Genomic DNA, 42,390 nt, shown 5'->3' with positions numbered 1-42,390 from the left:
ACGCCAAAGATCAACTAGCGGCACGACCCAAGATCGACAGTGGATCCAGGCTCAGCCGGGCACGAGGTCATCGAGGGGGATGTGGTCGAGGATGCGGTGAAGCTGAAGGGCGACCTGGACGCTCAGGGAACCGTCCGGCTCGCGCCAGCGCCGGTGGCCGAGCACCCGGTCGATGCGCTCCATCCGCTGGTAGACCGTGTTCGGGTGCAGCTGCAGCGCCTTCGCGGCGGCGCGCGGGTTCTGGCCCGCGGCGAAATAGCCGTCGAGGGTCCGGAGCAGCTCGGCGCCGTGCTCCGCGTCGTAGCGCAGCAGCGGGGCGACCGTCTGGGCGAGCAGGGCGCGGACCTGGGCGCGGGAGGTGCCGTCGAGGATCAGGCCCAGCGCGCCGAGCTCGTCCGTGGTGGCGCCCTGCCCCTCCCGGCCGAGGGCGATCAGCAGGCGGTGGCAGCGATCCGCCTCCCGATGCGCGGCACGCAGCGCGCGCCCCGAGGCGGCGGGACCGGCGACGCCCGCGGTGACCCGGCCCGACGTCGCGCGGCTCAGCTGCTCGGGGACCTCGCGCGCCGCGACGGCCGGGTCGACCCCGGGCAGCAGCACCACGACGTGGGCGCCGTGTTCCAGGGCGATGCCGCCCCTGCGGGCGGCCTGCGCGCTCGCCGCCCGCAGCAGGGACCGTCGCCCGGCGTCGTCGGCCGTCATGACCACGACGGTGTGCGGCCGGTGCAGGTCCAGGGCCCGCGGCCCGGCCCGCCGGGCCCGGCGCTCCAGCGCGGCCCAGTCCGGTTCGCGCTCGGCGAGCAGCTCCTCCACTACCTCGCCGCGCAGCCGCTGCTCGGTCAGCGACACCTGCTGCTCCATGAGCTGGAGCAGGGCGGCCGTCTGCGCGGCGCGTTCCAGGATGCGCACGTCGGTGCTCGGGACGGGCCCCTCGACGTGGAGGACGAGGTGGCCGAAGCGTTCGCCGCCGGCCCGGATCGGTGCGGCCCAGGTCGTGGCGTCGAGCCGGACGGTGCCGGCCGCGTCCGGGGCGATGCCTGCCGCGACGTCGGGCGCCCGGTCGGGCAGGCTGCCGGGATGCCCGGGGCGCGTCGCCGCGGCGAGGACGACCCCCTCCGGGTCGACGGCGGCGACCCCGGCTTCGAGCATCTCGGCCACCGTGTCGACGAGGTCCGCCAGGTCGGCCCGGCGCAGCGCCATCGGGATCAGCCGCTCGTGGGCGGCGCCGGCCCTCTCGAGGGCGTCCCCGTGCCGGGCGAGCTCGTCGTTGGCCTCCCGCAGGCGGTGCGCGGTGGCCTCGGCGTCGCCGAACAGCCGCGCGTTCTCGATGACGATCGACGCGTGGTCGGCGAGCGCCGAGAGCAGGGCGATCTCGTCTCGTTCGAAGGTGCGTTCGTGGCGGTTGGCGACGAACAGCGCACCGATCACCTCCGCACCGAGGCGCATCGGCACGCCGGCCATGCTGACGATGCCGTCCTGCACGACCGCGTCGGCCACCGAGGGATCCCGGCTGATGCGCGGATCCGCCAGGTAGTCGCGGGTTGCGAACGGTTCGCCGGTCGCCACGATCAGCCCGCCGACGCCGCTGCCCTTCGGTTGCCGTACGGACTCGATCGCCCTCGTCACGGTCCCGAGCGTGATCCGCATGTAGACGTCGCCGCGCTCCGGGTCGACGAGCGCGAGGTACGTCGCGTCCGTGCCCAGCAGCTGGCGCGTCCGGCCGACGATGGCCTCCAGCGCCTCGTCGACGTCCCGGAGCGCGGCCAGCCCGCGGGCGGTCTCGAGCAGGGCCTGGGTCTCCTTCTCCCGGCGCCGGCGTCGCTGGAGCCTCGTCCGGACGACCGCGCCCTGCCGCAGCGCGTGCAGCAGGGTCTCGCGGCCCGGCCCCGGCGCCCGGGCCTCGACGGCCTCCGCGAGCCCGTGGAAGGCCTCGTCGGGTGCCTCCGTGGCCAACAGACGGAGCAGCCGCGCGAGGGTCTCCTCGACGGTGAGGTCCTTGTCGGGCACGAATCACCTCCGGCTACCGATGGCTGATCGATCGTTCAGTCATCGGCAGCGTACGGAGCGTGGTCACCGAGCGGCATCCCACGAACAGCCCAATTCGGACGTCCGGTGCGGCGCGAACGCGCTCAGACCGTGGCGTGGGGCCCGAACCGGGCGGCGACCCGCTCCTGGCTCACCTTCGGCGTCCAGCGGTCCTCCTCGTCCGCCCACACGTCGCGCAGCTTCGGGATCACCTGGGTCCCGAACAGGTGGTTGTTCTTCGCCGTCACGTCCTCGGCCAGGTCGCCGACGTGCATGCAGGTGATGAGCTGCCCGATCCGCAGGTCCGTGACCAGCTCGCGGACCCGCTGCTCGACCCGCTCCGGGGTGCCGGCGATGATGTAGCCGAGCTCGTCGTACTCCCAGAACGACAGCTCACCGCGCTGGGCCTTGAGCCGCTCCTCCGCCGAGATCGTCTTCGCGCGGGTCAGGTTCTCCCGGATCGAGGCCTGGGACGTGTAGCCGGGCGGCGTGGCCTGCCAGATCGCCGTCGGGTTCTGCCGGTAGAAGTACTTGACCGCGTCCGAGTACTGGCGCTCCGCCTCCTCGTCGGTGTCCGCGCAGCAGATCACCTGCGTGAAGGCCATCCGGTTCGGGTTCATGTTCCCGCCGGTCGCCCGGGTGTGCTCCCAGAAACCCTTGACGATCGGCTCGGCGGACTGCTTGCCCGAGAACGAGAGGTAGCCGTAGCAGTAGTCGAGGGCGTTGACCACGTCCCAGGTCTCGACGCTGCCGCTGCCGGGGATCCAGACCGGGATCTCGTCCTGGATCGGCCGCGGCCACGGGTTGACGTAGCGCAGCTTCGTGTACTTGCCGTTGAACGCGAAGGGCTCCTCGGCCTTCCAGGCCCGGGTGATCAGCTCGCGGGCCTCGTGGAAGCGCTCGCGCAGCTCGACGGGGGGGACGCCGTAGGAGAAGGCGCTGTCCATCGGGGTGCCGAACACGATGCCCGCGATGATCCGTCCGCCCGACAGGGCGTCGAGCATCGCGATCTCCTCCGCGACCCGGATCGGCGGGTTGTAGAGGGCCAGCGAGTTGCCGCACAGGGCGATGGCGGCGTTCTCCGTGGTCGCGGCCAGGATCGAGGCGATCAGGTTGGGCGACGGCGTCATGGCCAGGGAGGTCTGGTGGTGCTCGTTGAGCAGCAGCGAGTCCCAGCCGAGGCCGTCCGCCTGCTGCATCAGCCGGATGTAGGTGTGGTAGTCCTCGCCGACCTGCCGCGGGTCCGCGTACGACGCCGGCGGGGTCACCCACGAGCTGTCGACGGTGTCCCCGTACTCCGGCGGCAGCTTGCTGTAGTACTGCTGGGCGAACCAGTGGAACTTCACTTCTGCGTCTCCAGGGTGCGGTTGGCGGGTGCGGTGGCCATGGCGCCGCCGTCGACCCGGTAGGTCTCGCCGTTGACGAAGGCGGACTCGTCGGAGGCGAGGAACAGCACCATGTTGGCGATGTCCTCGGGCTCGCCGACCCGCGGCGAGGCCACCCCCTCGAGTGCGCGGACCGGCAGCTCGGGCACGGCGTCGAGCAGCTGCTGGGTGCGGATCACGCCGGGGGCGACGGCGTTGCACCGCACGCCGTCCTTGCCGTGCTGGGCCGCGATGAACCGGGTCAGGCCCACGACCGCGGCCTTCGTGGTGCCGTAGGCGGTGAGCGCGGGGCTGCCGCGCAGCCCGCCGACGGACGCCATGTTGATGATCGAGCCGCCGCCGTTCCGGACCATGTGCGGCAGCGCGAACTTGCACATCAGGAAGATGCTGCGGACGTTGGTGGCGAACGCCCGGTCCCACATCTCGAGGCTCGTGTCGATCACGGAGCCGTCGGTGAACCAGGCGTCCGGGCCGACCAGCGCCGCGTTGTTGTGGATGACGTCGATGCGCCCGTGCTTCCCGTTCACGGTCTCGACGAGGGCCTCGATCGAGCCCGCGTCGGTGGCGTCGAAGTGCACCGCCTCCGCCTCGCCGCCGATCTCGTCGCCGATGTCACCGGCCACCTGCTTCGCCCCGTCGACGTTGATGTCGGCGATCACGACGGTGGCGCCCTCGCGCGCCAGCGTGCGGGCCGTCGCCCGCCCGATGCCCGCGGCACCGCCGGTGACCAGTGCGACCTTGCCCTCGACCCGTCCCATGTGGATCCCCCTCCCTCAGCCGGCCAGGAACGTCGACACGGCGGACACGAACTCGTCCTCCTGCTCGACCATCGGGTAGTGCCCGGCGGCCTCGATGCGGTGCAGCCGCGCGTCGGGGATCAGCCGGACGAACTCCTCGGCGTAGGAGACGGGCAGCAGCCCGTCGGAGGTCCCGTGCACGACGAGCGTGGGCGCGTCGACCAGCGGCAGCCGGCGGCGCAGCCCCCGTTCGGCGATGGGCCACATGAACTTGGTGGCGGAACCGAGGTTGCGGGCGGAGAACAGGATCGGCGCGTGCGGGTCGTCCGGGTCGGGCACGAAGTTCGTCGGCTCGACGTCCGGCGGACCGGCGTGCCACTTCGCCGCCTTGACCTGGTCGGCGGGCCCGAACGGATCGAGGCTCGGCTCGTCGTCGAGCCAGAGGCCGTAGGCGTTGACCAGCACGAGGCGCCGCACCAGCCGCGGGGCGATCGCGGCGAGCTCGGCGGCGAACATCCCGCCCAGGGAGTGCCCGACGACGTCGACCGACTCCAGGCCCCAGGACTCGACGAGCTCGCGGTAGAAGAGGGCGACGTCGTGGACGTCGGTGAAGTGCTCGAAGCCGGTCGAGTTGCCGTACCCGGGCTGCTCGGGCGCGAGCACCCGGTGGTCGGCGGCGAGCCGCTTCAGGAACCCGGCACCCCCGGGGTGGCGCTCGTAGCCGTGCAGGTAGAGCAGCGGCGCGCCGGAGCCCTCCTCCCACAGCTCGACGTCGAACGTCCCGATGTTCGGGATCTCCAGCGTGGTCATGTCGCTCCCGGTTCGTGAGCAGGTTCTGGTGTGGAGCCGGTCAGAAGTCGTGGCCCAGCCCGCCGATCGGCGGCATGCCGGAGTGGGCCCAGAGGCCGCCGTCGGGCGTACTCGATCGCGGTGACCCGGGAGAGGTTCACGACCCCGGCCTTGAGCACGTTGTAGGCGCCGAGGCCGTAGTCGCCCACGAGCCCGGACACCGAGGCGGTGTTGACGATCGCGCCGCGGCCCTGCGCCAGCATCGGGACGAGCGCCACCTTGATCGCGTACCAGTACGCGACCAGGCTCGCGTCGAGCGAGCGCCGGAACCCCTCGAGCGAGAGGTCGCCGACCCGGCCCGACTCGAACGCCACGTGGTTGTTGTGCAGGACGTCGAGCGTGCCGTGGCGGTCCAACGCGAAGGCGACCAGCGCGTCGATCTCCTCGGGCTTCGAGGCGTCGCAGACCCGCAGGTCGATCGTCCCGCCGGCCTCCCGGACCTCCGCGGCGACCTTCTCGCCGGCGGCCTCGTCGATGTCGGCGATCACCACGGCCGCGCCCTCCCGGGCGAAGGTCCGCGCCGTCGCGGCGCCGATGCCCGAGCCGCCGCCGGTGATCACCGCGACCTTGCCGTCGAGCCGCATGCCGGACCTCCCGGTGCTGGTGGGATGGGGTGCGGGGCCGGTCCCCGCCGAGCACCGGCCCGCTTCCGAGTCTGCGATCGGCGCGGGGGAGGGACAACGGACGGATGCCCACCCCTCGGGCGGGATCCGTGGGTGTTCCTCCACCCGGTGGGGGTGGCCCGGCGGGGTGCGCCCCCTCCCCGCCGGGCCGGTCGGGGTCAGCCCGCGGTGACCCCGACGCCGTAGAAGGTCGGTGCGTAGGCGGGCCGGTAGCCCGCCGGGAACACCGCCTTGTCCGTCCAGGCGGACGGCGGGTAGTGCGCGTGCAGCGGGAAGCTCTTGAGGATCTTCTTCTCCTCCTCGATCATCCGGTGCATCGCCGGCAGCCGGGCGTCCCGGGACGCGCCGCTGAGCGCGTCGAGCCACGCCTTCTCGAACTCCGGGGTGGTGGTGTTCCACGGGTTGGCGTACTGGCCCGGCAGGCTCGCCTGGTACACGGTCGTCGGGTCCTGGAACGGCGCGCCCATGCCCGGGAACGCGTTGCCCTCCTGGCGGCCGTAGAAGGTCTGCGGGGTGGTGGGGGACTCGATCACCCGGGTGGTCGCCCGGAGCCCGGACTCGGCCAGCATCGGGACCAGCGCCTCCGCCACCGCGCGGTGGTCGTCGAGGCTGGGCACGAGCATCTCGAAGTCGACGCCGTTCGGGTAGCCGGCCTGGGCGAGGAGCTGCCGAGCCTTGGCCGGGTCGTAGTCGTACTCCGGGTTCTCGGGCGTGACGCTCTGGTCGAAGGCCCAGTAGTCCGGCGGCATGTACTGCGCCACCGGCTTGCCCAGTCCGAAGAACACGCCGTCGACGATCGCCTGGCGGTCGACGGCGTGCTGGAAGGCCTGCCGGACCTCCAGCTTGTCGAAGGGCGGCTTGCCGGTGTTCATGTACATGGACATGATCGACAGGCTCTTCGACTCGGCGGTGTTGAGGCCGGCGGCCTTGGCCTGGTCGGCCTGCGACGGGTCCAGGTAGGTCAGCTCGGCCTGGCCGGTCTGCAGCATGTTCATCCGGGTGGGAGCGGAGGTCTGCACGTAGATCTCGTAGTGGGCGGCCTTCGCGGCCTCCGGGTCCCAGTACCCCTCGGTGCGGTCGTACCGGCTGACCTGGCCGGGGATGTACTCGACCAGGCGGGCCATGCCCGAGCCGACCGGCTTCTGGTCCAGGTCCGGGTTCTTCATCGCCGCGGGGCTGATCATGCTGCCCGGGGTGCCGCTGAACAGGGCGGGAAGGTTGCCGCCCGGGCCGGAGAGGTTGATCCGGACCGTCGTCGGGTCGATCACCTCGGCGCCGGCGACCCGGGCCATCGCGCCCTTCTGGGTACTGCCGTCGAGGGTTTTCATCCGCTCGATGTTCGCCTTGACCGCGGCGGCGTCGAACTTCGTGCCGTCGGCGAAGGTGACGTCGTCGCGCAGCTTCATGACCAGGGCGGTCTCGTTGTCGACGAACTCCCACGAGGTGGCGAGCTGGGGCTCGAGCTCGCCGTTCTCGTTCTCCCGGATGAGCTGGTCGTAGACGAGCCGGAAGAAGATCATGTCCCACGGGTTGGCGGACTTGTGCGGGTCGAACGTGGACGGGTTCTGCACGAAGACGTACCGGAAGGTGCCGTTGGGGTCGAGCCTCCCGCCGCCGCCGGACCCGCCGCCCCCGCCGGAACCGCCCCCGCAGGCGGACAGCAGCACCGCCAGGACGGCGAGCAGGACCACCGCCAGTCGGGAACGGGTGCGGCGCAGCGTCGTTGCTGTGTTCACACGGATCTCCTCGTCACGGGACCAGGGCAGGGGGCAGCGCGCCGGCGGCGGGCGCGGGGAACCGCCGCTGCCGCACGGACGCCCGCCCACTGTGACCGCGGGCACGTCACCGGGACAACGGGAGTCCGACCAGCCGCGGGCGGCGTCGGATGGACGGACGCACATCGGTGCGATACTCCGCCCATGTCGACGAGTCCCGGAGCGGACGGGACCGCGGAGGGGGCCGGGGACGGGGCTGGCGTCCGCGCGGGCCCGCCGGCCGCGGCCCCACCCGTGCGCCGGGCCGGGCGCCCCCGGGACCCCGAGGTCGACCGCAAGGTGCTGGAGGCCGCCCTCGAGGTGTACGCGGACCTCGGGTGGGCCGGGTTCAACTTCGAGGCGGTCGCCCGGCGCGCCGGGGTCGGCCGGCCGGCCCTCTACCGCCGCTGGTTGTCCGCGCGGGCCCTGCTGGTCGACGCGATCGAGCGCTCGGGCACGCGGATCGACGTGCCGGACACCGGGTCGGTGCGGGACCAGCTGGTCGTGCTCGCCCGCCAGCTCCTCGTCGAGTACCTGGGGGCGCGGGGGATCGCGGGGCTGCGGCTGCTGGTCGACGCCCGCACCCACCCCGAGGTGTTCGCCGAGCTCTACGCCCGCCGCAACGAGGAGCGCGTGCGGGCCGCGCGGGCGATCGTCCGCCGCGGCGTCGCGCGCGGTGAGCTGGCCCCGGGCACCTCGCCCACGCTCATCCTCGACGCGGTGTGCGGTGCCATGCTCAACCACGCCCTTGCCACGCCGGACCGGCTGCGCAAGGTCGTGATCGCGGGGGGCGAGCGGTACGCGGCGGAGCTCGTCGACCTCGTGCTGGAGGGGCGGCCCGGCGACTGACGGGCAGGGCGCGGCCGGGCCCTGAACGCGGGCCGCGGCGCCGGCTCAGCCGTGCCGGCGGGACTCCAGCACCCCCGACTCGACCAGCTCGTCGATCCGGTGCTCCGGCATCCCCAGCACCCGGCCGAGCACCTCCTCGGTGTGCTCGGCGCGCAGCGGCGCCGGCCGCAGCCGCGGTTCCGGGAGCCTGCGGAACACCGCGGGCCCGTTGACGGTGGGCAGCACCTCGTCGAGCTGGGGCTGGTGCATCAGCCGGAAGTAGCCGCGGGCGCGCAGGTGCGGGTCGTCGGCGTGGTCGACCAGGCGCTGCATGGCGCCGGCCGGGATCCCGGCGCGTTGCAGCACCTCCACCACCTCGGCGGGCGGACGCGTGCGGGTCCAGGTGGCGAGGTGTGCCGCGATCTCGGTGCGCCGCGCCCGTCGTCCCGCCGCCGTGCGCAGGCCCGGGTCGTCGGGCAGGCCGACGACCGCGCGCAGCCGGGCCCAGTCGCCGTCGTCGCGGACGGCGATCACGCACCACTCGTCGTCGCCGGCGCAGGGGAAGGGGCCGCGCGGGGCGTCCGGGCCGGTCCGGGCCCAGCCGACGCCGGAGCCCGGTTCCAGGGACTCGAGCGCGAACACCTCGGCCAGCTGCGCGAGGATCGTCTCGGCCTGCGACACGCTGACCCGGCGGCCCCGCCGCCGTCGCGGCCGGTCGAGCACCGCCGCGAGGGCGGCGAGCGCGCCGATCCGCGCCGCGACGTGGTCGGGGTAGACCGTGGCGGCGTCACCGAACGCACCGCCCGCGGCCGGGTCGTACCGCCAGAGCTCGCCGAGGCCCGTCGAGGCGCGGACCAGCGGCCCGTAGCCCATCCGGTTGCTCCACGGGCCGGTCGCGCCCAGCGCGCTGGAGTCGACCACCACGATCCCCGGGTTGACGGCGGCGAGGTCGGCGTGGCCCAGCCCGAGCGACTCCATGGTGCCGGGCTTGAAGTTGGTGAGGACCACGTCGGACTCCGCGACCAGGGCGCGGAACACCTCGGCGCCCTCGGGGCGGCGCAGGTCCAGCCCGAGCCCGAGCTTCCCGCGGTGACCCCAGACGAACGACGGCGTGATCGGGGTGTCGCTGACGGTCTGCCGGCTGCCGTCCGGGAAGGCCCGGTTCTCGATCTTGATGACCTCCGCGCCCTGGTCGGCGAAGAGCCGGCCCATCTCGGCCCCGACGACGATCACCCCGAGGTCGAGCACGCGCAGCCCCGCGAGCGGCGTGGCGGGCAGCGGGGGCGCGGGCCGCGCCCACTCGGCCAGCACCTCGGCGGTGTGGGCGCCGAGCGCGGGGGCGGGGGTGCGCAGGCCGGCCCGCAGGCCGTCGAGCTCGACCGGGCCCGCCGGGACGCGCACCGTGGTGCCCCCGGCCGCGACCTCCGCCCAGGTCCCGCGCTCGGCGAAGTGGTCGGACGCGAGGACCTCGGCGGGGGAGAGCAGCGCGGCGATCGGGACGCCCCGCTTCTGGCCCTCGTCCACCAGGTCGTCGCGGGTGCGCTCGGCGAACAGCGCCTCGATCAGCGGGTACAGCCGGTCCCGCGCCTCGAAGCGGATCCCGATGTGCTCGTAGCGGGGATCGGCGAACTCCGCGGGCTCGCCCAGCCAGCCCCACACGCCGCGCCACTGCCGGCCACTGAGGACGCAGATGCGGACGTGCCCGTCGGCGCACGGGAAGATCGGGTAGAGGTGTGCGACGTCCGGCCGGTCCCGGGTGCCGATGGCGCGGGCCCCGCCGGTCGCGCTGCCGGAGATGCCGAACCCCGGATCGACGGCGTGGGTGAGGGCCTCGTGCAGGGAGACGTCGACGAGATCGCCCACACCGGACTCCAGCGCCCCGGCGTACGCGACGAGCGCGGCCCACGCGGCCTGGACCGCGGCGGAGTGGCCCGCGATCGCCGCCGGCGGCGGCAGGGGCGGGAGCCCCGGCCTGCCGGAGCGGGCGAGCGCGCCGCTCATGGCCAGCAGCACCTCGTCGGTGGCGACCCGGTCGCGGTAGGGCCCGGTCTGCCCGAACGCGGTCACCGCCACCACGACCAGCGCGGGGTTGAGGGAGTGGAGCTCCTCCGGGGTGAGTCCGTCCTCCGCGCCGGGCGGGCGGTCGTGCACCAGGATCGCCGCCGAGCGGACGAGCCGCGCCAGGTCCGCCGGGTCGACGACGGCCGAGCGCTTGTTCGCGTCCTGCACCAGGTGCGCCGCGCCGGTCCCGGCCACGAGCGGCTCGCGCCGGCGGGCGGGCGCGCCCTCCGGCGGCTCGATCCGGACGACGTCCGCACCGAGGTCGGCCAGCAGGCGGGTCGTGACGGCGGCGACGCCGTCGGCGAGATCGAGGACCCGGACCCCGCGGAGGGGAAGGTCGAGGGAAAGTTCGCCACCGGTCATCGCGGAATGCCCACCTCGCCCCGTTGCGTCGGTCAGACAGCCCTCCGGACGCTAAATCGAACTCTCATCGTCCGCAATAGGCCTGCCGGGCGGTGTGCGGGCCGAGGACTCTTGCGATGCCGCGCGGGCGACGCCTACGGTCGGGCCGTATCGAATGGTGGTCGTCCGTAATCGACGGTGATCGACGGAGGTGGAGATGCCGGCCTTCGCCGTGCCGCCGGAGCACGCCGACCTGCGGGCGACCGTGCGGCGGTTCCTGGTCGAGTGCTCGCCGGAGGCGGAGGTCCGCCGGCTGATGGAGACGGGGACGGGGCACGACCCCGCGGTCTGGAAACGGATGGCGGGCGAGCTGGGCCTGCAGGGGCTGATCGTCCCCACCCAGTACGGCGGCGCCGGCGCGGGCCGCGTCGAGCTCGGGATCGTGCTGGAGGAGGCCGGGCGGGCGCTGCTCTGCGCACCCCTGTTCGGCACCGTCGCCCTCGCTGCCACCCTGCTGCTGGAGAGCGACGACACCGAGGCGCGGGCCCGGTACCTGCCCGGCATCGCCGCCGGCGACACCGTTGCGACCGTGGCGGTGTCGGCAGCCGACCCGGCGCGTCGCCCGCCCGGCTCCGGGGTCGCCGCGGCCGCCACCGCCGAGGGCTGGCGGCTGACCGGGGAGGAGCCGTACGTCCTGGACGGGGCCGCGGCCGACCTCCTGCTGGTCCCCGCGCGCACCCCGGCGGGCCTCTCGCTCTTCGCCGTGGACGGTCGCCTCGCGCAGCGGCACCCCCTGCAGACCGTCGACCGGACGCGCAGGCAGGCGCGGGTGACGTTCGCGGACACCCCCGGTGAGCTGCTCGGCCGGGACGGGACCGCCGGCCCGGTGCTCGCCCGCACCCTCGACCTCGCGGCCGTGGCGCTGGCGTCCGAGCAGGCCGGGGCGGCCGCCTTCGCGCTGGAGCGGACGGTCGCCTACGCCAAGGAGCGGGTGCAGTTCGGCAGGCCCATCGGCGGCTTCCAGGCGATCAAGCACATGCTCGCGGACCTGCTGCTGGAGTCCGAGTCGGCGATCTCGGCCGCGCGATGGGCGGCGGCCGCGGCCGACGAGGGCGCCCCGGACCTCCCGGCGCTCGCGAGCCTGGTCCGCGCCTACTGCTCCGACGCGTTCGTCCGGATCGCGGCGGACTCCATCCAGATCCACGGCGGGATCGGCTTCACCTGGGACCAGGCCGCCCACCTCTACCTGCGCCGGGCCCGGACGAGCGCCCAGCTGCTCGGCGACCCGGCCTTTCACCGGGAGCGGTACCTGCAGCGGAGCGGAGCGGTGGCATGAGCGAGCCTGCGGCCGGAGCATCGGCCGGGCGCGTGCGCGAGGAGGTCGCGGCCTGGCTGGCGGCCGAGTGGGACCCCGGGACGATGAGGGCGGGCCGGCCGCGCACGCAGTTCGTCGCGAAGGTCGTCGAGGCGGGCTGGGCCGCGCCGCGCTGGCCCCGCCGCTGGTTCGGCCGCGACCTGTCCGACGACGAGGGCCACGTCGTGGAGGAGGAGTTCCGCCGGCTCGGTGCGCCGGGCTCGGGGCAGGACCGGCACAACCTCTACGCGGCCACCGTCCTCACCTTCGGCTCGGATGCGCTGAAGGAGAAGTTCGTCGGCCCGATGTTGCGCGGCGAGGTACCGATGTGCCTGCTCTACAGCGAGCCGGGCGCGGGATCGGACCTCGCCGCCGTCCGGACCCGGGCGGTGCGGGACGGGGACGAGTGGGTCGTCGACGGGCAGAAGGTCTGGACCTCCTCGGCCCGCACGGCGGAGTACGGGATGCTGGTGTGCCGCACGGACTGGTCGGTGCCCAAGCACCGCGGCATCACGTTCTTCCTGTTCCCGATGCGGCAGCCGGGCGTCGAGGTCCGGCCGCTGCACCAGATCACGGGCGAGTCGGAGTTCAACGAGGTCTTCCTGACCGGTGCCCGCGTGCCCGACGAGCACCGCCTCGGCGAGCTCGGCGGCGGCTGGCGGGTGCTGCAGACGGCGCTGGCCTACGAGCGGTCGGTCATGGGCGACCGCGCCCGCGCCGGGCGTGCGGACAGCGGGATGGCGGAGGTGGGGGACGAGCTGGTCCGCCTGGCCGCCGAGACCGGGAGGCTCGGTGATCCCGTGATCCGGCAGGACCTCGCCCGGGTGGCCGCGCTGCGCAAGGTCAACGAGTGGAACGCCCTGCGCGCCAAGGCCGAGGTGGAGCAGGGCTCCTCGTCGTCGGTGATGTCGCTGGGCAAGCTGGCGATGTCCCGGATCCTGCACGAGAGCGCCCGGGTGCGGACCGCGCTCGCCGGGCCGCGGTCCATGGTGGAGGGCCCCGAGGAGCCGATCGGGGACGAGTCGACCTTCCTGGCGCTCAACGCCTACTTCACATCCATCGGCGGCGGCACCGACCAGATCCAGCGCAACATCATCGCCGAGCGCATCCTCGGCCTGCCGAAGGAGTACGAAGTGGACCGCGACGTCCCGTTCTCGGAGGTCCGCAACAGTGGCTGACACCGTGACGCCCCGGACGATGCCCGCGGGCCGCACGCCCGCGATCGTCGGGCTCGGGATGACGGAGATGGGCAAGGTCTACGACCGCACGGCGGGGCGGTTCGCGGCGGATGCGGTGCGCCTCGCCGTGGCGGACGCCGGGCTGCGGCTCTCCGACGTCGACGGGCTGCTGACCTCCGCGGGCGTCGGCGGCGGGGTGGGCCTCGGCCTGGCCCGCGACCTGGGGCTGAAGGACCTCTCGGTGCTGTCCGAGATGCAGTCCTACGGCTCCACGGCCGGGCAGATGGTCCAGTACGCCTCGCTGGCGGTGGCGTCCGGGACGGCCGAGACGATCGCCTGCGTGTTCGCGGACGCCCCGCTGCGCCAGGGCACCTCCACCGGCGCCGCCTACGGCTCGAGGGGTGCCGTGGGCTGGCGCGGAGTGCTCGGCGCGAGCGGGATCGCGGACACCACGTCGATGTACGCGCTCGCCGCCCGCCGGCACATGGACACCTACGGGACCACCCAGGACCAGTTGGGGCACATCGCCGTCGGTCAGCGGGCGTGGGCGGGGATGAACCCGCGAGCGCAGTTCCGGGACCCGCTGACGCTCGAGCAGTACCACGCCTCCCGGTGGATCACCGAGCCCTTCCACCTGCTCGACTGCTGCCTGGTGTCGAACGGCGGCATCGCCGTCGTCGTCACGTCGGCGGAGCGGGCGGCGTCGCTGGCCCGCCCGCCGGTGCACGTCCACGGCTGGGGCCAGGCGCATCCGGGCCGGTCCCTGCTGCGGCACGAGGACTTCGGGCTGGTCTCGGGTGCGGCCCGGTCGGGGCCGGCGGCTCTGGCGATGGCCGGTCTCTCGGTGTCCGACGTGGACGTCGTGGAGCTCTACGACTGCTACACCTTCACCGTGCTGATCACGTTGGAGGACTACGGGTTCTGCCCCAAGGGCGAGGGCGGGCGGTTCGTCGCGGACGGCACCCTGGGTCCGGACGGCAAGCTCAAGGTCAACACCGGCGGCGGTCAGCTGTCGTCGTACTACATGTGGGGCATGACGCCGCTGTCCGAGGCCGTGCTGCAGGCCCGCGGCGAGGCAGGGGAGCGGCAGGTCGCGGAGCACGACGTGGTGCTGGTGTCCGGCAACGGCGGCGTCCTCGACCACCACTCCACCCTCGTCCTGTCCCCGCACGCCCCCGGGAGGGCCTGATGGTCGGTACGGTCTCGCGGGACGCCGCGACCGCGGAGTTCTTCGACGGCACCGCCCGGGGCGAGCTGCTGCTGCGCCGCTGCCCCGAGGGCCACCTCTCCACGCCGTACGCGGAGGCCTGCGAGACCTGCGCAGCGGCGGACCTGACCGCCGTCCCGGCTGCGGGCGGCGGCACAGTGGTCAGCCACGCCGTCTCGCACAAGCGGGACGGCACGACCCTCCCGCTGGTGATCGTCGAGCTGGACGAGGGGCCCTGGTGGTGGTCCTGCCTGGTCGGCGCGGAGCCGGGGCAGGTCACCACGGGCGCACGGGTCCGGCTGACCTTCGAGCGGCCCGAAGGATCCGAGGCGGTGCCGGTGTTCCGGCCGGCCGACGCCTGAGCGGCGCCGACCGGCCGGGCCGTCAGGCCCCCACCCCGACCCCGCGCAGGCTGAACATGAAGTTCACCCGGTAGCCCTCGGTCGGCAGGACCACCTTGCTCGTGTAGGCCATCGGCGGGGTGTGCTGGTGGATCGGCACCCGCTTGCGGATGCCCTTCTCGCTCTCGACCATCTGCCGGACGGCCGGCGCACGGGACTGCGGGTCGGTCCCGAGGAGCGCGGCCCCGTACGCCGTCACGAACTGCGGCGTGCTCACGTTCCACGGGTTGTAGAACTGGTCCGGCAGCTCCGGGAGGTAGGCCGTCGTCGGGTCGCCGACGGGCGAGCCCATGCCGATCAGCGCGTTGCCCTCCTCGCGCGAGAAGAACGTGTCCGCCGTGGTGGCGGCGTCGATCACCCGCGGCTTCACCCGGAACCCGCCCGCCTCCAGCATCGGGATGAGGGCCTCGGCGGCCGAGCGGTGGCTGTCGATGCCCGGGATCAGGAACTCGATGTCGACGCCGTTCGGGTACCCGGCCTCGGCGAGCAGCTGCTTGGCCCGCGCCGGGTCGTAGTCGTAGTCCGGGGCGTCGGGCGTCACGGCCGGGTCGTAGCCCCAGTGGTCCGGCGGCAGGAACTGGGCGACGGGGGTGCCGTAGCCGAAGAAGACGCCGTCGACGATCGCGGTGCGGTCGATGGAGTGCTCCAGGGCCTCCCGCGCCTCGAGCTTGTCGAAGGGCGCCTTGCCGGGGTTCATGAAGAAGTTGAGGATCGCGGTGCTGGCCGAGGGTTCGGCGTTCAGCCCGGCCGCCTTGGCCTGGTCGGCCTGCGAGGCCTCCAGGTTGGCGATGTCCGCCTGGCCGCCGATGAGCATGTTCATCCGGGTGGTGGCCTGCGGCTGCACGTAGATCTCGTACTTGGCGGCCCTGGCCGCCTCCTTGTCCCAGTAGTTCGGGTTCCGTTCGAACCGCACGACCTGGTTCGGGACGTACTCGACCAGCGACGCCATTCCCGAGCCCACGGGCTTCTGGTCCAGGTCGGGGTTGTCGAACGCCGCCGGGCTGATCATCACGCCCGCCGAGCTGGAGAAGAAGTTGGGCAGGTTGCCGCCCGGCCCGTTCAGGTTGATCCGGATCCGTGTGGGCGAGACGACCTGCACGTCCTGGATCGCCCGGATCAGGCCCTTCACCGCGCTGGTCTCCATGAACCGCGCGCGGTCCAGGTTCGCCTTCGCGGCGGTGGCGTCGAACTTGGTGCCGTCGATGAAGGTGACGTCGTCGCGGAGGTCGAGCACCAACGCCTTGCCGTCGTCGACGAACTCCCACTTCGTCGCCAGCTGCGGCTGGAGCTGCCCGAACGTGTCCGCCCGGATCAGGTGGTCGTAGGGCAGCTGATAGACGACGTTGTCCCAGGGGTTGCCCGACTTGTGCGGGTCGAAGGTCGACACCGCCTGGGACCAGGCGAAGCGCAGTGTCGCGTTCGGATCGGCCTGCGTGGCCTGCCCCGAGCCCGATCCGCCCCCGCGCCCGCCGCCGCAGGCGGCGGCGAGCAGCGCCACCACGGCGACCAGCACCGCCAGCACCCTGGACGACGCTCTCCTGTCACGCACCATTGCGCTCCCCTCGTCTCCTCGACCGGCCGCCGCGACGCGGCGCCGGCTCAGCCCGCCACCGCGATGCCGCGGAACACCGGCGCGTAGGCCGGGTGGTAGCCCTCCGGGAAGATCACCTTGTCGGTCCAGACGCTCGGCGGCCGGGCCGCGTAGATGCCGAACTGGCGCCGCAGGTCCTTCTCGTCCTCGATCATCCGGTGCACCGCGGGCAGCCGGGCCTCGCGCGTCGCGCCGACCAGCGAGTCGTTCCAGGCCTGGGTGAACTCCGGGGAGGTCGTGTTCCAGGGGTTGGTGAACTGGCCGGTCAGGTTGGACTCGTACTGGGTCGACGGGTCCACGAACGGCGCGCTCGCGCCGATGTAGGCGTTGCCCTCCTGGCGGCCGAAGAACGTGGCCGGCGTGGTCGCGGGCTCGATCACCCGGGTCCGCGGCCGCAGGCCCACCGCCTCGAGCATCGGGACGACGGCCTCGGAGACGGCGCGGTGGTCGTCGAGCGCGGGGATGAGCATCTCGAACTCGGTCCCGTTCGGGTAGCCGGCCTGCGCCAGCAGCTGCGTCGCCTTCTCCGGGTCGTAGCCGTAGTCCGGCCCGTCCCACGCGACCCGGTCGTCGTACGCCCAGTGCCCCGGCGGGATCAGCTGCGAGGTCGGCGCCCCGATGCCGAACAGCACGCCGTCGACGATCGCCTGCCGGTCGATCGCGTGCTCCAGCGCCTGCCGCACCTCGAGCTTGTCGAACGGCGCCTTGGCGGTGTTGACCGTCATCCGGAAGATCGTCGTGCTCTGCGACGGCTCGACGTGCAGGCCTGCGGCCACCGCCTGGTCCTGCACGGACGGGTCAAGGTAGGTCATGTCGACCTGGCCCGTCTTCAGCATGTTCAGCCGGGTCGGGGAGGAGGTCTGGACGTAGACCTCCACGCCGGCGACCTTCACGGCGTCGGGGTCCCAGTAGTCCGGGGCCTTGGTGTACCGGGTGACCTGGCCCGGGACGTACTCGGTCATGGTGAACATGCCGGAGCCGACGGGCTTCTGGTCCAGGTCGGGGTTGTCGAACGCGGCCGGGCTGATCATGGAGCCGTACCGCTCGGTGAACAGGGCGGGCAGGTTGCCGCCGGGCGAGCTCAGGTTGAGCCGCACCGTCGTCGGGTCGGGGGTGTCGATCGACGCGATCGCCCGCAGGCCGCCCTTGAGCGCGCTGGTCTCCAGCGTCTTCGCCCGCTCGAGGTTGGCCTTCACCGCGGCGGAGTCGAACCTCGTGCCGTCGTGGAAGGTGACGTCGTCGCGCAGGGTCAGCTGCAGGACCTTCCCGTCGTCGAGGAACTCGTAGCCGGTCGCGAGCATGGGGACGACGTCCCCGTTCTGGTCCTCCTGCAGGAGCTGGTCGTAGACCAGGCGCAGGTTGACCATGTCCCAGGCGTTGCTCGAGCGGTGCGGGTCGAAGCTGGAGACGTTCTGCACGAACGCGTACCGCAGGATCGCGTTCGGGTCGGGCCGGTCGGCCGCGCCCGCGGACGCGCCCGTCCCGCCGCCGCAGGCGGTGACCAGCAGCGCGAACGCGGCGACCAGGGCGGCGAGCAGCCGCCGGGACGCAAGGGCCCTCACGGGCGCTCCCCTCGGGGTGGGGCGGTCAGCCCGTGAACTGGCCGCCGGCGGGGTGCAGGATCTGGCCGGTGGTGAAGGACGACTCGTCGCTCGCGAGGTAGAGGCACGCGGCCGCCGACTCGGCCGCCGTGCCGAGCCGGTTCATCGGCGTGATGCTCATGGCCATCGCGTAGGCGGGCTCGTTGTCCTCGAGGCCCGCGATCATCGGCGTGGCCGTGTAGCCGGGGCCGACGGCGTTGACCCGGACGCCGGTGGTCGCCAGCTCCAGGGCCATGACCTTGGTGAGCATCCAGACGCCCGCCTTCGACACGCAGTACGGCGAGGCACCCGCCAGCGGGATCTTGGCGGCGGTCGAGGCGATGTTGACGATCGACCCGCCCGTGCCCTGCGCCAGCATCTGCCGTGTCAGCGCGCGGTCGGTGAACAGCACGCCGAGGACGTTCACGTCGAGCACGCGCCGGAAGGTGTCCGGCTCCAGGTTGACCACGTGCGTCGCGTCGCCGCGGGCCGCCCGGGTCTGGATGTTGCTGGTGCCCTGCGCGGTCGCGACGCCCGCGGCGGCCACCCCGACGTCGACGTGGCCGAAGGCCTCGACCGCCTCCGCGACGAGCGCGTCGCAGTCCGCCTCCGAGGTCGTGTCGGTCCGGACGTACCGCGCCGACCGCCCGGTCTTCTCGACCAGCGCGACCGTCTCGGCGCCGTCCTGGAGGTCGCCGACGACGACGTCCGCGCCCTCCTCGGCGAACCGCACGGCCGTCGCCCGGCCGATGCCGCTGGCGCCTCCGGTGATGACGGCGACCTTGCCGTCGAGCATGCCCATGGTCGATTGCCTCCTAGAAGGTGAGGACGAGCCGGCCGCGGGTGCCGCCGGCCTGCAGCCGCTCGTGGGCGGCGGCCGCCTCGGCGGCCGGGTAGGTGTCGGCGACGCGCAGGGTCAGCCGCCGGTCGAGCACGAGCTGGGCGAGCTTGGCGATCTCCGCGCCGTCGGTGAGGTGGTCGCGCACCATCACCGGGTGGATGCGGATGTCCCGTTCGGTCGGGCCCGCCCAGAACCGGACGGTGGCCAGGGCGCCACCGTCGCGCACGATCGGCAGGGCGCCGGCGTCGAGCACCGCTGCGTCGACGAGGCCGTCGACCCCGTCGGGGACCGCGCCGCGGAAGGCCGCGACCTCCTGGTCGACGTTCCGCGAGGCCCGCACCACGACGTCGGCACCGAGGCCGCGGACGAGCTCCTCGTCGCGGTCGAAGGCGTCGGCGACGATCCGCAGGCCGGCGATCCGGCCGAGCTCGATCGCGTACCCGCCCACGGCTCCGGCCGCCCCGGTCACGCCGAGCGTCTGCCCGGCGGTCAGGCCCAGGTTCAGGAGCGCCGAGTAGACGGTCAGGCCGTTCATCGGGAGCGTGGCGGCCTCGACGTCGGTGATCCCGTCCGGGATCGTCGCGGCGGCGTTGTCCGGCACCACGACGTACTCGGCCTGCGCCCCGCCCAGCGCCCGGCGGGGCATGACGATCGCCATGACCCGTTCGCCGACTCCCCAGGTGCTGTCGGGCCCGACGGCGTCGATCACGCCGGCCATCTCCATCCCCGGGACCCACGGGGCGGGCAGGCCCTCCGACGCACGCGGGCCCCACTGCCGGAACGCCGTGTCGGTCGGGTTGACCGCCGCGGCGGTCGTGCGGATGCGGATCTCGCGGGGCCCGGGCTCCGGGGTGGGCAGCTCGACGAGCCGCAACACCTCCGGGCAACCGGGGTGCGGGATGCCGACGGCGTACATGTCAGGACTCCTGGGGATCGGGGACGACGAGCACCTTCACCGAGCCGTCGACGGCGTGCTGCCGGTCGAACGCCTCGGCGACCCGGGACAGCGGGATGCGGTGGGAGACGAGCGGGGTCACGTCGACCAGGCCGTCGGCCAGCAGCCGGAAGGCCTCGGTCGCGTCGGGCCCGGTGTAGGCGAAGCTGCCGAGCAGCCGCAGCTCCTTCTGCACGACGGTGTCGAGGTCGACGGGCGGGCTCGCGCCGACCAGCCCGGCCACCGAGACGGTGCCGCCGGCCCGGACGACCTCGGTGGCGAGCGTGATCATCGGGGGCGCGCCGGAGCACTCGAAGAACGTGCCGACGTTCCCGCCGACCTGGTACGGCGAGGTCGAGGTGCCCCAGCGGTCCAGCAGGTACGCGCGCGGATCGTCCGCCCGCGCGTCGACGACCTCGGCGCCCAGCCCGGACGCCGCCGCGAGCCGGGCGGGGGAGACGTCGATCCCGACGACGTCCCGGGCGCCGTGGGCGAGCAGGACCCGCAGCACGCACTGCCCGATCGACCCCAGGCCGGACACGACGGCCGGGCCGTCGAGCTCGGGGGCGGCGCTCGTGACCGCCCGGGTCGCGACCGAGAGCGGCTCGAGGAAGGCGCCCTCCTCGAACGCCATCGAGTCCGGCATGCGGTGCAGCCGGGCGCCCGACTCCGCGTTCGGCACCAGCACCTTGTCGGAGAGGCCGCCGCGCGCGCTGTGCACCGGTGCCGCGCACAGGTTCGTCCGGCCGAGGGCGCACTGCCGGCAGGACCCGCAGGGCCCCATCGGGTTCACCGCGACCCGGTCGCCGACCTTCAGGTCGCGGACCCCGACGCCGACCGCGGCGACCGTGCCGGAGAACTCGTGGCCCATCGGGGCGCCCGGGGTGATCCAGGCGCCCTCGGCGAAGGCGTGGACGTCCGAGCCGCAGATGCCGCAGGCCGCGACGTCGAGCACGACGTCGTCGGGGCCGGGGACCGGCTCCTCGACCTCGACCAGCCCGATCCGTCCGACGCCCTCCCAGACCGTGCTCCTCATGCGGGTACCTCCGAGCGGGTCGCGAGGGTCCGGACCGACGCACCGGCGAGGCGCGGACCCGTGGTGTGCAGGTGGCAGGCCACCTCGCCGGATCCCTGCGCGGGGGTGAGCGGGGGGACCTCGGTGCGGCAGACGTCCATCGCGTAGGTGCAGCGGGTGTGGAACCGGCACCCCGGCGGCACCCGCGAGGGGTCCGGGGGATCGCCGGACAGTACGATCCGCTCGCGGCTGCGCTGGGTCTTCGGCGACGGCACGGGGACGGCCGAGAGCAGCGCCTCGGTGTAGGGGTGGGCGGGCGCGTCGAACACCCGGGCCGCCTCGCCGTGCTCGACGATCTGCCCGAGGTACATCACCGCGACCCGGTCGGAGATGTGCCGGACCACCGACAGGTCGTGCGCGATGAACAGGTAGGTCAGGCCGATCTGGGCGGAGAGCTCCTCCAGCAGCCCGATGACCTGGTTCTGGGTGGACACGTCGAGGGCCGAGACGGCCTCGTCGAGCACCAGGATCTTCGGGTCGGCGGCGATCGCGCGGGCGATGGTGAGCCGCTGGCGCTGGCCGCCGGAGAACTCGTGCGGGTAGCGGGTCATGTACTCCGGCGGCAGCCCGACCCGGCGCAGCAGCTCCGCGACCCGCTCCACCCGCTCGGTGCGCCCGAGCTTGACGTGCACGTCGAGGGGTTCGCCGATCGAGTCCCGGACCAGCATCGACGGGTCGAGCGAGGAGTAGGGGTCCTGGAACACCATCTGGATGTCCCGGCGCGCGCTGCGCAGCTCCTTCGCGGGCAGGCCGAGGAGCTCGCGGCCCTCGAGCCGCACCGAGCCGCCGCTGGGCTCGACCAGGCGCATCAGCCCGCGCGCGGTCGTCGACTTGCCGCAGCCGGACTCGCCGACCAGACCGAGCGTCTCGCCCTCGGTGAGGTCGAAGCTCACCCCGTCGACGGCCCTGAGCTCGACCCGCTCGCGGAACAGCCGCTTGCGGGGGGAGAAGGTGACCTCGAGGTCGCGGACGGACAGCAGCGGCTCCGGGGACGGGGTCACGGGTTCCCTCGCAGGGTCAGCTCGGCGTGGCGCAGGCAGCGGGTGGTGTGGTGGGCGGCGACGAGCTCCAGCGCGGGCGCGCTGCCGCCGGTGCAGGCGTCGGCGGCGTACCGGCACCGCGGGTGGAAGCGGCACCCGTCGGGCATCGCCCCGACCCGCGGCGGATGTCCCGGGATGCTCGCCAGCGCCTCGGACGGGTTGTCCATCCGCGGCATCGCGGCCAGCAGCCCCTCCATGTACGGGTGCCGCGGGTCCTCGAACAGGTCGTCGAGGCCGGCGCTCTCCACGCTCTGGCCGGCGTACATGACCAGGACCCGGTCGCAGACGTCGGCGACCACCCCGAGGTCGTGGGTGATGAAGATGACCGACATCCCGTGCTCGCGCTGGATCTCCCGGAGCAGCTCGAGGATCTGCGCCTGCACGGTGACGTCGAGGGCGGTGGTCGGCTCGTCGGCCACGATCACGTCGGGGTTGCAGGCCAGCGCGATCGCGATCATCACGCGCTGCCGCATGCCGCCGGAGAACTCGAAGGGGTACTGGGTGGCCCGCCGGGCGGGGCTCGGCACCCCCACCCGGTCGAGGAGCTCGACCGCCCGCCGCCTCGACTCCCGCCGGCTCGCGCCCTCGTGCCGGCGCAGCACCTCGGCGATCTGGTCGCCGACGGTGAACGCCGGGTTCAGGCTGCTCATCGGCTCCTGGAAGATCATGGAGATCGTCGGGCCGCGGACGTCGGACATCTGCTTCGGCGTGAGCCGGGTGAGGTCGTGATCGAGTAGCCGCAGGGTGTCCGCCCGGACGCGGGTCTGTCGCGGCGGCATCAGGCCGGCGATGGACAGGCAGGTCACGCTCTTGCCGGAGCCGGACTCGCCGACGATCCCGAGCGTCTCCCCGCGGCGGACGTCGAAGCTCACCCCGTCGACGACGGTCGCCCACCCGGACTCGGTCAGCACGTCGACGACGAGATTGTCCACCTCGAGGGTGGTGTCGGTGCCGGTGTCCGCGCGGGTGGCGGCACCGCCGGCACTGCCGGTGGTGGCGGTCACGACTCGGTCCTTTCCTCGCGGCCGAGGGCGTCGCGGAGCCCGTCGCCGAGCGTCACGAAGGTGAAGACGGTCAGCGCGATCAGCACGCCGGGGAAGATGCCCAGCCACGGCGAGCGTCCGAAGTAGAGGAAGCCCTCGCGGATCATGGAGCCCCAGCTCGCGTCCGGCGGCTGGACGCCGAGGCCGAGGAAGCTCAGTCCGGCCTCCGACAGCATCGCGTAGCCCGCGGTGACGGCGATCGCGACGGTCAACGGGGACAGGGTGTTCGGCAGGATGTGGCGGAGGATGACCATCCAGGTCGGGGTCCCGATGCTGCGGGACGCCTCGACGAACGTCTCCTCCTTCAGCCCCAGCATCACACCCCGGACGAGCCGCAGGAACCGCGGTGCCATCAGGATCCCGACGGCGAACATGGCGTTGCGCAGGCTCGGGCCGAGCACGCCGACCAGGGCGATCGCGAGCAGCAGCGGGGGGAAGCTCATCGCCGCGTCGTTGAGCCGCATGACGACCTGGTCGAGGCGGCCGGACAGGAAGCCCGAGAGGAAGCCCAGCGGCACCCCGATCGCCATCGCCACGGCCAGCGCCAGCGCGATGGCCAGCAACGAGACCCGGGTCCCGACGATGAGCCTGCTCAGGATGTCGCGGCCCAGCTGGTCGGTGCCGAGCAGGTGCCCGGGGGAGAACGGATCCAGCAGGACCGCGCGCAGGTTCTGGGCGTTCGGGTCGGCCGGGGTGATGAACGGGCCGATCAGCGCGATCAGGACCAGGAAGGCGAGGACGCCGAGGGCGACCATCGCGCCCCGGTTGCCGCCGACCCGGCGCCGGAAGTCGGCCCAGGCCCCGCCGCCGTGGGCGAGGGCGTCGGCGGAGACCGAGGCGGGCGCGCCGGACGGCATCGCCGAGGCCGCGGGGGCCTCCGGGGCGACCTCCGCCGGCCGTTCCCGGGCCGGGCCCGGCTTCTTCTCCACGTTGGTCATCGGGGCCGCACCTTCGGGTTGAGGTAGCCGTACGTGAGGTCGACGAGCAGGTTCGAGAGCATCGCGACGAGGACGGCGACCAGCACGATCCCCTGGATCACCGGGATGTCGCGGGTGGTCACCGCGTTCAGCGCGACCTGGCCGAGGCCGGGGACGCCGAAGATCTGCTCCACGAGCACGGCGCCGCCGAGCAGCGCGGTGATCTGCAGGCCCAGCACCGTGACCAGCGGGACGCTCGCGTTCTTCATGACGTGCTTGCCGATCACCATCCGGCCACGCAGGCCCTTCGCCCGCGCCGTGCGCACGTAGTCCTGCTGCAGCACTCCGATGATCGACCCGCGCAGCTGCCGGGCGCTCTCGGCGGCGCCGGCGATGCCGAGCGTCAGGGCCGGCAGCAGGATGTGGGAGAACCAGGCGCCGGGATCGTCCTCGATCGCGACGTAGCCGGTGGCCGGCAGCCAGCCCAGGGTGAGGCTGAACAGCAGCACGAACATCAGGCCGAGCCAGAACGACGGGAGGGCGATGCCGAGGGACGAGCCGATGCTCGAGATCCGGTCGAGCCACGTCCCGCGGCGCAGCGCCGAGACGATCGCGGTGGGCACCGCGATCACCAGCGAGATGACCAGCGCCGAGCCGGCGAGGGCGAGCGTGACGGGGAGCCCGTCGCCGATGGAGGTGGCGACCGGCCGGCTCGTGAACAACGAGGTGCCGAGGTCGCCCGACAGCGCCGAGGTGATCCAGTCCCAGTACTGCACGACCATCGGCCGGTCGAGCCCCAGCCGTTCGCGCACGGCCGCCACCTGTTCGACGGTGGCCTCCGGGCCGGCGATGGTGACGGCCGGGTCACCCGGGATCAGCAGCACCAGGCCGAAGACGACGAAGGTCACCAGCAGGAGTACGGGAACGGTGGTCGCCAGGCGCGTCAGAAAGAACTTCAGCACGAATGCTCAACCTCCTCGTTGAAGTCGGCGCATCGATTCTTCGTCGGGAAATCCGGGCAGCGTGCGGCCCATTCCGGGGGTCTCCCGGAGGGCGCCAGGACCGGCCTCGGGTTCGCCCGGGCCGGGCTCTCGGCAGGGGATCGGACGGTCGGCGTCGAGATCGGACGCTAAGTGAGGCGGGCCGTTACGGGCAACGGTCAGCACGTCCGACTTCGGATAACGATCGTATAACCGACTTTTTCCGGCCGATCCGGCCGGCGCATTGGGACGATGTCCACACTTTTCCCGGAAGTGTTGTGCGGATCCCCATTGTCGTCTCGTCGGGCGCCGCTCACGCTGACCCCGGGCCCGGCGGGTGCCGGTCGCCGCTTCGAGGTCAGGAGACGGAACGGTGAAGTTCCACTGGTTCGCGGAGGTCACCTACGACGGCCTGCCGCCCGACTTCCCGGCACCGGGACAGGGCGGCTGGGTGGACAGCCCGATCGCCATGGCCGACCCCGTACGGGTCGGCGCCAACTACCGCATGTTCATCCGGCTCATGCAGCAGGCCGATCGCGACGGCTTCGACGGGCTGGCGGTCAACGAGCACCACCAGACCCCGTTCGCCATGACACCCTCGCCGAACCTCCTGGCCGCCAGTGTCGCGAGCACCACCGAGAAGGCCGCGATCCTCGTGATCGGCGACTCGTTGGCGCTCTACAACCCGCCGACCCGCGTCGCCGAGGAGATGGCCTACCTGGACTGCCTGTCCGAGGGGCGGCTGATCGCGGGGTTCGTGTTCGGCACCCCGATGGACTCCACGCACGCCTACGGCCGGCCACCGATCGAGCTCCGCGAGCGCTTCCACGAGGCACGCGAGCTCATCCTGCGGGCCTGGGAGGAGCCGGAGCCGTTCGCCTTCAACGGGCGCTTCACCCAGCTCCGCCAGGTCAACCTGTGGCCGCGACCGATCCAGCGCAGGCCGCCGATCTGGGTCCCCGGGTCGTCGAGCCCGGAGACCTGGGAGCTCGTGACTCGCGAGAACTACTGCTACGGCCACCTGTCCTTCTCCGGGCTGAGGGCCGCCAAGCCGCTCGTCGACGGGTACTGGGACTACGTGGCCGCCCACGACGGCGACATGAACCCCCACCGGATGGCGTTCACCCAGATCGTCTGCGTCGCCGACACCGACCGCGAGGCGGAGGAGAAGTACGCCGAGGCGGTGCGCTACTTCCAGCGCGTCCGGGACCCCGCTGTGCGCTGGGCGACGCCACCGGGCTACCACTCGTCCGCGGCCCTGGCGGGGATGCTCGGGCGGACGACCACGCCGGGGGCCCAGGAGGACAAGCGGCGCGCCGTGTCCGGGGAGATGTCCTTCTGGGAGTACGACGAGAAGGGCTACATCGTCGCCGGTACCCCGGGCCGGGTGGCGCAGCGGTTGCGCGAGCTGGCCACCGAGCTGCGCGTCGGGCAGCTCATCGCCTCCCTGCACATGGGCAACCTCCCGGAGGAGACCGCCGCGATGAACACGCACCTGTTCGGTACGAAGGTGATCCCTCAGCTGCGCGACCTGTGGGCCGACCAGCCGGACCACTGGACGCCCGAGGTCAGCAGGGCGCGCCTGGCCGCCCCGACCCTGGTGGCGGGCGCGTGAGCACCACGACGGTCAACGGTGTCCGGCTCCGGTACGACGTCCAGGGCGACGGCCCCCCGCTCCTGCTGATCGCGGGGCTGGGGCTCAGCTCCCTCGCGTGGGCCGCTGCCGTCCCGCGGCTCCGCGAGGGCTTCACCGTGATCACGTTCGACAACCGCGGGACCGGGCTGTCGGAGGTGCCGCCCGGCCCGTACCCGATCGACACCCTCGGCGACGACGCCGCCGCGCTGGTCGAGCACCTCGGGGTCGGCCCGGTCTCGGCCGTCGGCTGGTCGCTGGGCGGTTCGGTGCTCCAGTCGATGCTGGTGCGGCACGGGGACGTGCTGTCGAAGGCGGTGCTGCTCAACGCCTTCCCCTCCTACACCGGCGTCCAGGACGCGTGGCTCGACGCGGGGCTGGCCCTGCGCCGGGCGGGCGTGGACCCGGTGGCGATCGGGATCCACGGGATGCCGTGGGCGTTCACCCCGCGTCTGCTCGCCGACCACGCCGCCACCGAGGCCCAGGCCGAGCTGGCCCGCAAGGACCCGCACCCGACGACGCTCGCGGGCTTCGAGGCGCAGGCCGCGGGCCTGCGCGTCTACGACTCGCGGGCCGACCTGCCCTCGGCGACCACGCCCACGCTCGTGCTGGCGGGCGCCGAGGACGTGCTGACCCCGGTCGCGCAGTCGGTGGAGATGGCCGAGCTGCTCCCGCACGGCACGCTGCAGGTCCTGCCGCGGGGCGGCCACGGGATGCTCGTCGAGTACCTCGACGACACCCTCGCGGCGATCATCGCCTACCTCGGGGCGGACCCGCGCGCCCGCCCTCGGCCCGTCGGCCCGGTCGGCCCGGTCGGTGCTGTCGGTGCTGCCGCCGAGCCGGTCGGGACGGCCGTCGCGGTGATCGGGGCGGGTCGTCCCGTCGTCCTGCCCGACGATCTCGCCGACACGCCGCAGGTGCGGTGAGCCGCCTCGTACGGGTCACTCCGCCGGGCGCGGGTACGCCGGGGACATGACTGATCGGGTCGACGTCGTCGTCGAGATCCCCTGGGGCTCGCGCAACAAGTACGAGTACGACGAGTCCGCCGGCGTGATGCGGTTCGACCGGCGGCTCCCCGGTTCGTTCGCGTTCCCCGCGGACTACGGGTTCGTGCCGGGTGCCCTGGGCACGGACGACGAGCCGCTCGACGCGCTGGTGCTGATGGTGGAGCCGACCTTCCCCGGCGTGCGGGTGAGCTGCCGCCTCGTCGGGGTGTTCTGGCTGCGGATCGGCGAGCGGCGCGAGGCGAAGCTGGTGTGCGTGCCGGAGGGCGACCCGGCCTACGACGGCGTCGACGATATGAGCGGGCTCAGCCGGCACCAGCGCGCGGAGCTGGGCAACTTCTTCGACATCTACCGCAGCCTGGACCCCGACAGCGAGGCGACGAGCGAGGGCTCCGAGGGCGCCGAGGCCGCGGCGCGGGTGCTGACGCAGGCGCGGCAACGCGCCGCGGGATAGCCGCCCGCCGGCGGCCCGGACCGTGCGCGGCACTCGCCGGTCCCCTCCGCTCCCCTCCTGGGGCCTAGGCTCGGGACGGTGAGCGACAACTTGGTCGAACTGCAGCTCGACGAGGCCGGCCTGTCCGGGGACCTGCCCCGGCCGCAGGACGGTGAGCAGGACGAGATCCAGGACGTGCCCTTCCGGCCCGTGGTGTTCCGCGACGACGATCTCCCGTCGGCGCTGGCCCGTTCCGCGGAATGGCTGCGCGCCGCGCAGGAGTGGCTCGGCGAGCCGCTCGACGTCATCGCGATCCACCTCGACTACGACGACCGGGCCGGGGCCCCGTACTACGAGGTCAAGCTGCTGTGCAACGAGGAGGACCTGGCCGGCGCGCCGGTCGCGAGGCGGCGCGCGGAAGGCAGCTGAGCCGGCCGCAACCCGCTCCCTTCCCGGACGGGGATGAACCCTGGGCGGGAACCACACCGTCGTTCGGCTGTCCACGGTTGTGGAGACCACCAAGGTGACACAGGGTAGGCATCTTGACGCCGATCGTGGCCCGACGACACAGTGACTCGGCCTGCGATCAGCAGACCCGTGTTCGTCCGTGAGGTCGAGTTCCGGGCGTCGTGCCTGCGCCCGGAGCCGACCGGACCTGCGAGAGGACCCGACCGATGAAGTTCGGTTTCTTCACCATGCCGGAGCATCCGCCCCGCGAGAACTGGACGCTCTCGTACGACCGCGACATCGCGACGATCGTCGAGGCCGAGCGGCTGGGCTTCTCGGAGTTCTGGATCGGCGAGCACCACACGGGCGGCTACGAGAACGTGCCGGTGCCGGAGTACATGATCGCCAAGGCGTCCGCGGTGACCCACCGGATCCGGCTGGGCACCGGCGTGATCAACCTGCCCTACCAGGACCCCTTCATGGTGGCCGAGCGGATGGCCTTCCTGGACCACCTCACGCACGGCCGGCTCGAGTACGGCTTCGGCGGCGGCGGGCTGCCCACGGACAAGGCGCTGTTCGGCCTGGAGCCCTCCGAGGCGTCGCCGCGGACGAACGAGGCGCTCGAGATCATCTGGCAGCTGCTCACGTCGGACGATCCCGTCACCTACGAGGGCGTGTACTGGAAGTACGAGAACCGGCAGCTGCAGGTGGGCCCGTACCAGGACGTGCCGCCGTTCGCGATCGCCGGTCTCACCGGAGTGCACAACTACGCCAAGTGCGGCGAGCGTGGCTGGAAGCCGCTGTCCGTGCACTTCGCGCCCACGGACAACGGCACGTACCAGGATGCGCCGGACCTCAAGGCGATGGGCGCGGCCATGTTGGAGGCGGGCGCCCGCTCCGGCATCGACCCCGCCGTGACCAGGGACAACTGGCGGATCGTGCGCGAGGTCTACGTCACCGACGACAAGGACCAGGCGCTGCGCGACATCCGCGAGGGCGTGAAGCTCTCCTACGACTACCTGTTCGGGCTCGGCCTCGGCGCGCTGATGAAGATCGGCGACGGGATGACCGACGCGGACCTCACGCTGGACTGGATGGTCGACAACATCCCGTGGATCATCGGCAGTCCCGAGGACTGCGTGCGGCAGATCAAGGAACTCGAGGAGGAGGTCGGCGGCTTCGGCACGCTGCTGATCAACTGCCGGGACTGGGTGACCACGGACAGGTGGAACCGGTCGCTGGAGATGTTCGCCCGGTACGTCATGCCGCACTTCACGAAGCGTGAGCGCCTCGACCGGCGGCAGAAGCTGGCCGACCGCGCTCTCGGCATCGACTGATGGAGGCCGGGCTGTCGTCGCCGGTCCCGGAGCTCGCCGGCCGCACCGTGTTCGTCACGGGCGGCGGCAGCGGGATCGGCAAGGGGATCACCGCGGCGGTGCTGGAGAAGGGGGCGAACGTCGTCGTCCTCGAGATCGAGCCCGCGAACATCGAGGCCGCGTCCGCGGAGCTCGGGGGCGGCGACCGGATCGCCTGGCACGAGGGCTCGGTGTCGGTGGCGGCCGACGTCCAGGCGGCGTTCGCGCTGGCCGCCGAGCGGTTCGGCGTGGTCGACCACCTGGTCAACAACGCCGGCACCGCCACGGTCTCGCTGGTCGAGGACACCACCGAGGAGGAGTGGGACCTCGTCGTCGACACGCTGCTGAAGGGGACGTTCCTCTGCACGAGGGAGTTCGCGCGGCAGCTCCCCGACGACGGTGCGCCCCGCTCGATCGTCAACATCTCCTCGCTCAACGCGATCGCGGCCACGGACGGGATGGGGCACTACTGCGCCGCGAAGGCCGGTGTCATGCAGTTCACGCAGACCTGCGCGGGGGAGCTCGGCCGGCGTGGCGTCCGGGTCAACTCGATCGGGCCGGGCCTGGTCAACACCCCGCTCGGGGAGGGCTTCTCCGTCGGGCAGATCGGGCAGGAGTTCACCGACCGGACCCTGGTCGCGGACAAGCGCAACCAGGAGCCGTCGGACATCGCCGACGTGGCGTTGTTCCTGATGTCGCCTGCGGCGCAACGGATCACGGGTCACTTCCTCCCGGTCGACGGGGGCCAGCACGTCCGCGGCCTGCACTCGTACTGGGACGTCGCGTTCGCGCAGGGCCTGGTGGAGAGGCCGTCCTGAGAGGTGCGCGCGACGCTGGGTGAGGAGTTCGAGGCCGCCTTGCACCGCCACCGTGCACGGACGGCGGTCGAGGCCGGCGGGCGGAGCTGGACCTACCGCGACCTCGATCGCTGGTCCGCGGCGGTGGCGGACCAGCTCCGGTCCGGCGGCGTGCGCGCGGGCGACGCGGTGGCCCTCTACCTGGGCAACTGCGTCGATTTCGTGGTGGCGGACGTTGCGGTGGCGCGGATGGGCGCGGTGAAGGTGCCCGTCAACCCGCTGCTGCCCGAGTCGACGGTCGCCCACGTCCTGAAGGCGGCGCGGGTCCGGGCGCTCGTGCTCGGCAGCAGCGTCGCGGCCCTCGGTGAGCGGGCCGGGGCGGGCCTGCCGGTCCTGCGGGTCGACGACGGCGGCGGCCCGCCGGTGGGGGAGAGCCTGACCGGTCCCGCCGACGTCGCCGTGCCGCCGCCCGGGACCGGCGCCGCGGACCGGGCGGCGATCTACTTCACCGGAGGCACCACCGGGCTGCCGAAGGGGTCGTGCACACCCAGGCCGCGGCCGTCGCGGTGCAGTACGCGCAGATCCTCGAGGCCGAGATCGCCCAGGACGAGCGGCTGCTGCTGATGACCCCGCTCGCACACGCGGCCGGGTTGTTCGCGCAGTCCGCGCTGGTCCGCGGCGCGACGATCGTGATCGAGCCGGGCTTCGACGCCGCCCGCGCCCTCGACCTGCTGCGCGACCGGGGATCACCTGGACCTTCCTCGTGCCGACGATGATCTACCGGCTGCTCGACCTGGTCCGGGAGCGGGAGGACCTGCCGCTGCGCACGGTCGTCTACGGCGCCGCCCCGATCGCGCCGTCGCGGCTCGCGCGGGCACTGGACGTGTTCGGGCCGGTGTTCGTGCAGCTCTTCGGCCAGACCGAGTGCCCGAACTGGGGCACCCGGCTGGCCAAGCACGACCACGACCCCGCCCGGCCGGAGCTGCTCGGCTCGTGCGGGCAGGCGTCGATCATGGCTGACGCCCGGTCGTCGACGACGCCGACTCGCCGGTGGTCGCGGGGGTCTCGATGCGGTCCCGGGAGTGCCGGAGGGAGGCGCCCGCGGCGGCACAGCCGTCGACCAGGTCGACGCAGGCGGCCAACACCCGGTCGACGACCTGTTCGCTGCTGCCGGCGCGGTAGAGGTCGCGGGCCAGCTCGGCCATCGACAGGGCGAGCCGGCGCGGCGCTGCGCTCGCCGACTCCATGGCCCGGTCCTCGTGGAAGGAGCCCTCGCGAAGATCGTGGATCCAGCCCTGCCCCGGGGAGCGGTCGTCCATCGTCCTCCTCACGTACCGCCGCGGTCCCGGCCCGGGTTCCTCGGGCGCGCTTGCCTGAACCTATAGCAGCTGCTACAAGTTTCGCGCGGCACGTGACAGCTGTCGACGAGCGGTTGCGCGTGCTCGGGACGCGGCGGCGGAAGGGAGGCGGGCGGCAGGTCGTGGCCGACAACCCCGGCGGGCCCGGCGACAGCAAGCTCGACGACGACAGGCCCGACGACGTGGACCACCCGTCCGTCTCGATGGGGCGCGCCGCCGAGATCCTCGGTGTCCGGCCCGCGTTCCTGCGCAGCCTGGACAACGCCGGCGCCCTGCAGCCGCACCGCACCGACGGCGGGCACCGCCGGTACTCGCGCCGCCAGCTCACCCTGGCCGGCCGGCTGCGCGAGCTGCTCGACACGGGGCACACGCTGGCCTCCGCGCAGACCATCGCCGACCTCGAGGACCGACTGGTCGTCAGCGACCGGGCCCGCGAACGCGCCGACGACGCCCGCCGCGAGGCCGACGACGCCCGCCGCGAGGCCGACGACGCCCGCCGGCGGGCCGAGGACGCCCGCCGCGAGGCCGACGACGCGCGCAACCAGGCCACCGAGGCGCTCGACACCGCACGCTCGGACCTGCGGCACCGCGCCGACGAGCTGGCCCGGGCCCGGGAACAGCTCGACGACGCCCGTGGCGAGATCGAGGACCTGACTCATCGGCTGCGGGCCGGTCCGGAGGGGCGCCGTGCCTGACGGTCAGGTACGCGGTCGGCGACGCGCCGACCGGGTGATCGCGAGCCGTTCGTGCTCCGAGAGCCCGCCCACACGCCGTAGGGCTCGTCGACGGCGAGGGCGTGCCGACGGCACTCGTCGAGGACGGGGCATTGCCCTGGGAGGAGTCGGTAGCGGGGCCGATCGCAGAGTGGCAGCGCAGCGGCCGGCGCGCCGGACGGGCGACCCGGTGAGGGCCGCCCGTCCGGTGAGGCGTCAGCGGTCGGCGGCCTTGGCCGCGTCGACCTCGGTGTCCGCGGTCGCCGAGCGGAGCGTGCCGTCGGCGTTCTCGAGGTGCGCCCGGACGAACCACTGGTACTGCTCGAGCTCGCCGGCCTGGGCGATCAGCATGTCCTGGGTGACCGGGTCGAGCTCCTCGGTCTTCTCGATCGCGGTCCGGTGGTCCTCGATCACCCCGGCGTAGACGAGGTCGAGGGCGCCGAGGTGGGCGATCGCGTCGTTGCGGCCGATCGAGTAGTCGTCCCAGCTGCGCTGCGCGACCAGGGCGCCGGGGGTGCCGCACGGCGAGCCGCCGAGGGTGGCGATCCGCTCGGCGACGTCGTCGACCATCCCGCGGACGCCGTCGACCTGAGGGTCGAGCATGGTGTGCACCGCGATGAAGTTCGGCCCGACCACGTTCCAGTGCACGTGCTTGAGCGTCAGCGCGAGGTCGTTGAGAGCGTTGAGCCGGTCCTGCAGGAGGGTGACGACCTCACCGGCCTGGTCGGTCTTCATGCCGGGGACGGTGTAGTTGATCTGCGGGCGGGACTCGGTGGTGCTCATGGTGTCCTTCCTGTCGTGCCGGATCACGGCGGTCCTCCGGGGGATAGGTCCCGGAAGCGCTGCTCAAACGTGGTCCTGTCCGGATCTCGGCGGGACCCGGCCGCGAAGGACGTCGTCGGCCACGAGCGTGGCCCGGTACCCCGTGAGCAGCAGGACGTGGAGCAGGTAGAGCCACAGCGCCAGGGCGGAGACGGCGCCGACGATCGGGAGCCCGCCGAACGGGGCCGACCACTCGACCGGGATGGCGAGGAACAGCAGGAAGCCCTGCAGGAACCCGGCGAGGACGGACCCGGTGCCGAAACCGCCGAGCAGCAGCGCCTTCCCGCCGATGCGGCCGGGGCCGACGAGCCGGAAGACCAGTACCAGGGCCACCGACACGGTGACCCACACGACGTGGAAGGCGACGACGACACCCAGCACGAGCCACCAGCCGCCGCGCACGTAGAGCGGCGCGACCAGTGGGGAGGCGGCGAGCACGGCCAGCACCAGCACCGGGGCGACCACCGCCAGCGCGAGCAGGCCGAGCCGTCCGCGCCACCCGGTGAACCGGTCCTGCGCGGGGGAGAGCTGCAGGAACGCGCGGCGCAGCCCCTCGCCGTAGAGGCTGGCCGGGAAGAGCGCCACCAGCGTCTGCCACCAGGACATGGCCGACGCCGTGGCGGTGAGCGTGCGCAGCGCCGCCGGTGTGCCGTGCCCGCCCGGGAGCCCGGAGATCGCGGTGTCCATGCCGGCCCGCAGCGAGTCCGGCCCGACGAGCACCCCGGCGACCCGCAGCGAGACCAGCGCGAGCGGGACCAGGCCGAGCAGGCCGAAGAACGTCGCCCCGGCGGCCCAGAGGGCGACGTCGCTGCCGGGGAAGGACCGGGTCGTCTCGCGCAGGAGGGCCCGCGGGCTGCGCTCGGGGCTCATCGGCCGCTCCCGCGGCGGGCGCGGGCCGCCCGGCGGTGCGAGGCTGACGCCGTGGAGGAGCCACGGACGGATGCGGCCGGGTGGTCCGCCCTGCACGCCGGCGTGCAGCCGTCGGCGATCGTGCGCGGATGGCTGCGGCTGGTGCAGGGGCTGGCCGCGGGCCCGGTCGGCCGTGTGCCGCCGGACGTGCTGTCGGTGGCCGGCGTGCTGGCGGTCGCGGGGGCGTGGGCCGCCGCGGCGGCGGGTGGGCGCTGGCCGCTGCTCGCGGTGGTGCTCGTGGTGGCCGCGGGGAGCCTCGACGGGCTCGACGGCGCCGTGGCCCTGCGCACCGGACGGGCCCGTCCGCTCGGCGCGGTCGTCGACGCCGCGGCGGACCGGGTCGGCGACCTCCTGCTGGCCGCGGTGCTGGTGGCGCTGGGGGCACCGCCCGGCTGGGCGATCGCGGCCGCGGTGTCGGTGCTGCTGCACGAGTACGTCCGGGCGCGGGCGCAGTCCGTCGGGATGCCCGGCGTCGGCGGGGTGACGGTGGCGGAGCGGCCGAGCCGGGTGATCGTCGTGGCGGTGGCCGCACTGGGGGCGGGGGCGCTGCCCGCGGGCACTCCGCTCACCGGCTGGAACTGGGCCACGGTGCTCGTGGTCGCGTGGACGGTCGTGGGCGCGGTGGGGCTGCTCCAGCTGGTGGTGGGGATCCGGCGGGCGATCCCGCGGGAGTTCCCGCCGGACCGATGAGCCCGGCGGTGATCTCGGCGGAGAGCAGCACGAGCGGCAGCCCGCCGCCGGGGTGCGCCGACCCCCCGACCAGGTAGAGCCCGGGGACGGGGGACCGGTTGGCCGGGCGGCGCAGCGCGGCCCGCGGGCCGTGCGAGGCGGTGCCGTAGATCGCCCCGCCCGGGGCGCCGGCATCGCGTTCGAGATCGGCCGGTGTGCGGATCTCCCGGACGCGGATGCGGTCCCGGACGTCCGTGCCGCGCCCGGCCAGGGTGGCGAGGACGTGGTCGGCGTAGCGCTCGCGCAGCCCCGGCGCGTCCCAGTCGACGCCGCGGCCGGGATCGTGGACAGGTGCATTGACCAGCACGAACCAGCCCTCGCTCGCGTCGTCGGGGCGGAGTGCGGGGTCCGCCGGGGAGTGCACGTAGATCGTCGGGTCGGGCACCGGGCGCGGTTGCCGGCCGAAGATCGCGTCGAACTCCGCGGCGTAGTTCTCAGGGAACCAGACCCGGTGTGCGGGGCCGTGATCGCGCCCGTCGAGCCCCAGGAGGAGGACGAACCCGGCCAGCGAGCGGGGCGCGCGGCGCAGTTCGCGCCGGGCCTGCCGCGCGGTGTCGGCCGGGAGCAGCCGTTCGTAGAGCAGGGAGGCGTCGGCGTTGCACACGACGATGTCGGCCGGTACCTCGCGACCGCAGACCCGCACGCCCCGCACCGCCCCGCCGGCGAGGATCACCGCGTCGACCTCCGACCCGAGGTGGACGGCCACGCCGAGCTCCCGGCACCGGTCGAGCAGCGCGTCGGCGATCCGGCGCAGTCCGCCGCGGACGTACCAGCCGCCGAAGCGCTGCTCGACGTAGGGCGTCACGGACAACACCGCGGGTGTGCGGCGGAAGTCGGAGCCCGAGTAGGTCGCGTAGCGGGCGAACCACGTCCGCAGCCGCGGGTCCGGCAGCAGCTCACGGCCCAGCCCGGCGAGGGTCCGCCAGGGCGCGACCGCCCGCAGGTCCTCCAGACGCGCGGACATCCGCAGCAGCGTGCGCAGGTCGAGCGGGCGACGGAGCACGGCCTCGCCGACGAGCTCCCACAGCCGCCCGGACCGGGCGTGCAGCGCCTGCCAGGCGGCGTCCGTGCCGGGCCCGAGGGCGGCGTCGAGGGCGGCCGGCACGGCGGCGGGATCGTGCGGCATGTCGAGCCGGGTGCCGTCGGCGAAGGTGTAGGCGCACACGGGGTCCACCGGCTCGACGACCAGCCCGGACGGGCCGCCGGTGGCCGCGAAGACGTCCTCGAGCACCGCGGGCAGGGTGAGCAGCGAGGGCCCGGTGTCGAACGTGAACCCGCCGACCTCGGCGACGCCGAGCTTGCCGCCGTGGGTGTCCGCGCGCTCGTGCAGCGCCACCTCGTGCCCCAGCGCCGCGAGCCGGGCTGCCGCGGCCAGCCCGCCGACGCCGGCCCCGATGACGACCACCCGGCTCACCGCGGCACCCTCACAGCACCGGCCTCACAGGGTGCGGCCCTTCCACGTCAGCGTGCCGGCGCGGCGACCGGCCCACGAGGACGCGAGCAGTCCGAGCAGCGCGGCGATGGAGACGGGATGGGCGGCGGCGTCGGGCCAAGTGCGGGCGCCCGTCCGCCGCGCGGCGAGCACCCGGCTCGCGACGCCCGCGGCATACCCGAGCGCCCCCGCCGGTGAGCCCGCCAGGGCCGCCACCGCGGGCAGGACGTAGACCAGCGCGAGCAGCGCGGCCACGGCGGCCGCGCCCGGGGCGGACCCGAACGCCGCCCACAGCGACTTGCGGTAACCCGCGGCGAGCTGCCGCCCGTCGTGGTACATCCGGCAGGTGGCCAGCGCGGACCCGTCCGCGACGCCGGTCCGGCCGCCGGCGCGCCGGACCGCGCGGGCCAGCGCGATGTCGTCGAGCACCTCGCCGGCCACGGCCTCCCAGCCGCCGGCCCCCGCGAGGGCGGCCGCCTCGACCAGCAGGAACTGCCCGTTCGCCGCGACCATCGACGGCCGCCCGGACCGCTCGGCCACCCGCAGCGGCAGCGTGACCAGCCAGGACCAGGCCAGCAGCGGCTGCACGAGCCGGGCCGCGACGCCCTCGGCCACCTGCCGCGGCCAGGGACAGAGCAGGTCGAGCGGGCCGGGGCCGCGGAGCACGGCCACGGCAGCGGCGACCGCGTGCGGGGCGAGCACGACGTCGGCGTCGACGAACACCAGGACCTCGCCGCGCGCCGCCGCGGCCAGCTGGGCGCAGGCGTGCGGCTTGCCGAGCCGGCCGGGCGGGGGCGGGGTGCCGGTCAGCACGCGCAGCCGGGGATCACCGCCGGCCGCCGTCCGGACGGCCGCGGCGGTGCCATCGGTCGAGCCGTCGTCGAGCACGAGGACCTCGACGTCGGCCAGCCCGGTCTGGGCGAGCAGCGCGCGGATCGCGGGACCGATGCGGTGGGCCTCGTCGCGGGCCGGCACCAGGAGCGAGACGGGCGCGCCGACCGGCGGGGGAGCGGTGGGCGGGGTGCGCAGGAGCCGCTGGTTGCCCAGCTGGTGCAGGGTCCCGAGCACGGCGAGCGCGGACCCGGCGCCGGCCGCGGCCCGGACCGGTCCCGGAAGGCGCGCGGCGGTCACGGCCGAACCCTAGGAGCCACCGGCCGCGCCCGCGAGTCGACCACCTCGCACCCGGGTTCGAGTCGCGGGCGCGCCGGACTCGCGGGAGGGTCGGTGCGATCCGGGTGTCCCCGCACCCGGGTCCCGTGCCCCTGGAAGGACGACCCGTGCTCCGAACCGCTCCCTCCGTACGCGGGCGCGCGTCCGGCGTGACCTGGACGCTCGTCGCGGGCGCGGTGCTCGTCCAGATCGCGTATCCGCTCATCCCGGAGGCGCTGCGCACGCAGGTGACCGTGCTGTCCGTCGTCGTGTTCGCGGCCGCCTCGGTCTGCGACGCCACCCGGCTGCACGGCGCCCGCGGGGGCCTGCTGCTCCTCGTCGTGGCGGGCGGGGGCGGGCTGGCGGCCGAGGCGGTCGGGCTCCGCACCGGCGTTCCGTTCGGTGCCTACGCCTACACCGGCACCCTGGGCCCCGAGCTGCTCGACGTGCCCGTGGTCGTGCCGCTGGCCTGGACGATGATGGCCTGGCCCGCGCTCGTCGTCGGGCGGACGTTGGTCCGGTCGCGGGTCGGCGTCGTCGGCGTCGGGGCGGCCGCGCTCGCCGCCTGGGACGTCTTCCTCGACCCCCAGATGGTCGACGCGGGGCACTGGCGCTGGCTCTCTCCCGGGCCGGGGCTGCCGCTGGTCCCCGGGATCCCGCTCACCAACTACGCCGGGTGGTTGCTGGTGTCCGCGCTGGTGGTCGCCGCCCTCCACGCGGTCCTGCCCGCGCACGAGCGGCCCTCCGCCCCGGCCACCGCGCTCTTCCTGTGGGTCTACGGCTCCTCGGTGCTCGCCCACCTGGTCTTCTTCGGCCTGCCGGGCTCGGCGCTGGTGGGTGGGGTGCTGATGGGGGCGGTCGCGATCCCGTTCGCCCGCGCGGCCCTGCCGAGGGTCGCGGGCGTCCGGCGGGAGGCCCGGCGGTGACCGATCCGCTCACGAGCCGGGCCGCGCCGCTGCGGATGCGCCGGCGCCGCCTCGTCGCCCCCGACCCGGCACTGCCGCGGGAGGTGCCGTGCGGCACCGAGGCCGTGGTCGTCGGGGCGGGAGTGGCCGGCGTCAGCGCCGCGGTGGTGCTCGCCGAGCGCGGGGTGCGGGTGATCCTGCTGGAGGCCGCAGCGCACCTCGGCGGCCGCCTGGGCGCGTGGCCGGAGGTCCTGCCGGACGGGTCCGAGCAGGTCGTCGAGCACGGGTTCCACGCCTTCTTCCGGCACTACTACACGTGGCGCGCGGTGCTGGCCCGGATCGACCCCGGTCTGCGGTTCCTCGCCCCGGTCGGCGGTTACCCGGTGATCTCCCGGCGGTGGCCCGACGAGGACCTCTCGGGCCTGCCCGCCGCGCCGCCGCTGAACCTGCTCACGCTGCTCCTGCGGTCGAAGAGCCTGAGCTGGCGGGATATGGCGGGCGCCGACCCGGACGCCGGCCGCGCCCTGCTCGCCTACGACCGCGCGACGACGACCGCGGAGCTCGACGGGCTCGACGCCGCCGCATTCCTCGACCGCCTCGGGGTGTCCGAGCGCACCCGGGGAATGCTGTTCGAGGCCTTCGCGCGGTCGTTCTTCTGCGACCAGGACGGGCTGTCGGCGGGCGAGCTGGTCGCGATGTTCCACTACTACTTCCTGGGCAATCCCGAGGGCATCGGCTTCGACGCCCCGGCCACCGACCACCGGACCGCGATCTGGGACCCGCTCGCCCGGTACCTGCGCGGGTACGGGGCCGAGGTGCAGACCGGCCGCGGGGCCACTCGCCTCGTGCCGGCGGGCCAGGGCTGGCGGGTGGAGACCGACGCCGGCGAGCTGGCGACGCGCCACGTCGTGCTCGCCCTGGATCCCGCCGGCCTGCGCGATCTGCTCGCCGCGTCGCCCGAGGCGGCGGCATCGGCGCCGCGGTTCGCGGCGCAGTGCGCAGGCCTGCGGACGGCGCCGCCCTTCGCGGTGACGCGGTTGTGGCTCGACCGGGACGTCGCGCCGGAGCGGGGGGTGTTCAGCGCCGTCAGCGGCGAGCGGACGCTCGACTCGATCACGGTGTACTCGCGGCTGGAAGCGCCGTCGGCCGAGTGGGCGGCGCGGACGGGCGGGTCGGTCGTCGAGCTGCACTCGTACGCCTGCCCCGAGCCCGACGCCAAGGCCGCGACCGAGGCCATGCACGCCGAGCTCCGCGGGCTGTGGCACGAGGTCCGCGCGGCCGAGGTGCTGCACGCCCACCAGCAGCACGAGGCCACGGCCCCGGCCTTCCCGCCCGGGACGGCCGGGACGCGCCCCGGCGTGCGTACCGACGCGCGCGGGGTGCGGGTGGCCGGTGACTTCGTGGAGCTGCCCTACCTCGCCGGGCTCATGGAACGGGCGGCGATGTCCGGGGTCCTCGCGGCCAACGACGTCCTCGCCGAGGCGGGCGCCGCCGCCGAACCGGTCGACGGCGTCCCGCAGCGGGGGCTGCTCGCCGGCGTGCCCAGGATCCGGGGTCGCGCCTGAGCGCCGTGCTCAGCGGCGAGGCTCGGGCGGGTCGGCGATCGTGTCGGCCGCCTCCGCGCCCCGCTCACCCATCGGCACCGGCTCGCCCTGGGTGGTGTCCTGGACGGTCTGCCGCTCGCTCTCGGCGTTGATCTCCGCACCCAGCAGCACGATGTAGCTGGTCAGGTAGAGCCACAGCATGAGCACGATGACGCCTGCCAGCGCGCCGTAGGTCTTGTTGTAGCTGCCGAAGTTGTTGACGTAGAGGCTGAACGCGACGCTGCCGATGATCCACAGGACCGTCGCGACCAGGGCACCGACGCTCACCCAGGTGAACCGGGGCGCGTCGCGGTCCGGGGCGACCCGGTAGACCACGGCGAGCGCCACCATGACGAGCCCCACCAGGAGCGCCCACCGCACGACCTGCGCGACCACCAGCGCGACACCGCCGAGACCCAGCGCGTCGAACACGGGGGGCACGACCGCGACGAGCGCCACAGCGAGCAGCACGAACACGACCGCGCCGAGGGTCAGCGCCAGCGCGGTGCCGCGGAGTTTGAGGAACCCGCGGGTCTCGTCCTCGTCGTAGGCCAGGTTGGTGGCCCTAATGAGGTTCATCGTGCCGCCGGATGCGCTCCACAGCGCGGCCAGGAGCGACACGATCAGCCCGATGCCCAGCGCCCCGTTGCTGCTGCTCGCCACGGAGTTCAGCTGGTCGGTGATGATCGGACGGGCGGTCTCGGGCAGGGCGGAGGCGAGGTCGTTCACCTGGGCCGCGACCTGCTGCGGGTCGGCGACCAGCCCGTACAGCGTCAGCGCCGCGATCATCGCGGGGAACAGGGCCAGGAACGCGAAGAACGCGACCCCGCCCGCGAGGATCGGGACGTTGTCGGACTTCGCCTCGGCGAACGCCCGCTTCACCACCTGGACCCACCCGCGGGGCGGGATCTGGACCGGGGTCCTCGCCTCCCGGCCCGGGACCGACCCGCCCCGCCCCGGGTGCCCGTCACGGGCGGCCCCCGTCATCGTGTCCGTTCGGCTCGTCATGTCCGGCGGGATGCCCCGCCGAGGGGCCGGTGAACCGTGTCTCCCGCCCGGTAATCAGCCCGCCTTCGCGGGCGTCGTGTCCAGGGGGACGTGCTGCCCCCGCACCATGCCGAGCGCGACGGCCTGGCGGGGGAGGACGGCGTCGAGCAGCCAGTCGGTGGCGACCCGGATCCGGTTGCCCGGCATGGAGAGCAGGTGGTACCCGCGGGTGACCGCGGTGGCGGGCAGCCCGGACAGCGGGACGCCCAGCGGGTTGGCCGCCGCGTCGGCGCCGCCGAGCTCGACGACGAACCCGAGATCGCTGTGCTTGTACGCGCGCGGCGTGCCGTACCCGAGGGACGCGGCCACGTTGCGGGCGGCGAGGGAGCCCTGCCGCGTGGCGTGCTGCGCGGTCATGGCGGTGGCCGAGCCGGGCCGGGTGACGTCCGGGACCGCGGCCGCGTCGCCGCACGCCACGACCTCGGGGTGCCCGGCCAGGGCCAGGTCCGTCCCGACGACGAGCCGGCCGCGCTCGTTCGGCAGGCCCAGGTCCTCGATGAGCGGGTCGGGCCGGACGCCGACGCACCAGATCAGGGTGTGCGTCGGCACCTCCTCGTCGGTGTCGGTGAGGCGCACGCACTTCGGCAGCGCCTCGGCCACCGACTGACCCATCCGGACGTCGACGCCCCGTTCGCGCAGCACCGCGTCGGCCGTGTGCGAGAGGCGCTCGTCGAGCTCCGGCAGGACCCGCTTCGCGATGTCGAGCAGCATCCAGCGCTGCGGCGTGTCGCGTAGCGACGGGTGGTCCTCCGCCAGCTTCGCGGTGAGCGCGGCGCCCTGCGCGGCCACCTCCGTGCCGGTGTAACCGGCGCCGACCACGACGAACGTGCAGCGCGAGGCCTTCTCGGCCGGGTCGCTCGCGACTGCCGCCAGCTCGATCTGCCGGGTCAGGTGGTCGCGCAGGTAGAGGGCCTCCGGCAGCCCGCGGAAGCCGTGCGCGTACTCGGCCACGCCGGGCACCGGCAGCAGCTTGTTGACGCTGCCGACCGAGAGCACGAGCCGGTCGTAGGACAGCGCGCCGGTCCCGCCCTCCTGGTCCGTCCAGGTCACGGTGCGCGCGTCGACGTCGATGTGGCGGACCTCGCCGACCACGATCTCGGCGCCGCGCAACGACTGGACGAGCGGCACTGCGATCCGCCGCGGCTCGAGCGTGCCGACCGCGACCTCTGGTAGCAGCGGCAGGTAGAGGAAGTGGTCGTTCTGGTCGACGACGGTGATCCGGGCGCGGCCGCGCAGCCGCCGCAGCAGGCCCTTCGCGGCGGCGTGACCGGCGAACCCGGCACCGACCACCACGACGTGGGGCAGGTCCTCACCGGGCCCCGGGGGCGGCTG

40 protein-coding genes and 2 pseudogenes (1 of these 42 running past the window's edge) are annotated in these 42,390 nt (G+C 73.9%); 18 read left to right on the top strand and 24 right to left on the bottom strand.

All coding sequences use genetic code 11. The annotated features are described in order from the left end of the window. Positions 1-51 precede the first annotated feature (51 nt). The 6 genes from LWC33_RS19715 to LWC33_RS19690 form a co-directional block, all read right to left on the bottom strand. The gene (locus LWC33_RS19715) at positions 52-2,004 is read right to left on the bottom strand and encodes a helix-turn-helix domain-containing protein (protein WP_233305885.1); all 1,953 of its coding nucleotides are present in this window, start codon (positions 2,002-2,004) and stop codon (positions 52-54) included. Between the two features lie 122 nt (positions 2,005-2,126). After that, entirely contained in the window at positions 2,127-3,368 is a 1,242-nt protein-coding gene (locus LWC33_RS19710) for an LLM class flavin-dependent oxidoreductase (RefSeq protein WP_233305884.1), read from the bottom strand. Then, the gene (locus LWC33_RS19705; protein ID WP_233305883.1) at positions 3,365-4,165 is read right to left on the bottom strand and encodes an SDR family NAD(P)-dependent oxidoreductase; all 801 of its coding nucleotides are present in this window, start codon (positions 4,163-4,165) and stop codon (positions 3,365-3,367) included. Before LWC33_RS19705 ends, LWC33_RS19710 begins: the two co-directional genes overlap by 4 nt. Before the next feature lie 15 nt (positions 4,166-4,180). After that, the gene (locus tag LWC33_RS19700; RefSeq protein ID WP_233305882.1) at positions 4,181-4,954 is read right to left on the bottom strand and encodes an alpha/beta fold hydrolase; all 774 of its coding nucleotides are present in this window, start codon (positions 4,952-4,954) and stop codon (positions 4,181-4,183) included. Further along, positions 4,951-5,577, bottom strand: coding sequence for an SDR family NAD(P)-dependent oxidoreductase (locus LWC33_RS19695; RefSeq protein ID WP_233305881.1), 627 nt, complete (start codon positions 5,575-5,577; stop codon positions 4,951-4,953). The genes LWC33_RS19700 and LWC33_RS19695 overlap by 4 nt, the downstream gene beginning before the upstream one ends. Positions 5,578-5,774: 197 nt before the next feature. After that, positions 5,775-7,352 carry an ABC transporter substrate-binding protein gene (locus tag LWC33_RS19690; protein WP_233305880.1) on the bottom strand — a complete coding sequence of 526 codons (1,578 nt, stop codon included), beginning with the start codon at positions 7,350-7,352 and terminating at the stop codon, positions 5,775-5,777. A gap of 183 nt (positions 7,353-7,535) precedes the next feature. Between LWC33_RS19690 and LWC33_RS19685 the strand changes: the two genes are divergently transcribed. Further along, complete coding sequence (locus LWC33_RS19685; protein ID WP_305080878.1) at positions 7,536-8,219, top strand: TetR/AcrR family transcriptional regulator; 684 nt, start codon at positions 7,536-7,538, stop codon at positions 8,217-8,219. A 45-nt stretch (positions 8,220-8,264) separates the two neighbouring features. Here the strand turns inward: LWC33_RS19685 and LWC33_RS19680 are convergent, their stop codons facing one another. Then, positions 8,265-10,622, bottom strand: coding sequence for a CaiB/BaiF CoA transferase family protein (locus LWC33_RS19680; protein ID WP_233305879.1), 2,358 nt, complete (start codon positions 10,620-10,622; stop codon positions 8,265-8,267). A gap of 196 nt (positions 10,623-10,818) precedes the next feature. On the opposite strand from LWC33_RS19680, the gene LWC33_RS19675 reads away from it, so the two are divergent. From LWC33_RS19675 to LWC33_RS19660, 4 genes are read left to right on the top strand one after another with little or no spacing between them, the layout of a single operon-like run. Further along, positions 10,819-11,937 (top strand): acyl-CoA dehydrogenase family protein, encoded by a 1,119-nt coding sequence (locus tag LWC33_RS19675; protein WP_233305878.1) that lies wholly within the window; start codon positions 10,819-10,821, stop codon positions 11,935-11,937. Continuing rightward, entirely contained in the window at positions 11,934-13,133 is a 1,200-nt protein-coding gene (locus tag LWC33_RS19670; protein ID WP_233305877.1) for an acyl-CoA dehydrogenase family protein, read from the top strand. The genes LWC33_RS19675 and LWC33_RS19670 overlap by 4 nt, the downstream gene beginning before the upstream one ends. After that, a complete protein-coding gene (locus LWC33_RS19665; RefSeq protein WP_308190968.1) occupies positions 13,126-14,322 on the top strand; it encodes a thiolase family protein in 1,197 nt (398 codons plus the stop codon). The genes LWC33_RS19670 and LWC33_RS19665 overlap by 8 nt, the downstream gene beginning before the upstream one ends. Next, complete coding sequence (locus LWC33_RS19660) at positions 14,322-14,702, top strand: Zn-ribbon domain-containing OB-fold protein (RefSeq protein WP_233305876.1); 381 nt, start codon at positions 14,322-14,324, stop codon at positions 14,700-14,702. The genes LWC33_RS19665 and LWC33_RS19660 overlap by 1 nt, the downstream gene beginning before the upstream one ends. Before the next feature lie 22 nt (positions 14,703-14,724). Here LWC33_RS19660 and LWC33_RS19655 read toward each other — a convergent pair whose 3' ends face one another. From LWC33_RS19655 to LWC33_RS19615, 9 genes are all read right to left on the bottom strand, one after another. Beyond that, positions 14,725-16,263 (bottom strand): ABC transporter substrate-binding protein, encoded by a 1,539-nt coding sequence (locus tag LWC33_RS19655; RefSeq protein ID WP_233305875.1) that lies wholly within the window; start codon positions 16,261-16,263, stop codon positions 14,725-14,727. A 77-nt stretch (positions 16,264-16,340) separates the two neighbouring features. Then, on the bottom strand, positions 16,341-17,894 hold the full coding sequence (locus LWC33_RS19650; RefSeq protein WP_233305874.1) for an ABC transporter substrate-binding protein: 1,554 nt from the start codon (positions 17,892-17,894) through the stop codon (positions 16,341-16,343). 25 nt (positions 17,895-17,919) lie between these two features. Beyond that, positions 17,920-18,714 carry an SDR family NAD(P)-dependent oxidoreductase gene (locus LWC33_RS19645; RefSeq protein ID WP_233305873.1) on the bottom strand — a complete coding sequence of 265 codons (795 nt, stop codon included), beginning with the start codon at positions 18,712-18,714 and terminating at the stop codon, positions 17,920-17,922. Between the two features lie 13 nt (positions 18,715-18,727). Then, positions 18,728-19,669, bottom strand: a complete 942-nt coding sequence (locus LWC33_RS19640) for an NADP-dependent oxidoreductase (RefSeq protein WP_233305872.1) — start codon at positions 19,667-19,669, stop codon at positions 18,728-18,730. Position 19,670: 1 nt separating this feature from the next. Further along, on the bottom strand, positions 19,671-20,723 hold the full coding sequence (locus LWC33_RS19635; protein WP_233305871.1) for a zinc-dependent alcohol dehydrogenase: 1,053 nt from the start codon (positions 20,721-20,723) through the stop codon (positions 19,671-19,673). Next, positions 20,720-21,763 (bottom strand): ABC transporter ATP-binding protein, encoded by a 1,044-nt coding sequence (locus LWC33_RS19630; RefSeq protein WP_233305870.1) that lies wholly within the window; start codon positions 21,761-21,763, stop codon positions 20,720-20,722. The genes LWC33_RS19635 and LWC33_RS19630 overlap by 4 nt, the downstream gene beginning before the upstream one ends. Then, positions 21,760-22,806, bottom strand: a complete 1,047-nt coding sequence (locus LWC33_RS19625; RefSeq protein WP_233305869.1) for an ABC transporter ATP-binding protein — start codon at positions 22,804-22,806, stop codon at positions 21,760-21,762. Before LWC33_RS19625 ends, LWC33_RS19630 begins: the two co-directional genes overlap by 4 nt. Further along, on the bottom strand, positions 22,803-23,783 hold the full coding sequence (locus LWC33_RS19620; RefSeq protein WP_233305868.1) for an ABC transporter permease: 981 nt from the start codon (positions 23,781-23,783) through the stop codon (positions 22,803-22,805). Before LWC33_RS19620 ends, LWC33_RS19625 begins: the two co-directional genes overlap by 4 nt. Continuing rightward, positions 23,780-24,724, bottom strand: a complete 945-nt coding sequence (locus tag LWC33_RS19615) for an ABC transporter permease (protein ID WP_233305867.1) — start codon at positions 24,722-24,724, stop codon at positions 23,780-23,782. The genes LWC33_RS19620 and LWC33_RS19615 overlap by 4 nt, the downstream gene beginning before the upstream one ends. Positions 24,725-25,115: 391 nt before the next feature. Between LWC33_RS19615 and LWC33_RS19610 the strand changes: the two genes are divergently transcribed. From LWC33_RS19610 to LWC33_RS36590, 9 genes and pseudogenes are all read left to right on the top strand, one after another. Beyond that, positions 25,116-26,357 (top strand): LLM class flavin-dependent oxidoreductase, encoded by a 1,242-nt coding sequence (locus LWC33_RS19610; protein WP_233305866.1) that lies wholly within the window; start codon positions 25,116-25,118, stop codon positions 26,355-26,357. Next, the gene (locus tag LWC33_RS19605) at positions 26,354-27,301 is read left to right on the top strand and encodes an alpha/beta fold hydrolase (protein ID WP_233305865.1); all 948 of its coding nucleotides are present in this window, start codon (positions 26,354-26,356) and stop codon (positions 27,299-27,301) included. Before LWC33_RS19610 ends, LWC33_RS19605 begins: the two co-directional genes overlap by 4 nt. Before the next feature lie 46 nt (positions 27,302-27,347). Further along, a complete protein-coding gene (locus tag LWC33_RS19600) occupies positions 27,348-27,833 on the top strand; it encodes an inorganic diphosphatase (protein ID WP_233305864.1) in 486 nt (161 codons plus the stop codon). A 78-nt stretch (positions 27,834-27,911) separates the two neighbouring features. Then, positions 27,912-28,241: a hypothetical protein gene (locus LWC33_RS19595; RefSeq protein ID WP_233305863.1), complete on the top strand. Its 330-nt coding sequence runs from the start codon at positions 27,912-27,914 to the stop codon at positions 28,239-28,241. 245 nt (positions 28,242-28,486) lie between these two features. After that, positions 28,487-29,596: an LLM class flavin-dependent oxidoreductase gene (locus LWC33_RS19590; protein ID WP_233305862.1), complete on the top strand. Its 1,110-nt coding sequence runs from the start codon at positions 28,487-28,489 to the stop codon at positions 29,594-29,596. Next, on the top strand, positions 29,596-30,432 hold the full coding sequence (locus LWC33_RS19585; RefSeq protein WP_233305861.1) for an SDR family NAD(P)-dependent oxidoreductase: 837 nt from the start codon (positions 29,596-29,598) through the stop codon (positions 30,430-30,432). Before LWC33_RS19590 ends, LWC33_RS19585 begins: the two co-directional genes overlap by 1 nt. Before the next feature lie 3 nt (positions 30,433-30,435). After that, entirely contained in the window at positions 30,436-31,035 is a 600-nt protein-coding gene (locus LWC33_RS19580; RefSeq protein ID WP_233305860.1) for a class I adenylate-forming enzyme family protein, read from the top strand. Then, positions 30,978-31,187, top strand: coding sequence for a hypothetical protein (locus LWC33_RS19575; protein ID WP_233305859.1), 210 nt, complete (start codon positions 30,978-30,980; stop codon positions 31,185-31,187). The genes LWC33_RS19580 and LWC33_RS19575 overlap by 58 nt, the downstream gene beginning before the upstream one ends. Then, a pseudogene (locus tag LWC33_RS36590) lies at positions 31,184-31,357 on the top strand (hypothetical protein); the annotation flags it as partial. The gene LWC33_RS19575 and the pseudogene LWC33_RS36590, both read left to right, overlap by 4 nt. Positions 31,358-31,421: 64 nt before the next feature. Here the strand turns inward: LWC33_RS36590 and LWC33_RS19570 are convergent. Then, positions 31,422-31,730: a hypothetical protein gene (locus LWC33_RS19570; protein ID WP_233305858.1), complete on the bottom strand. Its 309-nt coding sequence runs from the start codon at positions 31,728-31,730 to the stop codon at positions 31,422-31,424. Positions 31,731-31,822: 92 nt separating this feature from the next. On the opposite strand from LWC33_RS19570, the gene LWC33_RS19565 reads away from it, so the two are divergent. Beyond that, on the top strand, positions 31,823-32,464 hold the full coding sequence (locus tag LWC33_RS19565) for a helix-turn-helix domain-containing protein (protein ID WP_233305857.1): 642 nt from the start codon (positions 31,823-31,825) through the stop codon (positions 32,462-32,464). Here the strand turns inward: LWC33_RS19565 and LWC33_RS36140 are convergent. From LWC33_RS36140 to LWC33_RS19550, 3 genes are all read right to left on the bottom strand, one after another. Beyond that, complete coding sequence (locus tag LWC33_RS36140; protein WP_308190969.1) at positions 32,425-32,640, bottom strand: WhiB family transcriptional regulator; 216 nt, start codon at positions 32,638-32,640, stop codon at positions 32,425-32,427. The genes LWC33_RS19565 and LWC33_RS36140 overlap by 40 nt on opposite strands. Positions 32,641-32,698: 58 nt before the next feature. Beyond that, on the bottom strand, positions 32,699-33,265 hold the full coding sequence (locus LWC33_RS19555; RefSeq protein ID WP_233305856.1) for a Dps family protein: 567 nt from the start codon (positions 33,263-33,265) through the stop codon (positions 32,699-32,701). Between the two features lie 63 nt (positions 33,266-33,328). Further along, on the bottom strand, positions 33,329-34,174 hold the full coding sequence (locus LWC33_RS19550; RefSeq protein ID WP_233305855.1) for a YhjD/YihY/BrkB family envelope integrity protein: 846 nt from the start codon (positions 34,172-34,174) through the stop codon (positions 33,329-33,331). Positions 34,175-34,225: 51 nt separating this feature from the next. Between LWC33_RS19550 and LWC33_RS35280 the strand changes: the two are divergent. Further along, positions 34,226-34,729, top strand: a pseudogene (locus tag LWC33_RS35280) (CDP-alcohol phosphatidyltransferase family protein); the annotation flags it as partial. Positions 34,730-34,778: 49 nt separating this feature from the next. Here LWC33_RS35280 and LWC33_RS19540 read toward each other — a convergent pair. Then, positions 34,779-36,356 (bottom strand): phytoene desaturase family protein, encoded by a 1,578-nt coding sequence (locus LWC33_RS19540; RefSeq protein ID WP_233305854.1) that lies wholly within the window; start codon positions 36,354-36,356, stop codon positions 34,779-34,781. Between the two features lie 24 nt (positions 36,357-36,380). After that, positions 36,381-37,505: a glycosyltransferase family 2 protein gene (locus LWC33_RS19535; protein ID WP_233305853.1), complete on the bottom strand. Its 1,125-nt coding sequence runs from the start codon at positions 37,503-37,505 to the stop codon at positions 36,381-36,383. Positions 37,506-37,651: 146 nt separating this feature from the next. Here LWC33_RS19535 and LWC33_RS19530 point away from each other — a divergent pair, with 146 nt between their 5' ends. Further along, on the top strand, positions 37,652-38,449 hold the full coding sequence (locus LWC33_RS19530; RefSeq protein WP_233305852.1) for a carotenoid biosynthesis protein: 798 nt from the start codon (positions 37,652-37,654) through the stop codon (positions 38,447-38,449). Next, entirely contained in the window at positions 38,446-39,993 is a 1,548-nt protein-coding gene (locus LWC33_RS19525; protein WP_233305851.1) for an FAD-dependent oxidoreductase, read from the top strand. Before LWC33_RS19530 ends, LWC33_RS19525 begins: the two co-directional genes overlap by 4 nt. Positions 39,994-40,002: 9 nt before the next feature. Here LWC33_RS19525 and LWC33_RS19520 read toward each other — a convergent pair whose 3' ends face one another. Both LWC33_RS19520 and LWC33_RS19515 read right to left on the bottom strand, forming a co-directional pair. Then, positions 40,003-41,019: a YihY/virulence factor BrkB family protein gene (locus tag LWC33_RS19520; RefSeq protein ID WP_233305850.1), complete on the bottom strand. Its 1,017-nt coding sequence runs from the start codon at positions 41,017-41,019 to the stop codon at positions 40,003-40,005. A 54-nt stretch (positions 41,020-41,073) separates the two neighbouring features. Next, positions 41,074-42,390, bottom strand: the 3' portion of a protein-coding gene (locus LWC33_RS19515) for an NAD(P)/FAD-dependent oxidoreductase (protein ID WP_233305849.1). It continues 36 nt past the right edge of the window; the window shows 1,317 of its 1,353 coding nt (coding positions 37-1,353); its start codon lies beyond the right edge, outside the window; it ends in the stop codon at positions 41,074-41,076.

Source organism: Pseudonocardia terrae, from assembly GCF_021343995.1.
In the GTDB taxonomy this organism is placed as follows: Bacteria; Actinomycetota; Actinomycetes; order Mycobacteriales; family Pseudonocardiaceae; genus Pseudonocardia; species Pseudonocardia terrae.
This window is presented reverse-complemented; position numbering and strand designations above follow the sequence as displayed.

Excerpts from the sequence above, each read along its gene's own strand:
- LWC33_RS19675 (WP_233305878.1), top strand. The coding sequence starts at position 10,819 with ATGCCGGCCTTCGCCGTGCCGCCGGAGCACGCCGACCTGCGGGCGACC.
- LWC33_RS19570 (WP_233305858.1), bottom strand. The coding sequence starts at position 31,730 with ATGGACGACCGCTCCCCGGGGCAGGGCTGGATCCACGATCTTCGCGAG.
- LWC33_RS19635 (WP_233305871.1), bottom strand. The coding sequence starts at position 20,723 with ATGAGGAGCACGGTCTGGGAGGGCGTCGGACGGATCGGGCTGGTCGAG.
- LWC33_RS19520 (WP_233305850.1), bottom strand. The coding sequence starts at position 41,019 with ATGACGAGCCGAACGGACACGATGACGGGGGCCGCCCGTGACGGGCAC.
- LWC33_RS19620 (WP_233305868.1), bottom strand. The coding sequence starts at position 23,783 with ATGACCAACGTGGAGAAGAAGCCGGGCCCGGCCCGGGAACGGCCGGCG.
- LWC33_RS19695 (WP_233305881.1), bottom strand. The coding sequence starts at position 5,577 with ATGCGGCTCGACGGCAAGGTCGCGGTGATCACCGGCGGCGGCTCGGGC.
- LWC33_RS19700 (WP_233305882.1), bottom strand. The coding sequence starts at position 4,954 with ATGACCACGCTGGAGATCCCGAACATCGGGACGTTCGACGTCGAGCTG.
- LWC33_RS19600 (WP_233305864.1), top strand. The coding sequence starts at position 27,348 with ATGACTGATCGGGTCGACGTCGTCGTCGAGATCCCCTGGGGCTCGCGC.
- LWC33_RS19660 (WP_233305876.1), top strand. The coding sequence starts at position 14,322 with ATGGTCGGTACGGTCTCGCGGGACGCCGCGACCGCGGAGTTCTTCGAC.
- LWC33_RS19590 (WP_233305862.1), top strand. The coding sequence starts at position 28,487 with ATGAAGTTCGGTTTCTTCACCATGCCGGAGCATCCGCCCCGCGAGAAC.
- LWC33_RS19705 (WP_233305883.1), bottom strand. The coding sequence starts at position 4,165 with ATGGGACGGGTCGAGGGCAAGGTCGCACTGGTCACCGGCGGTGCCGCG.
- LWC33_RS19585 (WP_233305861.1), top strand. The coding sequence starts at position 29,596 with ATGGAGGCCGGGCTGTCGTCGCCGGTCCCGGAGCTCGCCGGCCGCACC.
- LWC33_RS19640 (WP_233305872.1), bottom strand. The coding sequence starts at position 19,669 with ATGTACGCCGTCGGCATCCCGCACCCCGGTTGCCCGGAGGTGTTGCGG.
- LWC33_RS19550 (WP_233305855.1), bottom strand. The coding sequence starts at position 34,174 with ATGAGCCCCGAGCGCAGCCCGCGGGCCCTCCTGCGCGAGACGACCCGG.
- LWC33_RS19680 (WP_233305879.1), bottom strand. The coding sequence starts at position 10,622 with ATGACCGGTGGCGAACTTTCCCTCGACCTTCCCCTCCGCGGGGTCCGG.
- LWC33_RS19685 (WP_305080878.1), top strand. The coding sequence starts at position 7,536 with ATGTCGACGAGTCCCGGAGCGGACGGGACCGCGGAGGGGGCCGGGGAC.
- LWC33_RS19670 (WP_233305877.1), top strand. The coding sequence starts at position 11,934 with ATGAGCGAGCCTGCGGCCGGAGCATCGGCCGGGCGCGTGCGCGAGGAG.
- LWC33_RS19645 (WP_233305873.1), bottom strand. The coding sequence starts at position 18,714 with ATGGGCATGCTCGACGGCAAGGTCGCCGTCATCACCGGAGGCGCCAGC.
- LWC33_RS19555 (WP_233305856.1), bottom strand. The coding sequence starts at position 33,265 with ATGAGCACCACCGAGTCCCGCCCGCAGATCAACTACACCGTCCCCGGC.